The organism is Allobosea sp. MMO-172 (genome assembly GCF_037147855.1).
In the GTDB taxonomy this organism is placed as follows: Bacteria; Pseudomonadota; Alphaproteobacteria; order Rhizobiales; family Beijerinckiaceae; genus Allobosea.
The window spans coordinates 171,451-221,168 of sequence record NZ_JBBCUM010000010.1 but is presented as its reverse complement, the minus strand read 5'-3'; the positions used below and the strand labels follow the sequence as shown (position 1 = coordinate 221,168).

The following is a 49,718-nucleotide window of genomic DNA, read 5'->3' as shown; positions in this document are numbered from 1 at the left end:
CTCGATCTCCTTGCCGGCGACCATCATCAGGTCGGCCATCTCGTCGACGATGACGACGATATAGGGCAGAGGCTCGAGGTCCATGACCTCCTCCTCGTAGATCGCCTCGCCGGAATGCTTGTCGAAGCCGGTCTGGACGGTCCGCGTGATGACCTCGCCGGCGGCCTTGGCCTCGCCGACCCGGGCATTGAAGCCGTCGATGTTGCGCACCGAGAGCTTCGACATCTTCTTGTAGCGCTCCTCCATCTCGCGCACCGCCCATTTGAGGGCGACGACCGCCTTCTTGGGATCGGTGACGACGGGCGTGAGCAGATGCGGGATACCGTCATAGACGGAGAGTTCGAGCATCTTGGGATCGACCATGATCAGGCGGCACTCTTCCGGCTTCAGCCGGTAGAGGATCGACAGGATCATGGTGTTGATGGCGACGGACTTGCCCGAGCCGGTGGTGCCGGCGACGAGCAGATGCGGCATGCGCGCCAGGTCCGCGATCACCGGCTCGCCGCCGATGGTCTTGCCGAGGCAGAGCGCGAGCTTGTGCTTGGTCGCCTCGAAATCCTGGCTGGCGAGGAGTTCGCGCAGGAAGACGGTCTCGCGGCGGGCGTTGGGCAGTTCGATGCCGATCGCGTTCTTGCCCTGAACCACCGCCACGCGCGCCGACACCGCGCTCATCGAACGCGCGATGTCATCCGCCAACGAAATCACGCGGGAGCTCTTGATACCGGGGGCAGGTTCCAGCTCGTACAAGGTGACGACCGGGCCCGGGCAAGCCTGAACGATCTCGCCGCGGATGTTGAAGTCCTCCAGCACGCCTTCGAGCAGGCCGGCGTTCTGCTGGAGCATCTCGACCGGCATGGTCTCGGCCTGCTCCTGCGGCGGCTCGGCCAGGAACTCGATCGGCGGGAGCTGGAAGCCGGCATCCTGCACGACCGGCAGTTCGACGAGGCGAAGCTTGGCCCGGAACGGCGTGACCTTGGCGGATTCGGCCGCCACCGGCTCGGAACGCACGGGTTCTGGCTTGACGGGCTCGGGCTCAGCGAGCTTCGGCGGATCGATCTTGGGCTGAGCGATCCTGGGCTCGACCGAAGGCCGGGTGCTGCGCGCCAGCGGCACGCCAGGCTTTGCCGCGGCGACGGGTTCAGCCGGAAGCGGGGCTTCCTCCTCGATCGCAGGCGCTTCGACGGCCGGCATCTGCCAGGACGGCGTCGCGATCTGGAAACTCACCTGATAGCTCTGACCCCAGCCGAAGCCGGACCAGGCGGGTACGACGACCGGAGCGGCAATCGCCAGCGGCGCGGCCTCGCGCGTGGCGACCTGCGGCTCTTCGAAAGCCATGACCGGGGCATAGACCATCGCTTCCGCCATCATCGACGGAGAGGCGGCTTCGAACGCGAAATCGGCATCGTCACGCTCGGCCTCGGGCACGCATTCCCAGAAGGCGTGATCCGAAATGAAATCGAGCGGCGTCGCGACATCCTGCTCCGTGAAGGCGTCGACCGCCGCGGGAGCCTCGAACACCAGCTCCGCGGACTGCATCTCGTCAACGAAGGCGTTCTCGCCCGCGTCGAAAGTCAATTCGACATCGACCGGTTCGTCGATGATGGGCTCAGGCACCGGCTCGGTGCCGGGCGCTCCCCAGACCTGCCGGATCAGGTGATCCGGGGTGCGCCAGAAGCGGACGCGACTTTCCCCCGGAACAGGAGCGTTCGGGGACAGGCTGATGTCGAATCGCTGCCCGAGGACCGGCGAGGCGGAGAGTTCCCGCTCGGCCTGCTCCAGCTTGCGCTGGGCGTCAGCGGCGCGCGAAGGGCGGACATAGGTCGGCCAGAGGCTGGACGATGCCGGCTCGTTGCGAAGCGGCTCTGCGACAGAGCTTTCCGGGGTTGCGGACGGTGCGGTCTGCTGTGGTTGAGCGAGGCGATGATCCTCGGAAACGACGGCGTTCGCGCGGCGGAGACGATCCAGTTTTTGCATGGGCTTAGGCGAACACTACGCTTCGTTAACCTGAGACCCAGTCCTAGCCCGGCAGGGTTAAGAGACCGTTCCGGCGGCCTCCCTTGCAGTGTCCGAAGCTGGCGCGTCTGGCCCGGCCGAGGCGATCAGCGCGCCTGCTTTTCCGCAGGCGGCGCGGCGGCATCATCGTCCTGAAGCACACGCCAGGCGGCGCCTTCCAGATCGGCGAACTGGCCTGACCGCATGCACCAGAAGAAGGCACCCAGGCCCAGCAGGCCTAAGCCCAGCGCGAGAGGAAACAGGATGACGATGATGTTCATGCCTCTGCCTCCGAAGACCTCGCACTGCGTGCGCGCAGGGCGTTGAGGGTCACCACCAGCGACGAGCCCGACATGGCGACGGCAGCGACCAGCGGGGTCGCGAGCCCGGCGATCGCGATCGGCACCGCGACCGCATTGTAGAGCACCGCGAACCACAGGTTCTGCAACATCAGCCCGCGCGCCTTTCTGGAGATGCCGAGCGCGGCCGAGACGGGCGCGAGGCTGTCGCCGAGGAAGACGATATCGGCCGCCGCCTGCGCGAGATGGGTCGCGCTGACCGGGGAGAGCGAGACATGCGCGCCCGCCAGAGCCGGCGCGTCGTTGAGGCCATCGCCGACCATCAACACCTTGCGGCCATTGGCCGCCATGCTGTCGAGCAGGTTCAGCTTGTCGGCGGGCAGCAGGCCAGCCTGGACATGCGCGATGCCGAGCGCAGCCGCGATCGGCGCGACGGCCTCCGCCCGGTCGCCCGAGAGGATCGCGATCTCCAGCCCCGCCGCGCGCAAGGCGTCGATCGTCGCGCGCGCGTCCAGGCGCAGGCTCTGCCCGAGCGCCAGGACGGTACGATAGGCGCCATGGCGATAGGCGATCAGCGAGGCGCCCGGATGTTGCGCCTTCACCGAAGCCGCCTCCGCTTCGGCATCGCAGAAGGCGAGGCTACCGAGGCGCTGCTCGTCGCCGCCTTCGCCAGCCGACAGGCCGTGCCCACGCTCCTCGCGAACGTCCGTTCGGGGAGCGGTGGCGCCGAGCGCGCGGGCCAAGGCTTGCGCCAGCGGATGGGTGCTGGCTGCGGCGAGCGCGCCGATCTCGGCCCGCCGTTCGGCCGGCAGCGCCTCGGGATTGAGGATGTCGGGCTCGGGCAGGGTCAGCGTGCCCGTCTTGTCGAAGACGGCGATATCGGCCTCGGCGAGACGCTCCAGCGCATCGCCTTCCTTGAGCATGATCTTGCGCTTGAACAGGGCGGAGGCCGCCACGACCTGCACGGCGGGAATCGCGAGGCCGAGCGCGCAGGGGCAGGTGATGATCAGCACGGTAGCGGCGATCAGCAGCGCCTCCGGCCAGGCGAGCCCCCAGGCGAGCCAGCCAAGGAAGGTCGCGGCCGCCAGCGCATGGACCACCGGCGCATAGAGCCGCGCCGCCCGGTCCGACAAATGAACATAGCGCGAGCGGCTGCCGACGGCCTGATTCATCAAGCGGTCGATCTCGTCGAGCAGCGTGCCCTGGCCTGCGGCCTCGACACGGATGGTCAGGGCGCCCGTCAGGTTCAGCGTGCCGGCATGGACGCGCTCGCCCTGCCCGATCGCGGCCGGCGCGGTCTCACCGGTGACGAGGCTCTGGTCCAGCTCGGAGCGGCCGGTCTCGATGATGCCGTCGACCGAGACGCGCTCGCCCGGACGGACGAGGACGCGGTCACCGGGCTGGATCGCGGCGATCGGCGTGATCGTCCAGCTGCCGTCGTCGGCAAGCCTCGTCCCGGTCTCGGCCTTGAGGGCAGCGAGGTTGCCGGCGAGATCGCGGGTGCGGCGGCGCATCAATTGGTCGAGATAGCGCCCTATCAGCAGGAAGAAGAGCAGCATCACCACGCCGTCGAAATAGGCGTGGCGGCCATGGGTCCAGGTCTCGGCGACCGACATGACGAGCGCCAGCACGACGCCGATGGTGATCGGCACGTCCATATTGACGGCGCCGGCCCTGAGCGCCCGCAGCGCGCTCTCGAAGAAGGGCCGGCCGGCATAGGCCGCCGTCGGCAGCGCGATCAGCGCCGAGAGCCAATGGAAGAAATCGCGCGTCGTCGGGTCGATATCGCCGCTATTGCCGGCCCAGACGGCAACCGAGAGCAGCATGATGTTCATCGAGGCGAAGCCGGCAACGCCGAGGCGGCGCATCAGGCTGCGTTCCTCCGCGACGGCGCCGTCCTCCTGCCGCTCGGCGACGAAGGGATAGGCCTTGAAGCCGAGCGCACCGAGCTTGTCGACGACGGCCTCAGGCCGAAGCAGCGCCTCGCGCCATTCGACCGAGACGCGCTTCAGCGCGAGATTGACGCGGGCGCCGAGGATGGCGGGCTCGCGGCCGAGCCCGCTCTCGATCGCCTGCATGCAGCCGGCGCAGCGGATGCCGTCGACCGCCAGTTCCATGCTGGCGATACCGCCGTCGCGATGGCGCACGAAGACGGAAAGGTCCTGCGCCGCCATGTCACTTCTCCGGCAGGGTGATGCGGCTGCGTGAGACGAAGACGACCTCCTCGCCGCGCCGGGCCTGCAGTTCGAGAATCCAGGAGCCAGCCTCGACACGCTCGACATTCGCCTCATAGCGGCCGGGCTGGCGCTCGTTCAGCGTGACGGCGTGATCGCGCGCGGAGGTCGCGGGGTGGCGCAGCCGCGCCGTGGCCGAGAAACCGGAGAGCGGCTGGCCGAGACGATCCGTCAGAGACACGCCGAGCGCGGCGCCTTCGCCTTGCCGGGCGAGCGTGACCGCCGCCTTCCAGCCGCGAGCGTCGCGCGCGTGCTGGCGGGCGATCTCCTCGTTGAAATGCTGGCTGGTCTCGTAGGCGCTGCGCGTCTCGACGCCCGGCATGGTGCGCAGCGCGACTGTCAGGATCGTCGCGTTGACCGAGACGATGACGCCGAAGAACAGCACCAGCATCGCCGCGACCATTCCGCCGGTCAATTCGAAACGGCGGCGCGGGCGTGGGGCGGCAGGGGTGTCGCAGGACATCAGGAAAACTCCGCAGCAGCTCATGGTTTGGCTCCGGGCGCCATGAAGTGGTCGGCCGCGCGCACGGTCTCCCCGGCGAAGAGATCCGAGGCGGTGATGGTGATGGGTTGCGACGCCTCCAGCGGCACGCCGGCCGGCACGGTGACGAGCACGCGGACCTCGCGCGAGGAATCGGGATCGACGGTCACGACTGGCCTGACATCGGCGGTGGGCGCCACGCCGACGGCCTCGATGCGGATGCCGGGCAAGCCATCGACGGTCAGCGCGAAGGGGCGGGTCTCCGGACGCTTGTTGAGCAGGCGGACCACATAGGCGTTGCGGATCGAGCCGTCGCGCAGCGTGACGAAGAGCGGGGCGCGTTCGTGCAGCACCGAGATATCGGCGGTGCGGCGCGTCGCGAGCTGCCAGAGCATCGCGCCGCCAACCACGACGATCAGCGCCGTATAGATCGCCGTGCGGACCCGGAACGGACGGTAGATCGCCTCGAGGCCGGCCATCCGCCGCTTGACATTGGTCTCGGTGTCATAGGCGATCAGTCGCTTCGGGCGATCGACCTTGGCCATGACGGTGTCGCAGGCGTCGATGCAGAGCCCGCACTGGATGCAGTCGAGCTGGGCGCCGTCGCGGATGTCGATGCCGACCGGGCAGACCGCGACGCATTGATGGCAATCGATGCAATCGCCGGCCGGCACGCCTTGAGCCTTCAGCTTCAGGCCCTGCTTGACCGAGACGCGGGGCTCGCCGCGATCGTAGCGATAGGTGACGTTGAGTGCCTCGTCGTCTGTCAGCGCCGCCTGGATACGCGGCCAGGGGCACATGAACTTGCAGACCTGCTCGCGCATGATGCCGGCGAGCGTGTAGGTCGTGAAGGTCAGGATCGCGATCCAGACATAGGCCGAAAGCGGCGCGCTGAAGCTCGCGAGCTCCCGCACCAGCGTCGGTGCGTCGGCGAAGTACAGGACCCAGGCACCGCCGGTCCACCAGGCGATGACGATCCAGACCGCGTGCTTGGCGCTCTTGCGCCAGAGCTTGTCCGCGCTCCAGGGCGCTGCGTCCAGCCGCATGCGCTCGCGCCGATCGCCCTCGAAGAAGCGCTCGACGGCGAGGAAGAGATCGGTCCAGACCGTCTGCGGGCAGAGATAGCCGCACCAGACCCGGCCGGCGACCGCGTTCATCAGGAAGAGGACGAAGGAGGCGATGATCAGCAGGCCGGTGAAGTAGTAGACCTCCTGCGGCCAGATCTCGATGAAGAAGAAGTAGAAGCGCCCGTTGGCGATATCGGCCAGAACCGCCTGGTTCGGCAGATGCGGGCCGCGATCCCAGCGCAGGAACGGCAGCAGGTAGTAGATGCCAAGGCACAGGAAGAGGATGAACCATTTCGCGCGCCGGAACGGGCCGGACACGCTCTGCGGATAGACCTTCGCCGACGCCGCGAAGAGCGGCATGTCGTCGGGATCGGCCCCGGCCGTGCTCACGCTACTGCCCTCCCCCCAGCGAGTGGACGTAGACGGTCAATGCCTTGAGCGTGGCCTCGTCGAGGCGCCCGCCCCAGGCCGGCATCACGCCGTTGCGGCTATTGGCGATGGTCTCGGTAAGCGAGGCCATGTCCATGCCGTAGAGGCTGATCGCGTCGGTGAGGTTCGGCGCGCCCATCTCGGCATTGCCCTTGCCGGCCTCGCCATGGCAGGCGGCGCAATTATCGGCGAAGAGCTTGCGGCCGAGCGCGAGATCGGCCTTGGGCTCGGTCGAAAGGCCGGCCAGCTCGCGGACATGGTTGGCGACAGTCTTGATCTCGTCGCGCTTGAGCATGCCGTCGCGGCCGAAGGCCGGCATCTGGCTGACCCGCGTCTCGTCATTGCCGGCGACGCGGATGCCGTAGCGCAGCGTCTGCATGATCGCGTCGAGCGAGCCGCCCCAGAGCCAGTCGTCGTCGTTGAGGTTCGGATAGCCCTTGGCACCGGCGCCGCCGACGCCATGGCAGGCGGCGCAATTGTCGCCGAAGGCGGCCTTGCCCTGTGCCATCGCGATCTGGAACAGGGTCGGATCGGCCTTGATCTGAGCCGGCGTGGCCTCCGCCATCCCGGCAGCCTGGACCGCGCGCTGCGCCTTGAGCTGCGCCATGTCGGCGCTGATATCGGCGCGGCTGGCATAGCCGATGACGCCCTTGGTCGTGTCCGTCAACAACGGCCAGGCGGGGTAGACGACCCAGTAGCCGATCGACCAGACGATGGTGGCGTAGAAGATGCCGAGCCACCAGCGCGGCAGCGGCGTGTTCAGCTCGCGGATGCCGTCCCATTCATGGCCGGTGGTGGCGATGCCGGTATGCGGATCGATATGCGGGGCGTCGTGGTTCTTCTGGTCCATGATCAGTCCTCGCGCAGCGGATTGAGCGCGGCTTGCTCGAAGCGGGCGCGGTTCTTCGGCCAGAAGGCGTAGACGCAGACGCCGAGGAAGACGGCGACGAAGTAGAGAAGGCCGACGGACTGGGCGAAGCCGGCAAGCCAGTGATAGGTCGTTTGCATGGCAGCCTCGCTCAGCGGATGTTGGCCTTGTCGTCGTAGAGCTTGAAGTCGACGAGCGTGCCGAGCGCCTGCAGATAGGCGATCAGGGCGTCGGCCTCGGTGATGCGCTGCGGGTCGCCGTCGAAATCGCGCGACTGCGCCTTGGGGTAGCGCTTCTCCAGATCGGACTGGCCGGGATGGTCCGGCGTCGCCTGCGCCTTCAGATCGTTCTGCGCCTGGGCGATCATCTCGTCGCTATAGGGCACGCCGCCGGCGCGGTTGGCCCGCAACTCGTTCGCGATGTCGCTGGTGTTCAGCTCGGTCTTCGCCAGGAAGGGATAGCCCGGCATGATCGATTGCGGGACGACCGCGCGCGGCTCGGCCAGATGCGCCCGCTGCCACTCGTCGGAATACTTGCCGCCGACGCGGGCGAGGTCCGGCCCGGTGCGCTTGGAGCCCCACTGGAAGGGCTTGTCGTACATGCTCTCGGCCGCGAGCGAGTAATGCCCGTAGCGCTCGACCTCGTCGCGCAGCGGCCGGATCATCTGGCTGTGGCAGTTGTAGCAGCCCTCGCGGACATAGATCGCGCGCCCGGCAAGCTCGAGCGGAGTGTAGGGACGCATGCCCTGCACCGTCTCGATCGTGTTCTTCAGATAGAAGAGCGGCGCGATCTCGACGAGACCGCCGATCGAGATCACCAGCAGCGTGCCGAGGACCAGGACGATCGAGTTGGTCTCGAAGATCTTGTGCTTGGCCCAGAGCGACTTGCGCGCGGGCTTGTGTTCGATGCTCGTCATTCCGGAAGCTCCTCAGACGGCCATGGCCAGCGGCGCCGGCGCCTCGTCGGTGCGCGGCATCTCGGCCGCGCTCTCCGAGCGCACGGTCATCCAGAGGTTGAAGGCCATGATCAGCGCCCCGATCAGGAAGAGCGCGCCGCCCATTGCGCGGATCACGTAGAAGGGATGCATCGCCGCGACGGTCTCGATGAAGGAATATTCGAGGAAGCCGAGCGCGGTGTAGGCGCGCCACATCAGGCCTTGCAGGATGCCGGAGACCCACATCGCGCAGATGTAGAAGACGATGCCGAGCGTCGAGATCCAGAAGTGCCAGCTCACCAGCTTGAGCGAGTAGAGCCCCTTGCGGTTCCAGAGCCAGGGCACGAGGCAGTAGATCGCGCCGAAGGAGATATAGGCGACCCAGCCGAGCGCGCCGGCATGGACATGGCCGATGGTCCAGTCGGTGTAATGCGACAGGCCGTTGACCGCCTTGATCGACATCAGCGGCCCCTCGAACGTGGCCATGCCGTAGAAGGCGAGCGAGACCACCATCATCCGCAGAACGGGGTCGGTGCGCAGCCGGTCCCAGGCGCCTGACAGGGTCATGATGCCATTGATCATGCCGCCCCAGGAGGGCATCCACAGCATGATCGAGAAGGTCATGCCCAGCGTCTGCGCCCAGTCGGGCAGCGCGGTGTAGTGGAGATGGTGGGGGCCGGCCCAGATATAGATGAAGATCAGGGCCCAGAAGTGGATGATCGAGAGCCGGTAGCTATAGATCGGCCGCTCCGCGCGCTTGGGCACGAAGTAGTACATGATCGCGAGGAAGCCGGCGGTGAGGAAGAAGCCGACCGCGTTATGGCCGTACCACCACTGGAACATCGCATCCTGCACGCCCGACCAGAGGCCGTAGGAGCGCGGCGACAAAAGCGAGACCGGCACGGCGACGTTGTTGCCGATATGCAGGACCGCGATGGTCAGGATGAAGCCGAGATAGAACCAGTTCGCCACATAGATATGCGGCTCGCGGCGCTTCATCACCGTGCCGAGGAAGACCAGGAGGTAGACGACCCAGACGATGGTCAGCCAGAGATCGGCATACCATTCCGGCTCGGCGTATTCCTTGCCCTGGGTGATGCCCAGCAGGTAACCCGTGCCGGCGATGACGATGAAGAAGTTGTAGCCGAGCACGACGAACCAGGGCGACAGCGTGCCGGCCAGCCGCGCGCGGCAGGTGCGCTGCACGACGTAGAAGGACGTGCCGATCAGCACGTTGCCACCGAAGGCGAAGATCACCGCCGAGGTGTGCAGCGGCCGCAGGCGGCCGAAATTGATCCAGGGCAGGTCGAAATTGAGGACCGGGAAAGCGAGCTGGAGCGCGATGACGAGGCCGACGGCGAAGCCGGCGATGCCCCAGACCATGGCGGCCACGGTCGCGAACTTGACCGGCTCCATGTTGTAGTTGGGCTTGCCGTCGATCTCCTGCGGCTCGACCGGAACGCTGCCGTCGAAGCAGCGATTTGCGATCAGGACGATGCCGACGACGGAGGCCAGGACGCCGAGCATGGCGTGGAAGGCATAGCCGGAGTTCTCGGTCAGCGCCGCGATGATGATCAGGGGCAGCACGCAGGCCGCCGCGATCAGCATCCCGATCAATTCGCCGACAGTTACCTGCCTGACAGGGCTTGCCGTTGCCGTCACCTTCTGACCCCGCTTCGTCGCCGGCGCATGAGCGCGCCCATTGCGGGAGACTTAGCGAGCGGGGGACGGCGGGGCGTTGATTCAGGTCAAGGGCGGCGGCGCGCAGGGTGCGGCGCCGCGGCGCAGGCTCAGGCCGCGACGGCGCTCATGCGCTCGGGGTTCATCACGCGCACGCCGCCGGGGACGATCAGGATCGTCTTGTCCTTGGCGAGGCGGGTGAAGGTGCGGCTGACGGTCTCGATGGTCAGGCCGAGGAAATCGGCGATGTCCTGCCGCGTCATCGGCAGGGGCACGGTGACCGAGGGCTTGCCCAGCCGCGCCCAGCGCTGCTGCATGCCGAGCAGGAAGCAGATCAGCTTCTCCTCGGCGGTACGCCGGCCGAGCAGCATCATCTGCTCATGGGCGAGCGTCAGCTCATGCGTGGCGAATTCGTGCAGGCGCTTCAGCAGATGCGGCTTGGCATCGACCAGCGCGGTATAGGCGCCGCGCGAGAAGGCGCAGGCCGAGACCTCGCCGATCGCATCGGCCGAGAAACCATAGGCGTCGCGCATCGCGAGACCGAGGAAATCGCCCGGCAAGGCAAAACCCACGACCTGACGGCGGCCATCGGAGAGAAGCTTGTAGAGGCGCACGACGCCGGCCGTGACGTTGTAGACGGAATGCGCCTCGCGCCCCTGCGTGAACAGCGTCTCGCCCGAGGCGAAATGCGTGGGATGCGCCAGCGATTCCAGCAGCGCCAGCTCGTCGTCGGAGAGCGACGCGCAGACGCTGACCAGACGCACCATGCAGCTGCGGCAATTGCCTTCACCACGGTGCGCAGCGCTACAGGCCGAAGGATGACAGTTCACGATCGCATCTTCCCACTTATCGGAAAGACCATAACCGAGGCCGGCAAGGTCACAAAGCACGCTCGCAACGGCAGTCGACGAAATTGATCCAGATCAATGCGACGACAGGCCCCACGCAACCACCGTGCGCCCCTGAATTCGGGAGAAGCCGCACGTGACGGGCGATGATATCTTCGAGGTCGCGCGCATCGCGCCGGCCGGCGCCGACACGGTCTTCAGCCTCGTCGCCATGCTGCATCCGGAGGTGACGCCGGAGGGCTGGGCCGAGTTCGTGCGCGACAATTCGCAGGACGGCGCCAGGCCACGCGGCGTCTTCGCGCTGCGCGACGCGCGCGCCATGCCGCATGCCGTCTTCACCTTCCGCGTCGCGCAAACGATCGCCGGCGGCGCCGCCCTGGAAATCTCGGAGCTCGCGATGCTCCGGCTGCCGGGCACGCATCTGGTCAACGCGCTGCTGCGCTTCGCCAACCAGCTCGCGGTCGAGCTCGACCTGCCCCGGATCGCGATCTCGCTGGAGCGTTCGGCCGCCTGGCCGCAGGACCATGACGCGCTCCAGCGCTCGGGCTTCCAGGTCGACCGGATGATGGTGCTGGGCCGGGCACAGCTGGCGCCGACGGCCCCCAATTGACCTGCCTCAAACCGAGGGGTTGGCCCGCTCAGCGGCCGTTGGCCTTGCGCCAGGCCGCGAAATCGACCTTGGTCTGCTCCTCGGTCGCCGGGTAGAGGCCGAGGATCGAGCGGCCCTTCAGGACCTCCTCGGTGACGAAATCCTCGAAGGCGGTCATCTCGACGGCCTCGGCCGCGACCTCGTCGGCGAGATGGGCGGGGATGACGATGACGCCCTCGGCATCGCCGACCACGACATCGCCCGGGAAGACCGCGACATCGCCGCAGCCGATCGGCACGTTGATGTCGATCGCCTGATGCAGGGTCAGGTTGGTCGGGGAAGACGGGCGGTTGTGATAGGTCGGGAACGGCAGTCCCGCGATCTCGTAGGAATCCCGGAAGCCGCCATCGGTGACGACGCCGGCGACGCCGCGCTTCATCAGGCGCGAGACGAGGATGCCGCCGGCCGAGGCCGCGCGCGGGTCCTTGCGGCTGTCGATCACCATCACGGCGCCGGGCGGGCAGTCCTCGACCGCCTTGCGCTGCGGATGGGCGCGATCCTGGAAGACGGAAAGCTGGTTCAGGTCCTCGCGCGCCGGGATGTAGCGGAGCGTGAAGGCCTCACCGACCATGGTGCCGGCGCCGGGATTGAGCGGGCGGACATCCTGGATGAACTGGTTGCGCAGGCCGCGCTTGAACAGGGACGTGCAGAGCGTGGCGACGGAGACCGTGCGCAGCTTCTCGCGGGTTTCCGGCTTGAGACTGGGCATGCGTTCACCTTCTGACGTCCGTGGCTCCCGCCGGACGGCAGGCAAGGGAGAGGTTCCCGCGATCCGGCCCGCTTTGTAAAGGCGGTGTGGGGTGCGAAAAACGCAACCCCCACCCTGACTGACGACTATTCGCCTATTTGCCCCAGCGCAGCGCCAGCGGATCGAGCTCGCGTGCGAGTTCGATCAGGCCTTCGCGGGTCTTCGGATGCAGCGGCGTCAGGGGATGGCGCACGGCCTCCGACCGGATCACGCCGCCCTCCTTCATCACCGCCTTGGCCGAGCGCAGGCCGCATTGCCGGTTCTCGTAATTGATGATCGGCAGGACGCGGGCATAAAGCGCCGCCGCCTGCTTGCGGTCTCCCGCCGCATGGGCCGCGAGAATCGGCTTGATCAGATCCGGGATCATCGCCGAGGTCATCGTGCCGGTCGCGCCGGCATCGAGATCGGCCATCAGCGTGATCGCCTCCTCACCGTCGAAGGGGCCGACCACGGCGCCGCCGCCGGCCTCGATCAGCGCGCGCAGCTTGCCCGCCGTTCCGGGCACCTCGATCTTGAAATAGCGGACGAGCGGAACCTCCTTTGCCAGCCGGATCATGAACGGCACGGTCATGGTCACGCCGGAGAGCGGCGCGTCCTGCAGGATGATCGGGATGCCGCAGGCATCGGCCACCGCCTTGAAATGCTCGATCATGCCCTGCTCGTCGGCCTTGAGCAGCGCGCCGTGATAGGGCGGCATCATCATCAGCATCTTGGCGCCGGCGTCGGCTGCGGCCTTGGCGCGGGCGGCGGCGATACGGGTCGAGAAATGCGAGGTGGTGACGATCACCGGCACGCGGCCGGCGACCTGCTCCAGCGAGAGCCGCATCACCTGATCGCGCTCCTCGTCGGTCAGCAGGAACTGCTCCGAGAAATTGGCGAGGATGCAGATGCCGTCGACGCCCTGGTCGACCATCAGGTCCATGACGCGCTTGTTGCCCTCGATATCGAGATCGCCGTTCTCATGGAAGATGGTCGGCGCGATCGGCAGGATGCCCTTGTAGGGTTCGGTCATGGCGTCATCTCGTGTGGCGACGGAAAGAGTTCAGACAGTGCTGGCGGCCTTGGTGCCGCGCAAGCGGCGCGCGACCGAGCCGATGACCGGCATGACCAGCAGCGCGAGGCCGATCGTCATCAGCGTCGAGACCAGCGGGTTCGACCAGAAGATCGAGAGCGAGCCCTGGCTGAAGATCATCGACTGGCGGAAGGCGTCCTCCGCCTTATCGCCGATGACCATGGCGAGCACGAGCGGCGCGATGGGATAGTCGAGTTTCTTGAAGACATAGCCGACCAATCCGAAGATCAGCGCCAGCCAGATGTCGAATTCCTTGCTCGCGGCGGTGAAGGCCCCGATGAAGCAGATCACCACGATGATCGGCCCGATGATCGAGAAGGGGATGCGCAGGATCGAGGCAAAGAGCGGCACCGTCGCCAGCACGACCACGACCGCGACGAGATTGCCGAGATACATCGAGGCGATCAGGCCCCAGACGAAATCCGGCCGGTCGGTGAACAGCGTCGGGCCGGGATTGAGGCCCCAGATCATCAGGCCACCCATCATCACTGCTGCGGTCGCGGAACCGGGAATGCCGAGCGCCAGCATCGGCAGCATGGCGGCCGAGCCGGCGGCATGGTCGGCGGTCTCCGGCGCGATCACGCCCTCTGGCTCGCCCTTGCCGAACTTGGCGGGGTGACGCGAGGAACGCTTGGCCATGGCGTAGCTCATGAAGGAAGCCGCCGTCGGCCCGCCCGGCGTGATGCCCATCCAGATGCCGATCAGCGAAGAGCGCAGCAGGGCGAACCAGTAGCGCGGCAGCTTCATGGCCGTGCGCAGCACGTCCCCGACACGGACCTTGGCGGCGACGCCCTCGAATTTCAGCCCCTCCTCCATGGTCAGCAGCAATTCACCGATGCCGAAGAGGCCGATGACGGCGATCAGGAAGCTGACGCCGGCGAGCAGCACGTCGAATTCGAAGGTGAGGCGGACATTGCCAGAGACGGAGTCCATGCCGATCGTCGCCAGCGCGAAGCCGATCGCCATCGAGACGACAGTCTTGAAGGGCGAGGCGCCGCCGAGCCCGATGAAGCTCGCGAAGGTCATGAAGTAGACGGCGAAATACTCGGGCGAGGAGAAGCGCAACGCGAATTTCGCGACCCAGCCGGAGAGCAGCGTGATCAGGATGACGCCGGCCAGCGCGCCGAACCCGGCCGAAAGGAAGGCGAAGGAGAGCGCTTCCGTCGCCTTGCCCTGCTTGGCCATCGGGTGGCCGTCGAAGGTCGTCGCGACCGAGGATGGCTCGCCGGGGATGTTGAACAGGATCGAGGTGGTCGAGCCGCCGAAGAGCGCGCCCCAGTAGAGCGAGGTCAGCAGGATGATCGCCGAGACCGGGTCCATCGAGAAGGTCAGCGGCAGCAGGAGCGAGACGCCGTTGGGCGCACCGAGCCCCGGCAGCACGCCGACGAGCACGCCGAGCAAGACACCCGCCATCATCAGCAGGACATGGTGCGTGGTGAGCGCGACCGAGAAGCCGTGCATCAGGTTGGCGATGTTATCCATGCTGCTATCCCCGCCGTCTCAAAGGCCGATGAGCGGCTCGATCGGGCCCTTGAGCAGGCCGATCTGGAAGAATTTCTCGAGCGCGAAATAGAAGAAGGCCGCCGTCACGAAGGCGGTCGCGAGGCTTTGCAGCCAGCCATAGCCACCCTGGAAGCGCATCGCGAAGACGAGGTAGAGGATCGTCGCGACATACATGCCGAGCGTCGCGCTCAGCAGGACGAAGGCGACGAGCGGCAACAGGAAGGCAAGCACGCGCTTGCCGCGCTCGGCATCGAGGAAGGCCTCTGCGAGGGCCGCCTTGCCGGCGACGCGCTGGCCGAGGGTGACCGCGATCGTGCCGAGGCTCGCCAGCGCGATCAGCGCGCCGGCATAGAAGGGAAAGGCGCCGGGCTGCGGGCCTGACGTATCCCAGCCGATGCCGAATTCGAGCGAGCCCTTCACGATGACGAGCCCGAAGACCAGCGTCAGGACGGCCGTCCCGATCTCTGCCCAGAAGCGGGTGATCATGCGGTGGGTTCCTCCTTGCGGGAGCGGCGGGAAGGCACGGCAGTAAGGAGAGGCGGGTCATCCCGGACGGAGCGAAGCGCAGATCCGGGATCCATGCCTGAGCGGACCCGATGAAGGTTCCGGCTTGGATCCCGGGTCAAGCCCGGGATGACCGCGCGTTGTTTTGAGGCAGGTCGGCTCGCGCCGATCCCACCTTACTTCGCGACCCAGCCTTCGTTCTCGAAGACCTTCTTGTTCGCCGCCTCGTCCTTGGCGACAAAATCGGCGAGTTCCTTGCCCTTCATGAACTTGGCGGTCTGGGCGGTGCGCGTAACGAATTCCTGCCATTCCGGGGTCTTGGAGACCTTCTCCAGCAGGCCGGCATAATAGGTCACGGCATCGGCCGGGACATCGGCCGGCAGCCAGACGGTGCGCGGCATCTGGAAGGTCTCCAGCGGCAGGCCCGCTTCCTTGCAGGTCGGGATGTCGCCCCAGCCCTTGCCCTCGAAGACAGGCTCGCCCTTGGCGAGACGCACCGGCGAGAAGACGCAGAGCGGCTTCACCTGACCAGCCTTCCACTGGCCGATATTCTCGTTGGGATTGTTGGTGTTGGAGTCGATATGGCCGCCGGCGAGCTGCACCGCCGCGGCGCTGCCGCCCTGGAACGGCACATAGATCCATTTCACGCCGGCGGCGTCCTGGATCATCGAGGTCAGGGTCTGGTCGGTGTCCTTCGACTGGCTGCCGCCCATCTTGAAGCCCATCGGCTTGGCCTTGACCGCCTCGATATAGGCCTTGGCGTCGGCATAGGGAGCGTCGCCCTTGACCCAGAGCAGGAACTCGTCGAGCGCCAGCGCCGCGACAGGGGTCAGGTCCGAGACCTTGTAGCCGAGCTTGGCGACGTAAGGCAGGAGATAGGCGTTGTTGGTGCCGAAGATGACGCGGTTCGGATCGCCCTTGGCGCCCTTGCCGTAGACATAGCCTTCGGCGCCCGAGCCACCGCCCTTGTTCACCACCACGATCGGCTGCTCGGTGAACTTATGCTTGGTGATGATCGACTGGATGATACGGGCGAAATTGTCGGTGCCGCCGCCGGCGCCCGAGGTCACGACGAACTCGATCGGCTTGGTCGGCTCCCAGGCCTGCGCGGCACCGATGCCGCCAAGCGTGAGCGCACCGGCGAATACAGCCGAAATGGCGATGGTCTTCATGGTTTCTCTCCCTGGGTTCTGATCTTGCGAGGCCGCTCTTGCCGGCGGCTTTGTCGAAACGCTTGGAAAATCAGGCGGCTGCGCGTGCCCTCGCCTTGCCGTCCTGGGCCATCTTGATGGCGAGTGCGAGCGCGGCCCGCGTCGCGCCGAGATTGGCGATGCCCTGGCCTGCGATCTCATAGGCCGTGCCATGGGCCGGCGTGCAGATCGGGAAGGGGAAGCCGCCGATCAGGGTGACGCCGCGGTCGAAGCCGATCAGCTTCATCGCGATCTGTCCCTGGTCGTGATACATCGTCAGCACGGCGTCGAAATCGCCGTTCCTGGCGCGCAGGAAGACGGTATCGGAGGGGAACGGCCCCTCGACCGTGAAGCCCTTGGCCTTGGCTGCCTTCACCGCCGGCTCGATCGTCTCGATCTCGTCGCGGCCGAAATTGCCACCGTCGCCCGCGTGGGGATTGATGCCGGCGACCGCGATGCGCGGCGGGTTGAAGCCGGCGGCGCGCAGATTGGCATCGGCCAGCGTCAGCGCCCGCAGAATGCGCTCCTGCGTGATGTTCTGCGCGACCTCGGACAGCGGGATATGCGAGGTGACGCGAGCATTCCAGAGCTTGTCGAGGATGTTGAACTCGCTCGCCGCGCCCTCGAAGCCGATCGCATCGCGCACGAAGCGGATCTCGTCGTCATAGCCGGGATAGGCGAAGCGCATCGCCGCCTTGTTGAAGGGCGTGAAGAACACCGCATCGGCCTTGCCGGAAGCGGCGAATTGCAGCGCGCGGCGGAAATTCTCGGTCGCGGCCTTGCCGCCGGCCAGCGTCGCGGTGCCGCGCTTGAGATCGGCGGGATCGTGGTTGGCGAGATCGACGAAGACGGGCCGGTCGCCGAGCGGCAGCGCGTCGCCATCCTTGACGACCTGGACCTGCGGGTCGGCGCCGCCATCCTTGATGCCGAGATCGAGCAGGCGTTTGTCGCCGAAGACGACATAGCGGGCAGCGCCGCGCAGATCGGTTTCCGACAGGATGCGGGCCGTCAGCTCGGGGCTGATGCCGGAAGGATCGCCCATCGCCACGGCGATCACAGGCAAGGCGTCATTCGTCCGCTCATTCATGGCCGCCACTCCGCTGCCTGATCGTTCCTCTGGCTCCGTTGGCTAACACAAGCGGACCGCCCACTCAAGTATGCTGTATGCAGCATATCAAAATCGATGTACTGATCTGGCAGGCGCCAGCTGCGGATTGGGCTGCACCGGAGGAGGGCCGAATGAATTTCCATGCGCATTACGCCGGGATCAGCGAACCGGTCGAAACCTGCCTCGTCGGCAGCGGCAGCTTCGGGCGCAGCTATCTCGCGCAGTCGCGCCGGACGCGGCTCGTGAATGCGCGCATTGCAGTGGACGTCACCGCCGAAGCGGCCGGTAAGGCTTTCGCGGCGGCCGGTTTCGGGCCCGGCGAGATCGCCCTGTGCACGACCGGAGCCGAGGCGAAGGCCGCATGGAATGCCGGCAAATGCATCGCCGCAGCGAGCCTCGACGTCGTCATGGACTTGCCCTTCGCGCTGCTCGTCGAGGCCACGGGAAGCCCGGAAGCCGCGACGCGGCACAGCCTCGCGGCGATCGATGCCCGGCGCCATGTCGCGCTGGTCTCGAAGGAGGCCGACAGCGTCGTCGGTCCGGGCCTGGCGCGGCTCGCCCGCGACAAGGGAGTCGTCGTGACGCCGGTCGATGGCGACCAGCCGAGCCTGCTGATCGCGCTGACGAGCTGGGCCGAAGTGCTTGGGCTCGACATCATCGCGGCGGGCAAATCGAGCGAGTACGATTTCGTCCTCGACACCGCGACCGGCGCTGTCACCTGCAACGGCGTGACCCGCTCGCTGCCGGCGCTGCGCGAGCATTGGCTGCCCGGTTCGCGCTCCATCCTTGCCAATGCCGCCGAGCGCGCGCGCATTCTCGGAGAAGCATTCCCGCTGCGGGCCGTGCCCGATCTCTGCGAGATGACGCTGGTCGCCAATGCGCTCGGCTTCTCGGCCGATGCCGCCGGCTTCCACGCACCGCCGGCCCGCGTGCCAGAACTGGCCGATCTCTTCGCCGAGCACAGCGAAGGCGGATTGATGGGCGGCACGCGCCGTATCGACGTCTTCCATCATCTGCGCCTCGCGGAGGAAGCAAGCTTCGCCGGCGGCGTCTTCATCGTCGTGCGCTCAGACAATGCCGAGACCTGGGAGGTGTTGGCCGGCAAGGGCCATGTCGTCAGCCGCAGCGGCAGGACGGCCGCGCTCTACCTGCCGCGCCACCTGCTGGGCGTCGAGGTCGCGACATCCATTCTCGATGCAGCCGGCCTCGGCCGCTCGGGCTATGGCGACGATTATCGGCCAAGGCAGGACCTCGTCGCGGTGGCGCAGCGCGACCTCGCGGCCGGAACGGTGCTGAAGATGGGCGGGCATCATCACAGCATCGAGAATGTCGGTGCCGAGGTGAGACCTGCGGCGGCGCTCGCGAACGACCGCCCTGCCCCGTTCTACCTCGTCGCCGACCGAACGCTCGTCCGCGCGGTCAAGGCCGGCGAGGCCATCCGTCTCGGCGATGTCGAAATCGCCGAAGAGTCCGGATTGCTGGCGATGCGCCGGCGTCAGGATGCGCTCTTCGTCGCCGACGAGAGCACGTCCGTTTGACAGCGCGGGAGCTGCGTGCCGTAACGGAGTGGCCGGAAACAGTGGAGCAACGATGAGCGAGACGGCGGCCGATTATACCCCGATCATGCGGCGGACCCTCCATGACGAGGTGCTGGAGCGCCTGCGCGACATGATCATCGAGGGGCGGCTCGCTCCCGGCCAGCGCATCAACGAGGGCCAGGTCGGCGCCCAGCTCGGCGTCTCGCGCACGCCGCTGCGCGAGGCGATCAAGACGCTCGCCAGCGAAGGGCTGGTCGAGATCCTGCCGGCCAAGGGCGCGATCGTCCGGAAGTTCACGGCCCGCGACCTCGCCGACATCCTCGAAGTCATCAAGAGCCTGGAGCAGCTCGGCGGCCGGATCGCCTGCGCGCAGGCCAGCGACGCGACGATCGAGGCGATCCACAAACTGCACAAGGACATGCTCGCGCTCTATGCGACGCGCGACCGGCTCGACTATTTCAAGCTGAACCAGGCGATCCACACCGCCATGGTCGCCGCGTCGGGCAATGCGGTGCTGGTCGAGATGCACACAACCCTGCAGGCCCGGATCAAGCGACTGCGCTTCCTCGGCAATGAAGGCCCGGAGAAATGGGCCGGCGCTGTCGCCGACCATGAGGAAATGATGGCGGCCCTGCTCAAGCGCGACGCGGACGCCCTGTCCGAGGCGATCGGCCGCCATATGGACACGACCCTGATCCGGGTTCGCGACGTGCTCTGAGCCGCCGGGAACGGCTCCTCCTCGCGACGAGCCCGGCCTCTGAGCAATCGTTTACCGTTCCGCCGGAGGCCGTCTTGCGGCTTCCGAAACGCCTATCCGCGCCCCCCTTCTTTCAATAAGCTGTAGACAAGGCGGCCCGGGCACTTCCACCCACGGAGCTTCCGATACAACGGGGCCATTCACCGCCCTGCCAGGGCGGATAGGAGTTCAAGGAGACATCCATGAAGAGAATTCTGTTGGCGACGCTGTCGGCGACCGCGCTGATGGCGGCGCAGCCGCTGATGGCCAAGACCCTGGTCTATTGCTCGGAGGGCAGCCCCGAGAATTTCGCGCCGAGCGTCAACACCACCGGCACGTCCTTCGACGCTAACACCCAGATCTACGACACGATCGTTCAGTTCGAGCGCGGCGGCACCAAGGTCCAGCCGGCGCTCGCCGAGAAATGGGACATCTCGCCGGATGGGCTGACCTACACCTTCCATCTGCGCAAGGGCGTGAAGTGGCACTCCAACCGCACGTTCAAGCCGACGCGCGATTTCAACGCCGACGACGTGATGTTCATGATCGAGCGGCAGTGGAAGGAGGACCACCCGTTCTTCAAGGTGACCAGCTCGAACCACTCCTATTTCAACGACATGGGCATGCCCAAGCTCTTGAAATCGGTCGAGAAGGTCGATGACTACACCGTCCGGTTCACGCTGAACCAGCCGGAGGCGCCGTTCCTCTCCGATCTCGCGATGCAATATGCCAGCGTGCAGTCGAAGGAATATGCCGACGCCATGCTCAAGGCCGGCACGCCCGAGAAGATCGACCAGGATCCGATCGGCACCGGCCCGTTCTCGCTGGTGCAGTACCAGAAGGACGCGATCATCCGCTACAAGGCCCATCCCGACTACTGGGCCGGCAAGGCCAAGATCGACGACCTGATCTTCGCGATCACGCCGGACGCCTCGGTGCGCTGGGCCAAGCTCCAGAAGGGCGAATGCCATGTCATGCCCTATCCGAACCCGGCCGATCTCGACGCCATCAAGAAGGACGCCAATGTCGAGATCCTGGAGCAGCCGGGCCTGAACATCGGCTACCTCGCCTACAACACCGCCAAGAAGCCGTTCGACGACGTCAAGGTGCGCCGCGCCGTCAACAAGGCGATCAACAAGAAGGCGATCATCGACGCGGTCTATCTCTCCAGCGGCGTCGCGGCGACCAATCCGATCCCGCCGACCATGTGGTCCTATAACGAGACCATCAAGGACGACCCCTATGATCCGGAGGCGGCCAAGAAGGAGCTGGCCGAGGCCGGCTATCCGAACGGGCTCGAGATCGACCTCTGGGCGATGCCGGTGCAGCGCCCCTACAACCCGAACGCCAAGCGCATCGCGGAGCTGATGCAGGCGGACCTCGCCAAGGTCGGCGTCAAGGCCGAGATCAAGACCTTCGAATGGGGCGAGTACCGCAAGCGCCTGCAGGCGGGCGAGCACCAGACCGGCATGTTCGGCTGGACCGGCGACAATGGCGACCCGGACAACTTCCTGCACACGCTGCTGGGCTGCGACGCGTCCAAGAACAACGGCGGCAACGTCGCCAAGTTCTGCTACAAGCCCTTCGACGATCTCGTCGTGAAGGCGAAGACGGTCACCGACCAGGCCGAGCGCGAGAAGCTCTACCGGCAGGCCCAGGTGATCTTCAAGGAGCAGTCGCCCTGGTTCACCATCGCGCATGCGGTGCAGCTGAAGCCGGTCCGCAAGGAAGTGAAGGACTTCAAGCTCTCGCCGTTCAGCCGCCACGTCTTCTACGGCGTCGATATCGGCAAGTGATGCCACGCCTTTAAAAATTTGGTGCGGGCCGGGCATTTGTTGCTCGGCCTGCACCAGCATCGTTCCGGTCATTGCGCCGAGACGACGCCTATCTTTTCAGGTCTTGCGCGGATCGCCGCCGCCCGCCGCGAATTCGACGCCCAAACCCACAGTTTTCGACGCTTCGTCCTTGATCTTTCGCCCGATCTCGTGTTTTGCGCTCCGCCAAAATTCGAACTTGAATAAAACGACAAGACAAGCCGCTGCGCAGGACGTGCCCCGGCCAAAAAGACTGGCAGAACCATGCTGCGCTTCATCTTCACCCGGCTGAGCCTGGTCGTACCGACCTTCATCGGCATCACGCTGCTGGCGTTCTTCCTCGTCCGCCTCGTCCCCGGCGACCCGATCGAGACCATGGCCGGCGAACGCGGCATCGACGCCGCCCGCCACGCCCAGCTCCTGACCGAATACGGCCTCGACCGGCCGCTGCTCGTCCAGTACGGCAAATATATCGAGCGCGTCGTGCAGGGCGATCTCGGCAAGTCGATCGTCACCCGCGACAGCGTGCTGTCCGAATTCGGCCAGCTCTTCCCGGCGACGATCGAGCTCGCGCTCTGCGCCATCATCATCGCGCTGCTCGTCGGGCTTCCCGCCGGCATCATCGCCGCGGTGAAGCGCAACTCGATCTTCGACCATGGCGTGATGGGCATCTCGCTCACCGGCTATTCGATGCCGATCTTCTGGTGGGGCCTCCTGCTGATCCTGCTGTTCTCGGTGCAGCTCGGCATCACGCCGGTCTCCGGCCGCATCGCGGTGCAGTACTTCATCGAGCCGGTCACCGGCTTCCTGACCATCGACAGCCTGCTCGCCGGCGATATCGATGCGTTCTGGTCCGCCTTGTCGCATCTCGTGCTGCCGGCGATCGTGCTCGGCACCGTGCCGCTCGCGGTCATCGCCCGCATGACCCGCTCGGCGATGCTGGAAGTGCTGGGCGAGGACTACATCCGCACCGCTCGCGCCAAGGGCATGGCACCGATCCGCGTCGTGGCGCTGCACGCCCTGCGCAACGCCCTGATCCCGGTCGTCACCGTCATCGGCCTGCAGGTCGGCACGCTCTTCACCGGCGCGATCCTGACCGAGACGATCTTCTCCTGGCCCGGCGTCGGGAAATGGCTGATCGAGGCGATCAGCCGGCGCGACTATCCCGTGCTTCAGGGCGGCACGCTGCTGCTCGGCGTCGTGGTGATGAGCGTCAACCTCTTCGTCGACCTGCTCTACGGCCTGATCAACCCGCGCATCAGGCACGCGAAATGACCCGCCGCTTTTCCTTTCGCTCCCATCGGAGCCTCGCCGCATGAGCACCGAATCCCTGCAAGTCCCGGCCGCCGTGCCGGGCATCGCCCCGCCCCACCCGCTGCGCGAGTTCTGGACCTATTTCAGCGCCAACCGCGGCGCCGTGGCCGGGCTCGTCGTTATCGTGCTGGTGCTGCTCTGCGCGCTGTTCGCCCCGTGGATCGCGCCGCATGACCCGAACCTGACCAATAACGCGGTCTTCCTGAAGCCGCCGTTCTGGCAGGCCGGCGGCTCGCTTTCCTATCCGCTCGGCACGGACGCGATCGGCCGCGACATCCTCTCGCGGCTACTCTACGGCGCCCGGCTATCGCTCGTCATCGGCATCGCGGTCGTCGCGCTCGCCATCGTCGTCGGCATCGTGCTCGGCCTCGTCGCCGGTTACTTCAAGGGCATCACCGATATCGCGATCATGCGCCTGATGGACATTCTGATGACGATGCCGAGCCTGCTGCTCGCCATCGTCATCGTGGCCATCCTCGGCCCCGGCCTGATGAACGCGATGCTGGCCGTCGCCGTCGTCGTGCTGCCGCATTACGTCCGCATCACCCGCGCCGCCGTCATCGCCGAGGCAAGCAAGGACTATGTCGTCGCCGCCCAGGTCTCGGGAGCGCAGACGGTGCGGCTGATGTTCTCCGAGATCCTGCCGAACTGCGCCGCGCCGCTGATCGTGCAGGCGACGCTCGGCGTCTCCACCGCGATCCTCGACGCCGCCGCGCTCGGCTTCCTCGGCCTCGGCGCCCAGCCGCCGACACCGGAATGGGGCACGATGCTCGCCGATGCGCGCGAATTCGTGCTGCGCGCCTGGTGGGTCGTGACCTTCCCGGGCCTCGCCATCCTCATCACCGTGCTCGCCTTCAACCTTCTCGGTGACGGCCTGCGCGATGCGCTCGACCCCAAGCTGAAGCGCTGATCCCATGCCCCTGCTCGAAATCGAAAATCTCAGCGTCGAATTCCCGACCTCCCAGGGAACCTTGCGCGCCGTCGACCGCATCGACCTCACCCTCGACGAGGGCGAGGTGCTCGGCGTCGTCGGCGAATCCGGCTCCGGTAAGTCCGTCACCATGCTCGCGCTGATGGGCCTCGTCGGCTATCCCGGCCGCGTCCGCGCCGACAAGCTGCGCTTCGACGGCCGCGACCTCCTGACCATGTCCGCCCGCGAGCGCCGCCAGCTCACCGGCAAGGACGTGGCGATGATATTCCAGGAGCCGAGCACCAGCCTGAACCCCTGCTTCACCATCGGCTTCCAGCTCGCCGAGACGCTGCGGAAGCATGAGGGCATGGACAGCAAGGCGGCCAAGCGCCGCGCCATCGAACTGCTGGAGCAGGTCGGCATCCCCGCACCTGAAAGCCGCCTCAAGGCCTATCCGCACCAGCTTTCGGGCGGCATGAACCAGCGCGTGATGATCGCGATGGCGATCGCCTGCAATCCGCGCCTGCTGATCGCCGACGAGCCGACGACGGCGCTCGACGTCACCATCCAGGCGCAGATCCTCGAACTGCTGATGACGCTGCAGCGCGAGCACAACATGGCGCTGGTCCTGATCACCCACAACATGGGCGTCGTGGCCGAGACGGCGCAGCGCATCCTGGTGATGTATGCCGGGCAGATCATGGAGGAACGCAAGGTCGACGCGCTGTTCTCCAACCCGCAGCATCCCTATTCCGCCGCGCTGCTCTCGGCCCTGCCCGAGCGCAGCGAGCATGCGACACGGCTCGCCACCATCCCCGGCATGGTGCCGGGCCTGAACGACCGGCCGAAGGGCTGCCTGTTCTCACCGCGCTGCGCCTATGCGACCGAGCATTCCCGCAACGTTCAGCCGGACCTGCGCAACTGGATGGATGGGCGCGTGCGCTGCCACTACCCGCTCGGCGATGCGAACCGAGATGCCGAGCGTGCCCGCGACGAAGCCGGCCAGGCGAAGGAGGCCGTGCGATGAGCAATCCGGTCATCGAAGCGCGCGAGCTGACGCAGATCTATCCGGTCAAGCAGGGGCTCTTCAAACCGCCGGCGCAGTTGCAGGCGGTGAACAAGGTTTCCTTCGCGGTCGAGGCCGGCCGCACGCTCGCCGTCGTCGGCGAGTCCGGCTGCGGAAAGTCGACGCTGGCCCGCATGGCGACGCTGATCGAGAAGCCGACCGCGGGCGCGCTGACGCTCGACGGGCTCGATGCCGTCTCGCCGCCGGCAAGCGAACGCAAGCGCCTGCGCCGCACGGTGCAGTTCGTGTTCCAGAACCCCTATGGCTCGCTCAATCCGCGCAAGAAGATCGGGACGATCCTGGAGGAGCCGCTCAAGATCAACACCGACTTCTCCGCCGCCGAGCGCACCGAGAAGGCGCGGGCGATGATGGCCAAGGTCGGCCTGCGCCCCGAGCACTACGCCCGCTATCCGCACATGTTCTCGGGCGGCCAGCGCCAGCGCATCGCGATCGCCCGCGCGCTGATCCTCTCGCCCAAGGTCGTGGTGGCGGACGAGCCGGTCTCGGCGCTCGACATCTCGATCCAGGCGCAGGTGCTGAACCTGCTGGCCGATCTGCAGGACGAGCTGAAGCTCGCCTATCTCTTCATCTCGCACGACCTCAGCGTGGTCCGGCACATCGCCCATGACGTCATGGTGATGTATCTCGGCAATGCGATCGAGCACGGGCCGAAGGAGCGCATCTACGCAAGGCCGCTGCACCCCTATACGCAGGCGCTGCTCGCCTCGACTCCGCGGGTCGACGCCGGCAAGCGCGAGCGCATCATCCTGCGCGGCGAACTGCCCTCCCCGTTGAACCCGCCCAAGGGCTGCGTGTTCTCGACCCGCTGCCCGCATGTCACCGATCGTTGCCGGGCCGAACGCCCGGAAAAGCGCGAGATCGACGGCCGCAAGGTCGCCTGCCACTACGCCGAGGATTTTCTCGCCAAGGCTGCGTGATCGGCAGCTACTGGCAGCCCGGACCGGCTCGAGCATGACGCCAGCCGAGCGCCTCTTATGCGCTCATCTGCCGTTGGGTTCGCGCTCTTTCGTATCGCCGAATTCATGAATCCACGGAGTTCATTTGCTCCAGATCAATGCAACGAGGTAGGCCCCAGATAATTTTCGAGATGAACTGGACCGATTCGCCTCTGTTGAGGCAGACTGTGTTTCCGGTTCTCTGCGACTGGGGAGCGAAATGCGTACCGAAACTGAGGCGATCAACCGCCATATTGGAGATCGGCTGCGCATCCTTCGCAAGAAGCGTGGCCTGAGCCAGGCCGACCTCGGCGCCGTCCTCGACGTCTCGTTCCAGCAGATGGGCAATTACGAGAAGGGCAAGGACCGTATCAGCGCCGGAGCGCTGTTCCTGCTAGCTCGCTTTCTGGAGACGAGCCCGGCCGCGTTCTTCGAGGGCCTCGCTCCGGCCGAGGCCGGATTTGCCGAGGATGCGGCGGACTATGGGACGGCCGGCGAAAGGCCGCCGCAATCCAGCAAGCTCGATGCCGCCTTCGGACGCATCCGCTCGCAGCGCGACCGGGCCCTTGCGGTCGCGATCGTGGAGACGATCGCGGGCCGCGACGACGGAGCAGCCTGACCAGCAATATCGGTCAGCTTTCCGCATGTTCTGCGAAGCAACCCAGGCGACCGGGTGAAACGGATCAGCCCGGACTCCTGGATTGCTTCATCGCCCACTCCCCGCAGCGGCGGCTTGCGCGGAGGGTCGATCCCACGCCGAACGTTCTATCCACGCCCCTCGCTCAACTCGCTCCGAATCGAGATAGCGATATCCGGCCGGTCGGTCGTGAAAGCGCTCACGCCATCGGCATAGGCCTTGCGGATCGCCGGCTCGTCATGGGCGCCGTAATAGCCGAGCGTCACGGCCTCGCTCCGGCACAGCGCGCCATCGCCATCCCGGGCCTGCGCGATGCGGATTGCGATCTCCGGCACGCCGGCCAAGCGCGCCTTGCGGCAGAGGCCAGAGAGATCGCGCGCCGAGGGCGCCAGCAGCTTGTCGGCGATCAGCCAGATCGTCGGCGTCGCCGGCGCGAGCCGCAGAAGCTCCTCCAGCGTCGGCAGGTCGAAGGAGGTGAAGGTCGTGCGCTCCAGCAGGCGCCGTTCCTGCAACCCCGCCACGACCTGCGCCTCGATCCCCGGATAGCGTTCGCCACCTTGCCGCGTCTTGAGCTCGATGCGCAGCCTGATGCCGCTCGGCTCGAGGATGTCGAGAACTTCGTCGAAGCTCGGGATGGTCTCGCCATCGGCCCCGATCAGTTCCACGGCCTGAAGCGCGGCCCAGTCCATGTCGCCCACCGCGCCTTCGCCTGACGCCGTCCGGCCAAGCACGGAATCATGGTGGACGACCAGAACGCCGTCGCGGCTGCGATGGATGTCGAACTCGATGAAATCCACCGGCAGGACCGCGGAATTGCGGAAGGCGATGCGGCTGTTCTCGGGCCAGATTCTGGCGCCGCCGCGATGCGAGGCGATGTCCGTCATATCTCTGTAACCATGCGGAGCGATGCCTGTGTATGCAACATAAGTTGCCGTATGGCGAGTCTGCAATTTAACTTGCAGAACGCCGCAAGGCTCCGCTACGCTGGCGGGCATGGAAGAAACGATGAACCTGACGGAGATCATCGCGGCGCGACGGGAGGAGCTGACCGAGTCGGATCGCCGGCTGGTCGAGGTTCTCCTGGCCAACCGCACGGCGGGCAGCTTCCTGCCGTCGCACAAGGTCGCCGAACAGGCGGGCGTGCACGCCTCGACCGCCGGGCGCCTCGCCCGCAAGCTGGGTTTCGCCTCCTATCGCGAGATGCGCGGCGCCCTGCAGGATACGGTCGTCGCCGATCTCGACGCCTCGGTCCGGGTGCGGCGCCGGCTCGACCGGGTGCGCGGTGATTCCCTGCTCGGCTCCGTCATCGAGGGCGAAATCCGCGCGCTCGGCGCGCTCGTGAGCCAGATTTCGGATGCCGAGATCATCGCTGCGGCCGACATGCTGCGGCAGGCCGGGCGCATCCTCGTCGCCGGCGAAGGTCATGCCAGCAGCCTCGCCGACCTGTTCGTGCGGCGCCTCGTCCGATCCGGCTATCGCGCCACGGCGATCGCCCATGCCGACTGGCAGGCGGCCGACCAGTTGCTCGGCCTTGCCGTCGGCGATGTCGTGATCGCGCTGATCTTCCGCCACGAAAGCCCGGCGATGACGCGCATCGTCGCCTGCGCCCGCGAGATCGGAGCGAAGACGCTCCTGATCACCGACCGGCGTACCGGCGTCCCGGCCTGCGACATGCAGCTCGTCGCCGCGCGCGGCGAGCAGGGCGAATTCCATTCGCTGACCGTGCCGATGGCGATCTGCAACACGCTGATCCTGGAACTGTCACGCACCGATGACGGCCGCTCGCTGGAAACACTGGCGAAGGTCGAGACCCTGCAACGCCTGTTTCGCGGCAAGCCCGGATAGGGCCGCCGCGACGACGCGCGACGGAACACCGAACGATTCCTGTCCGATGGGAGGATGACATGACCAATTCGACCACACGCAAGGCGCCGTTCGGCGCAATGCTCGGCGCCGGCCTCGCCATCGCAGCCGGCTCCGGCGCCATAGCGCAGGAGCGCCCTGCGCTGACCGTCGCCGTCAACGAGCTGGCGCGCTCGCTCGACCCCGGCGAGCACACCGGCAATGTCGATACCCGCATCTACTACTCGATCTTCGACACGCTGATCCGACGCGACTTCGCCAAGCCGAAGGCCGATGGCGGCGCCAATCTCGTGCCCGGCCTCGCCGAAAGCTGGTCCTGGACCACGCCGACCACCTTCGACCTGAAGCTGCGCCGCGGCGTCGTCTGCCATGACGGCAGCCCGTTCGACGCCAATGACGTGCTGGCGACCTTCTCGCCGGACCGCCTCTGGGGGCCGAAAGCCTATTACCCCGAAGGTCGCGTCTATTTCGGCAATTTCACCAATGTCGAGAAGCTCGACGACTTCACCGTGCGGATCACGGTGGCGCAGCATGACCCGATCATGGAGCACCGCCTGTCGAGCTACATGTCCTTCGTGCTTTGCGACGAGCCGTGGAACGCCTTCCGCAAGGAGGGCGTCGACTCCAAGGTCTGGATGGATCAGGCCGCCAAGGCGCTGCGCTGGAAGCCCGTCGGCACCGGCCCCTACAGCTTCGTCGACTACCAGAAAAACGACCGGGTCACGCTCGCCGCGTTCGACCGCTATTTCGGCGGCCAGCCTGCGGCGAAGACCATCACCTTCCGCTCGGTGCCCGAGGTCGCGGCGCGCGTCGCCGGGCTCGTCGCGGGTGATTTCGACATCGCCGTCGAATTGCCGCCGGACCAGTGGGACGGCCTGAAGCGCTACAAGGACGTTTCGGTGAAGACCGAGCCGCTGGAGAACAGCCACGTCCTCCAGTTCAACACCAACGACCCCGTCCTCTCCGACAAGAAGCTGCGCCATGCGATGAGCCTGTCGATCGACCGCAAGGCGCTGATCGACGCGCTCTGGAAGGGCCAGACCTATACGCCGAACGGCCATCAATTGCCGAGCTTCGGGCCGATCTACGTCAAGGAGAACAAGGGCTACGCCTATGATCCGGCGCTCGCCAAGAAGCTGCTCGCAGAGAGCAGCTACAAGGGCCAGGAGATCTCCTACCGGCTGATCCCGAACTATTACCTCTACAATGTCGAGGCGGCCCAGGTGATCCAGGAGATGTGGCGCGCCGTCGGCATCAATGCCCGCATCGACTTCGTCGACAGCTTCAAGGAGGTGCGCAAGCCGGGTGCCCAGGTCTTCGCCTGGTCGAACACCTATCGCGTGCCCGATCCCTCCGGCGCGATCCTGACCCTCTGGGGCCCGGACAGCGAGAACCAGAAGAGCTGGAAGCTCTATGGCGCGAGCCCGGCCTTCAACGACGCCGCCAAGGAACTGACCGCCGAGACGGACGAGGCCAAGCGCCGCGCCGCCTTCGCCGGGCTGCTCACGGCCTTCGAGGACGATATGCCGATGACGATGCTCTATAACCCCGTCACCGGCTATGGCGTGAAGAAGGGCATCAACTGGACGCCCTACAGCCAGTACTACATGGACTTCCGCCCCTCGAACTTCTCGCTGGCCGCGAAGTGACGGGGAGCGGGCGCAGGACCGGCACCGACGGGAGCGGCGATGCGCTGCTCTCCGTCGAGGGCCTGACCGTCGGCTTCCGCACCGCCAGGGGCTATGCCGACATCCTGCACGCGGTCTCCTTCGCGGTGCGGCCGGGCACGACGACCTGCATCGTTGGTGAGAGCGGCAGCGGCAAGAGCGTCTCCTGCCAGGCGGTGCTCGGCCTGCTGCCCGCGAACGGGCGCCGGACGGCCGGTCGCATCCTGTTCGAAGGGCGCGACCTTGCCGCCGCCAGCGAGGCGGAGCTGGAAACCATCCGCGGCCGCGGCATCGGCATGGTGTTCCAGGACCCGCTCGGCTCGCTCAATCCGCTCCATACGGTGGGAACGCAATTGCGCGAGACCTTGCGCCTGCATACCGCGCTCTCCGAGCCGCAGCGTCAGGCCCGGTCGCTGGAGCTTTTGCGGCTGGTCGGTATCCCCGAGCCGGAGCAGCGCCTCGCTTCCTACGTCCACCAGTTCTCCGGCGGCATGGCGCAGCGCGTGATGATCGCGATGGCGCTGGCCTGCGAGCCGCGCCTGCTGATCGCCGACGAGCCGACCACCGCGCTCGACGTGACCATCCAGGCGCAGATCCTCGACCTCCTGAACCAGCTCAAGGCCGAGCTCGGCATGGCGATCCTGTTCGTCACCCATGATCTCGGCGTCGTCGCCGAGATGGCCGACGATGTCGTGGTGATGCGCCATGGCCGCGTCGTCGAAGCCGGCCCGGCCGAGCGCCTGCTGAACACGCCGGAAGCGCCCTATACGCGCGAGCTTCTCGCCGCGATGCCGCGCCTCGACGTCGCCGCGCCGGTCTATCGCGAACGGGCCGCGTCATGAGCGCCGCGACCGAACCCCTGCTGCGTGTCTCCGCCCTGCGCCGGCATTTCGGCGGCGGGCGCTCCTTGCTGCGGACGCAGCGGACGATCCGCGCCGTCGAGGACGTCTCGCTCACCCTGCGCATCGGCGAGACGCTCGGGCTCGTCGGCGAATCCGGCTGCGGGAAATCCACGACCGGGCGGATGATCGTCGGGCTCGAACGGCCGAGCGGTGGCGAGATCCTGTTCAAGGGCCGCGACCTCACCAGCCTGACGCCGAAGGACTGGCAGCGGCAGCGCCGCGACATTCAGATGATCTTCCAGAATCCGCAATCGGCGCTCGATCCGCGGCTCAGCATCGGTCGTCAGATCCGCGAGCCGCTCGACCTTCACGAGATCGGTGAGCGCAGCGGGCGCGATGCGGAAGTGCTGCGCCTGATGCAGGCGGTGGCCCTGGCGCCGGAGATGGCCGACCGTTTCCCGCACCAGATCAGCGGCGGGCAGGCACAGCGCGTCGTGATCGCACGAGCACTGGCGATGAAACCGAGCCTGATCGTCTGCGACGAGCCGGTCTCGGCGCTCGACGTCTCCGTTCAGGCGACGGTGACGGAGCTGTTGCAGGAGCTGCAGGAGCGCTTCGACATTGCCTATCTCTTCATCTCGCATGACCTGCGCGTGGTGAAGAAGCTCTCGCATCGCATCGCGGTGATGTATCTCGGCCAGATCGTCGAGGAAGGCCCGACCGACCCGCTCTATCGCCAGCCTATGCACCCCTACACGATGGCGCTGCTCGCCGCGATTCCGGACCTTTCGGCCTCGCGCGGGGCCCGACCCGTGCGCCTCACGGGCGACCCGCCCTCGCCGGCCAATCCGCCGGCCGGCTGCCATTTCCACACGCGCTGTCCCCATGCCCGCCCGCGCTGCTCGGCCGAGATGCCGAGCCTGCGCCCGCTCGGCGAGGGCCGCAGCGTCCGCTGCCATTTCGCTGGGGATTTGGGAGTTGCGTCATGACCCGTCCGCTCGTCATCGCCCATCGCGGCCATTCCGCACGCTATCCCGAGAACACGCTGGAGGCCTATCGCGCCGCCATCGCATCGGGAGCCGATCTCGTCGAGACCGATGCGCGGCTCAGCGCCGACGGCGTTGTCATCGCCTCGCATGATCCCGATCTCCTCCGCGTCGCCGGGCGCGATGCCGCGATCGCTGAGACGTCTCATGAAGACCTCAAGGCCATCGCCCGCTCCGGCGGGGTGCAGCTCACGACGCTGGCCGAGGCGCTCGCTGCGATCTGCCCGCATCGCCAGGCGCTGATCGACATCAAGACGAAAGACCTCGCGATCATCGACGCGGTGCTCGCCGTGATCCGGGAGCTCGGCATGCTCGACCGGGTCTGGGTCGGCGCGCGCGAGGTGCTTCAGGTCGCGCATGCCACGCTCACGGTGCCGGGCATCCGGGTCCTCGCCTTCCTGCCCGACAAGGCCAACCCGGATCATTATGCCGCCGCGGGCGCGAGCGCCTTCCGCATCTGGGAAGGCAATCTGGACGGCCCGGTGGCCGCGCGCCTGCTCGGGCGCCTGCCGGTCTGGGTCACGGCTGGCGGCAACGGCACCGGCCGCATCGTCGGCGATGTCGATGGCGACGGTCTCCACGCGATCCTCGCCCATGCGCCGCAGGCCGTTCTGCTCAACGATCCCGACCTGCTGACGGGCTTCCAGAGCCGCAAGGCGTCATGATGCCCGGCCGGCTGTTCCTGACGAAGCTCGCGCGCGGCCTGCTGACCGTGTGGCTGATCGTGACGCTGACCTTCGTCGCGCTCAATCTCTCGGGCGACCCGATCGAGGCGCTGGTCGGCGACCAGGCCCCGGCCGAGGTCATCGCGCATTACCGCGAGAAATTCGGGCTCGACCGGCCGCTCTGGCAGCAATACGTCTCCTATGTCGCCGGCATCGCTCAAGGCGATTTCGGGCTGTCGCTCTCGGATCAGCGGCCGGCGACCGAGCTCATCGCCGCGGCATTGCCGCGCACGCTTCGGCTCGGGCTCACCGCCTTCGTGCTCGGCCTTCTGCTCGGCGTCGGGCTCGGCATCGTCGCGGCGCTCAACCGCAACCGGCCGGTCGACCGCTTTGTGATGAGCTTCGCCGTGCTTGGCTTCAGCCTGCCGAATTTCTTCCTCGGCATCCTGCTGATCCTGCTGTTCTCGCTGCATTGGCGCCTGCTGCCGAGCTCCGGCGACCAGACGATCTGGCACCTCATTCTGCCGGCGATCACGCTGGGCACGCATTTCGCCGGCACCTTCGCCCGCTTCACCCGCTCGGCCATGCTCGAGGTGCTGAACAAGCAATATGTCGTCGCCGCCCGCGCCAAGGGCGTACCGCGACCGCGCCGCGTGCTCTGGCACGCCCTGCCCAATGCCGCGATCCCGATCATCACGATCATCGGCCTCAAGCTCGGCGATCTCGTCGCCGGTTCGATCATCGTCGAGACGGTGTTCGCGGTACCGGGCGTCGGCCGGCTTCTGGTGAATGCGGTGACCTCGCGCGATTTCGCGCTGGTGCAGGCGATCCTCATCATGACCTCGATCACGATGGTGCTCGCCAATCTCGCCGTCGACGCGATCTACGCGCTGATCGACCCGCGCATGCGCGCCGCCCGCTCGGAGAGCTGAGATGGCGCTGACGACCCTCTTCCGCCGCAAGGACGATGCGCCCGTGCGTGCCGAGGCGCGCTATCCCGCCCTCGTGATCGCGGCGCTCGTCCTGCTCGGCCTGATCCTCGTGATCTTCCTCTTCGCCGATTGGCTGGCGCCCTACGACTATCGCACGCAGTCGCTATTGAAGCGCCTGAAGCCGCCGAGCTTCCTCGGCGGGATGCCCGAGCACCTGCTGGGGACCGACGAACTCGGGCGCGATGTCCTCAGCCGCCTGATCTACGCGATCCGCTTCAGCGTTCTCGTCGCGCTCGGCGGCACGCTGATCGGCGCCTTGATCGGCACCACGCTCGGCTTCATCGCAGCCCATTTCCGCGGGCTGGCCGAAGAGGCGATCATGATGCTGGCCGATGTGCAGGCCTCCTTGCCCTTCATGATGATCGCGCTGGCGCTGATCGCCCTGTTCGGCGGCGGCTTCTTCCTCTTCGTCGCGATCATGGGCTTCTATGGCTGGGAGGTCTTCGCGCGATTGACGCGCGGCGTCGTCATCGCCGCCAATACGCAAGGCTATGCGACGGCCGTAACGGCGCTCGGCGCGCCGGCCCGCCATGTCTATCTCCGGCATGTGCTGCCGAATATCCTGAGCGTGCTGATCGTCCAGTTCACGCTGAACTTCCCGCAGGTGATCCTGCTGGAGACCTCGCTCAGCTTCCTCGGCCTCGGCATCCGCCCGCCCCTGACCAGCCTCGGCCAGATGCTGGGCGCCGGCCGCGCCTATCTGACCAGCGCCTGGTGGATCGCGGTGCTGCCCGGTCTGGCGATCTTCCTGACGACGATGTCGATCTCGATCGTCGGCGACTGGATCCGCGACCGGCTCGACCCGACGCTGCAATCGCGCTGACCGGTTCCCGTCAGGACAGGTCGGTCCGGCCAAGGGCGCGTCGCGCCGCCGTTCGCAGCGCGCGCTGGTCGTGATAGCCGACCGCCCTGACGATCTGGTGCTGCGCCACGCCGTCGCTCGCCATCGTCATGGCCCTGAGCACGCGCAGACGCGCGCGCCAGTCGCCGAAGCTCATGCCCGTCTCCGCCCGGAAGCCGCGCGTCAGCGTGCGCCGGCTCGCGCCCGCACGCTCGGCCCAGCCGTCGAGATCGGTGTCCAGCGCGGGGTCCTTCAGCAGCGCATCGCAGATCCGCCGCAGGCGCGGGTCGCGCGGCAGGGGCAATGTCAGCGCCGTTTCCGGCGCCCGCGCGATCTCGTCGAGGATCAGCGCGGCGAGATGGCCGCCGCGCCCGGCCTCGTCATAAAGCAGCGGCTCGGCCGAGAGCGCCTCCAGCGTCGAGGCCAGCAAGGCCGAAACCTCCAGCACGCGACATCCCGCCGGCAGGACGCCGACCGCCTCGGGCGCGATATAGGCCGAGCACATCGAGACCGCGCCATGCATCCTGACCTCATGGGAGAGCCGCGGCGGTATCCAGAGCGCGTGCCGGGCCGGCAGCACCCAGGTGCCGTCCTCCGCCCGCACCAGCGTCAAGCCAGCCGTCGCGTAGAGCAATTGCGCGCGCGGGTGGCTGTGCCAGCCCGTGCTCGCGCCGGCCTCGTAGCTCTTCGGCATCACGGCAACCGCGCGTGGCACCGTCTGATAGGCCTCGCTTTCGCTGCGCATCGCCCATTCTCTTTGGCCCGATCATGTCGAATAACGACCCGACAGGCTTAACGGGTCAAGCTAGGATTTCGCATCATCGCTACGAGATCACCCATGAGTCCCGAGACGCTGTCCAAGCGCACCCTGCTTTTCGTCAACGCGGCCCATGCGCTCGATCACTTCGTGCTGCTGATCTACCCGACGGCGGTGATCGCCATCGCGGCGCAGACGAACCTCAGCTATGCCGAGCTCATCGGTCTCGCCACCGGCGCCTTCGTCGCCTTCGGCCTGTGCTCCCTGCCGATGGGCTGGCTCTCCGACCGGTTTGGCCGGCGCAACATGCTAGCGGTCTTCTTCATCGGCTACGGCGTGTCCTGCCTTGGCGTCGCCAGCGCGGACCGCCCTGCCGCCTTCGCCGGCTGGCTGCTCGTGCTCGGCGTGGCGTCGGCGATCTATCACCCGGTAGGCTCGACCATGCTGGTCAGCCATGCCCGCCAGCTCGGCCGCGATCTCGGCGTCAACGCCGTCTGGGGCAATCTCGGCGCGGCCTCCGCCGCCGGCGTCACCGCGCTGATCGCCGCGAATTTCGGCTGGCGCTTCGCCTTCATCCTGCCCGGCGTCGTCTGCCTCGTGCTCGGCGCGGCCTTCATCGCGCTCGTGCCCGGCGACGGGAACCCCTCTGCAAACCGTTCCGGCAAGGCAGAGCTCATTCCGGTCAGCCGGCCGGTCGCGCTGCTCGTCGTCTTCGCCGTCGCCATCATCGCCGGCGGCATGACCTTCAACATCACTACGATCGCGCTGCCCAAGGTCATCGACGAGCGGCTGGGTCTCGACCTGCCATTGGCGCTCATCGGCTCGCTGGCGACGCTGGTCTTCGTCTTCGGCGCCGCCACGCAATGGCTGATGGGCCGGTTGGTCGACCGCTATACGCTGCCGGCCCTGTTCGTCGGGCTCGCGCTGTTCCAGCCGTTGGGCCTCGCGCTCGCGGCGACGACCTCGGGCGTGCCGCTCCTGATCGGCCTCGTCATGACCATGGCCGCGATCTATGGGCAGGTCGTCGTCAACGATGCGATGGTCGCCCGCTACGTGCCGGCGCAGCACCGCGCCAAGGCCTTCAGCGTGCGCTATTTCCTCGGCTTCACGGTCAGTGGCTTCGTCGTGCCGATGCTGGCAGTCCTGCACGCCCAAGGCGGGTTCGGGCTGGTGCTGGCCGGCGCCACCGCCTTCGGCCTGATCGTCTGGTGCGCCTCGCTGGCGTTCTTCTTCCTGGCGCAGGCCGCACCTGCGGCTAGTCCAGTGCCAGCCGAACAATAGGCCTCGCCAACAGCCCTTCAGCCTGCGCGGACGCGCTCCCATTCCGCGAGGGCGAGCAGGAGGTGATACAGCACCCGCACCGGAATCACGGCCTGTGCGGGTGTTCCATCCTTCGCGAGCTGGTTGAACCAGAGGCCCGTTTCGGGCGCGACGAACCAGCGAAACAGGCTGGCGAGATGCCTGTCGAGACGCACGGCCGCGTCCGCATCACCAAGACACTCGATCCGGGCGAGGAAGGCCTTGATCGCCTCGGTCTGGGGCCAGAGCAGCTTGGTCGCGGCCGTGACATTGCCCGAGCGATCGAAGGCGTCGAACGCGGCGAGCGGGCCTGCCGGGCCATCGTCGATCCCATGCCGGATCGCGAAGCCATAGAGCCTCTCCGCCAGGTCGCGCGCCTGCGTATCTCCTGTCAGGCGCCAGTGATGCAGCAGCAGCCAGGTCCATTCGAAATGATGGCCGGGCTCGCAGACCGTGCCGGCCACGCCGGGAGCAGGGTGCCAGTCATCGGTGAAATACTCGCCGAGCGTGCCGGCCTCGGCATCGACCAGATGCTCGCGCGCGAGCCGGACGATCGCATCGGCATGGTCGAGCCAGCGTTGCCCGCCGGTCGCTTCGGCGAGCGCATGGAACGCTTCCAGCAGGTGCATATGCGGGTTCTGCCGGCGCGGCAGCGTGCCCAGCGTATCCTCGGCGAAGCCGCCCTGCGGATGCGCCATCTCGCCTTCGATGAAGCCGATCACCTCGCCTGCGATCGCAAGCGCCTGCTCGTCCCGCGTCGCACGATAGTACCAGGCCATGGCGAAGAGCACGAAGGCGAGATCGTAGAGATCGGTGCGGGCATCGACCGGCGTGCCGTCCTCGCGGACGGAATGCAGGAAGCGCCCCTGCCCGCCTTCCCGGCAGGCATCGCGCAGGAAGGTGAAGCCATGGCGGGCAGCGGCGAGCGCCTCCCCTTTCGGATCGAGCAGATGGGCATGGCTGAAGACATAGGTCAGCCGGGCGGTGACCAGCGTCGTTTTCACGGGGCCGGGCTCGCGATCCGGATCGGCCGGATCGAACATCTCGACGAAGCCGGCGCGGCCGGGCCAGACAGCGCGATCGATCCAGGCCGGGATCAGGGTTTCCCTGAGCCATGCCTTCGATGGCAAGCCGGCGGCGGCTTCCACGGCTTCTTCACGCGTCATCGAACGTCATCCCCGGTGAGGAAACCAAGCGCGAAGCGAGGTTCAGAGGAACCACACCATCGCGAACACATCGGATCGATAACGGCTGGCCGGCCGGGCGCCAAGACAAGTGGTTCCGCTTATGTCGCGCCCCGGCCGACGACTTCGCGCATGGCGATGTAGCTGTGGTATTCCGCGACATTCGGATCGTCGTGGAAGACCTCGCGCGTGAAAGCGGCATAGGCCGCCATGCTCTCGACCTGCAGGTGCAGCACGAAATCGGCGCCGCCGGTCACATAGGACGCATGCTTCACTTCGGGGCGGGCCTGGAGCTTGCGGGCGAAATCGCCATAGGTCCGCGAGCCCTGGATGATCGAGACGGTGACATGCACCGTCACCGGCACGCCCATCACCTCCGGGCTGACGATCGAGACATCCGCGGTGATGACCTTTTCCGCGCGCAGCCGCCGCAATCGCCGCAGCACCGCGCTCTGCGACAGGCCCACGCGCTCGGCGAGCACACGCGCCGGCGTCTGGTTGTCGGCCTGCATCTCTCGCAGCAGGGCGTAATCGAACTTGTCGAGGTCGACCGTTTTAGCCACTTGATACCTTATGATCGGCGAAATTCGTCACCTGATAGCAAAAATGGGCGACAATCGCCAAGCGCTTGCCGGCATGATCCTGCTCGAATGCCGACCCCCTCGGCAGTGACGAATCCGGGAAGCAGCTGATGACCTCGACGAAATGGACGAAGCGAAGCCTTGCCGCGCAGGCCATGGGCAAGATCGACCCGACCACCAAGGGCGTGGTGCCGCCGATCCATATCTCGACGACCTATATCCGCGACGAGGATAACGGCTACTCGACCGGCTTCATCTATGGCCGGCCGGACAACGAGACGGTGCATGAGGCGCAGGCCGTGCTCGCCATGCTGGAGGAAGCACAGGCCGGTGCGCTGCTGTTCGGCTCCGGCATGGCGGCGGCCACCGCCGTGTTCCAGGCGCTCTCGCCCGGCGACCATGTCGTCGCCTCCAAGGTGATGTACTGGGCACTCAGGGCCTGGCTGCTCAACGAGGCGACGCGCTGGGGCATCAAGGTCGATTTCGTCGAGACCGACGACCTCGCCGCGCTGAAGGCCGCCGTGAAGCCGGGCACGACCAAGCTCGTCTGGATCGAGACGCCGTCGAACCCGCTCTGGACGATCACGGATATCGCGGCAGCGGCCGAGATCGCGCACAAGGCCGGCGCCAAGCTCGCGGTCGATTCGACCTGCGCCTCGCCGGTGCATACCCGCCCGCTGACGCTCGGCGCCGATATCGTCATGCATGCCGCGACGAAGGTGCTGAACGGCCATTCCGATGTCGTGGCCGGCGCGCTCTGCGCCCGCGAGGACGATGCGTTCTGGAACCGGATCAAGACGGTCCGCAAGGGCCAGGGCGGCATCCTCGGCCCGTTCGAGGCCTATCTGCTGATGCGCGGCATGCGCACGCTCCACGTCCGGCAGGAGCGTCAGGCAGCCTCCGCGATGGCGCTGGCGCAGCGGCTCTCGGCGCACCCGCTGGTGGCGCGCGTGCTCTATCCCGGCCTGCCGCAGCATCCCGGCCACGATATCGCGGCCCGGCAGATGGAGAACGGCTTCGGCTTCATGCTCTCGGTGCAGGTGACCGGCGGCGAGGCGGCAGCCGTTGCCACGGCCGCTCATGTCGAACTCTACAAGCGCGCCACCTCGCTCGGCGGCGTCGAGAGCCTGATCGAGCACCGCGCCTCGATCGAGGGCGCCGGCTCGCCCTGCCCGACCGATCTGCTGCGCCTGTCGACCGGCATCGAGGATATCGATGACCTCTATGCCGATCTCGACCAGGCCCTGAAGGCCGGGCACCGCGCGTAAGGCGCCATGCCATGACCGCGACAGGCTCCGCTTCCGTGCCGGCCAGTCAGGCGGTCGGCAAGGCCCTGCTGCTGGCCACGGCCTTCGGCTGGGGCCTCAACTGGACGGTGTTGAAATTCGTCCTGCAGGACTGGCCGCCGCTCTTCGCCCGGGGGACGGCCGGCCTCATCGGCGCGCTCTGCCTCGCTCTGCTGGCGATCGCTCGCGGCGACAGCCTGGCCGTGCCACGGGAAGCGCGGGCGCCTCTCCTGCTTGCGGCAGCGATCAACGTCTTCGCCTGGATGGGCTTCACCGCGCTCGCGCTGAACTGGCTCAAGGTCTCGGAAGGCGCGCTGATCGCCTATTCGATGCCGATCTGGGCCATGATGATGGCCTGGCCTCTTCTCGGCGCGCGCCCGACCCGGCGCAGCCTGGTGGCGCTGGGCCTGAGCATCACCGGCATGGTCATCCTGATGGGCGGCCCTGATTTCACGGCGGCGAAGCTTCCCGGTGTGCTCTTCGCCTTCGCGGCGGCCGTGCTGTTCGCGCTCGGCACGGTCACGGCGAAAAAGCCTCTCGCCATGCCGGGTCCGGCCGTCGCTGCCTGGCAGGTCGCCCTCGGCTGCCTGCCGATGGTGGCACTCGGGCTCATGCTGGAGCGGCCCAACATCACCGCGCTCTCGTCCCCGGGCGCGCTCGGGCTGGCCTATATGGCCGTCGGCCCGATGGCGCTGTGCTATCTCACCTGGTTCGGTGCGCTCAGGCGGCTGCCGACCGCGGTTGCCGCGACCAGCATGCTGATCGTCCCGGTCGTGGGAACGATCACGGCCGTGCCCTTGCTCGGCGAAACGCTTGGGCTGCGGGAGATGGTCGCGATCGCGCTGACCATCGGCGGCGTCGCTCTGGCCTTGCGACGCGATCCGCCGCGTCGCCCGGCCTGAGATGTGTCGGGCAGCGTTGGAGAGACAAGTGCCCGTGCGACAAGCACGGACACATTCCATCTCCCCAAGCGATAGATACGAGAAATATCGAACCCCGGAAAACGTCAACCGAATTCAAATATACTTATTTTCCGCCAAGTATTGATTGCCACTCGGGCGCCATCGAATGTCGCGAGCAAATTCAACGCTCCACGACAACAGATGGAATCCCGCCATGCCCGATCTGATCGTAAGATCGTCACCGCTCGACGCGAAGGCGGAGGCCCTGCTCGAAGGTCTCATCGCCGAATATGACGGCCGCTACGGGTTCAACAGCCGGCCGGGCGGAGCACGCTCGGAAATCCTGCGCTATCCGGCGGAAGCTTTCGCGCCGCCGCTCGGGGATTTCCTGCTGCTACGGCGCGGCAACGAGACGATCGCCGGTGGCGCCTTCATGAGCCATGACGACGAGACCGCCGAGTTGAAGCGCATCTGGACGCGTGACGACCTGCGCCGTCAGGGGCTGGCGCGGCGCATCGTGCTCGCACTGGAGGAAGCGGCGGCCGATCTCGGCTATACCCGCGCCTATCTGACCACCGGCTTCCGGCAGCCCGAGGCGACATCGCTTTACCTGTCGCTCGGCTACCGGCCGCTTTTCGACGTGACCGCCGATCCGTCGCTCTATCGCTCACTACCCTTCGAGAAGCATATCGGCGCGAAGGCCGGCATCGCCGCCAGCACGCCCGCCTATCCACCGGCCGCCTCGCTGGAGGAAGCGACCGCCCGCGTCGGTCTGGTCAAGGCCGCGCAGGAGGCCAGGATCGCGGCAAGGCTGTCCGCCCATCGTGCAGCCGCGGCCTGAGCCCCGGCGCCGATTTCGGACGTTCCGCAACGTCATTTTCTTGAACGAAGGTCGTACAACTCCTTCCTTCTCCGGATCGCCCAAACAAAAAAATCCTGTTCGGCTTCCGCAAGCCGGCGCGTGGCGAAATCATGGCAAAGCTTTCAATCCCAAGGAGATCGCGCCATGTCCGCCCTGTCCCTGCTGCGCCGGAGCGCCGTTACGCTCGCAGCGACCCTGCTGCTGGGCGGTGCCGCGCTCGCCAACTCCGGCCCGCTCGTCACCACCGACTGGCTGGAGAAGAACCTGAGCGATCCGAAGGTGCGGATCGTCGAGGTCAGCGTCGAGCCCGGCCTCTATGAGCGCGGTCATATCCCCGGCGCGCAGAACGTCGTCTGGCACACCGATCTCGTCGATACGGTCGAGCGCGACATTGCCAAGCCGGAGAAATTCCAGGCGCTCGCCCGCAAGCTCGGCCTCGACAAGGACGTCACCATCGTCCTCTACGGCGACAGCAACAACTGGTTCGCCGCCTGGGGCGCCTGGGTGTTCGACATCTACGGCCTGCGCGACAACGTGAAGCTGCTCGATGGCGGCCGCAAGAAATGGGAGCTGGAGAAGCGCCCGGTCTCGACCAATCCGCTGGCGGCCAAGGCTTCCGCCTTCACGGCGGCCGAACCCAATCGCAAGCTGCGCGCCCGGCTCGCCGACGTCGTCGCCACCGTCGAGAAGAAGTCCGACGCACGCGTGCTCGATATCCGCTCGGCCGACGAGTTCTCCGGCAAGATCATCGCCCCGGCCGGCTTCCAGGAACTGGCGCTGCGCGCCGGCCATATCCCCGGTTCCGTCAACGTGCCCTGGGCCCAGGCGGTCAACCAGGCCGACGGCACGCTGAAATCCCCGGAGGAACTGAAGAAGCTCTACGCCAATGTCGGCATCGATGGCTCCAAGCCGGTGATCACGACCTGCCGCATCGGCGAGCGCTCCAGCCACACCTGGTTCATCCTGTCGCGCGTGCTCGGCTATCAGGTCGCGAATTATGACGGCTCCTGGACCGAGTACGGCAACACCGTTGGCCTGCCGATCAGCAACCCGGCCGGCACGATCTGGGGCGGCAAGTAAGCTGCCCCGGCACCGATGAGCATCTCCGACGAAAGCGGCGCGCTGGATTACCAGCGCGCCCGTGAAGCGGCCATGGCGGCTCCGGCTGCCGTGGCTGATCCCGTTTCGGGACCATCCCTGGGCACCCTGATCGCGCTCGGCCTAGCCGCCCTCCTCGCCCTGGCGATCATCGGCATCGGCCGCCATGGCGACCCGGCGCCGCAGCTGCAATTATCGCTGATCCTCGGCGCCGCCTTCGGCTTCGTGATCCAGCGCTCGCGCTTCTGCTTCCTCTGCATCTGGCGCGACTGGCTGGACCGGCGCGATCCGCGCGGCCTGCTCGGCATCGTCACGGCGCTCGCGGTGGGCATCACCGGCTATACTCTGATCTTCGGCGCCTGGCTGCCGGACCCGTCAGGCACGCGCCTGCCGCCGACCGCCCATATCGGGCCAGTGAGCCTCGCGCTCGTGCTTGCCGGCCTCGCCTTCGGGGTCGGGATGGCGCTTTCGGGCTCCTGCCTCAGCGCCCATCTCTACCGTCTCGGCGAGGGCTCGCCGACCGCGCCCTTCGCCCTCATTGGGGCCGTCGGTGGTTTCATCCTCGGCTTCCAGAGCTGGAACGGTCTCTATCTCTGGACGATCGCGGGAGCGCCGGTGCCGTGGCTGCCACGCCATCTCGGATATGGCGGCGCGCTGATCGTGTCCCTCGCCGTTCTGGCCGCACTGGCCTGGTTCCTCCTGCGCAGGGGAGACCTTCCCGCGCAACTGGCCCCGTCGCGCGATCCGCTCGCCAGCATCTTCCGGCAGCGCTGGCCGGCTTGGCTCGGTGGACTGTTCGTCGGCCTGATCGGGGTTGCCGCCTATCTACGCTTGTCCCCGCTCGGGGTGACCGCCGAGATCGGCTCGCGCTCGCGCCAGCTCGCCGGTGCCTTCGATCTCCTGCCGTCGCGGCTCGAAGGCCTCGACAGCTTCCGTGGCTGCGCCACGGTGATCCGCGACGCCCTGCTGACGCCGAACGGGCTCTTCATCGCCGGCCTGGTCGCCGCCGCGCTGATCGCGGCGCTAGCTGCGGGCGAATTCAGGCCGCGCTGGCCAACCGCCGGTCAGGCGCTGCGTGGCCTTGCCCGCGGTGTCCTGCTCGGCTGGGGCACCGTCATCGGCCTCGGCTGCACCGTCGGCACGCTGCTCTCTGGCATCTCGGCCGGCGCGGTCTCGGGCTGGGTCTTCGCGGCAGCGCTCGGCCTCGGCGCCACCATCACGCTCAAGCTTGGGCGGCGGGCCGGATTGCCCCTATAGTCCGCAACAGCACAGCGGGAGCAGGCCCCGCCTGTACGAGGCGGGGCGAGAAACCCGGCATCGCCCAGCTCAGAAGCTGACCCTGAACTGTGCCGTCCCGCCAAGGCGATTGCCGTTCCCGGAGAGCTCGCCGTCGAGATTGAGGCCGAGCGTGATGCGCTCGCTCAGCCGGGCGCTGATGCCGGCGGAGACCAGCGCGCTGTTGCGGCTGGCCTCGGCGCCCGTCGCGCCGAAAACCGCTCCCGGCAGGCCGACGAAGCTCGCCGCCAGTTCGGCGTCGCGCTGGAAGTAATGGGCCCAGGCCGCCCGGACATAGCCGGTGACCGGCATCTGGCCGAAGACGCCGTCCGCATCGAGCTGCAGGCCGAGTTCGCCGCGCGAGGTCGTCTCGCTGTGCTTCGCGACGACGAGCGCGCCGGCATTGGCACCGGCCCAGTTGGTCTCGACGACCGCCGGACTGCGGGTATGGGTCGCCTGCAGTGCAGCGAGCGGCGAGAGGCTGATCCCGTTCAGCGAGAAGGCTGTCGCGCTCGCCTGCAGGCGCCCACTCCAGGCCGTGCTCGTATAGGACGAGGCCAGGCTCGAGCCGAGAACCGGGACGCCGCGGCTGGCGTCGTTGTCGAGCCAGGCATAGCTCGTTGCCGCGCCGAGCTTGATCGCGCCGATCTGGGTCGTACCATAGAGGCCGGCCTGGAAGACATTGGCATCGACCTTGCCGATGAAGCCCGGCAGCGCGGCGCGGGACTTGCCGCCGGAAACGGCGAGGCCGGCGACCGTGCCCGGCATCAACCGCATGTCGATGCCGGTGGCGAGATGGGTGTCGTCGATGGTCCGCCGTGACGAGCCGACCGCCACGTCGCCATCCGTGCGGCCATGGGAACCGAAGGCCGAACCCCAGACCGAATAGACCGGCGCGTCGAGCCGCGACGGAGCGGCCGGTGCATCGGCACCCTTGCGCACCAGGCCGGAGAAGGCGGCGGCTCCCGGACCGGGCGCGCCCATGCCGAGCCGGCCTGCCGCCATCGGGTCGAGCATCGCGCGCAGGAACTGGTCGGCAGCGACGTTGGCCATGGCCGGGGCAGCGGTATGGACCTCGCCCGAGAGCTGGTTGAGCGCGGCCGGAATCGCGGCAGCCGGCTGGTTGTAGATCTGGAACAGGGAGGACGGATCGCCGCCCGCGGCCACGGCCTGATCGATCCCGGCGGCGATGGCCAGGCCGTTGCGCGTGGAGCCCGCCAGCGGCGCCAGCGGCCGCGGCGCCAGCGCGAGCAGAACCGCCGTCGGGGTATAGGTCACCGACGTGCCCACAGCCGCACCGAAGTTCGGAACGACGGTATTGAACGTGCCGGAGACGCCGCCCGGCGCCGAGAGCAGCGTATAGGGTGTCGTGAAGCGGGAGGCGCCGCCCAGTGAGACCAGCTGCAGCGTGCCGGCCAGGCTCGCGGAGCCCGTGACATTGATCCGGTCGGCGACGGGGCCTTCGACCTCGGCGATATAGGTCGTGCCGACACCGAGCGTCAGGTTGCCGCTGACCGTCAGGGTCCCCGGCGAATTGCCCGGCGAGATCACGCCGTTCATCGTCAGGGACGAGACCGTTCCGGAGCCACCGAGCGTCCCGTGCTCACCGACCTCCACCGAAGAGGCGGTGATCGCGCCGTCGACGATCAGCGTGCCGCCGCGGACCTCGGTCGCTCCGGTATAGGTATTGATGCCGCGCAGGATCGTGGTGCCGCTCTCGGTGATCAGATCGCCCTTGCCCGAGATGGCGGCATTGACGACATAATTGTCCGACGTGTGGTTGAAGAACAGCGTTCCGTTCCCCAACCCGAAGCGGATCGAGCCGGCTTCGATGAAACCGGGAGCCTGCGCCGGGGCGCCTGCCGCCGCGCCGATGTTGACCGTGCTGGACGAGGTGCCGCGGTTGGCGATGATGATCTGCCCCGCGCCACCGTTGACGCGCACGGTGCCGCCATTGTCGAGGGTCGCAGTACCGTCACCCTCATGACCCACCATCAGGTAGGTCGAGCCCTGCCAGAGCGAATTGGCCCCCGTGACCCGCAGCTCGCCCGGGGAATTGTCGTAATAGCCGATGATGCCTGACTGCGCCTGGCTGACAGCACCGCCCGAGATCGTTGCGCTGCCGCGCCCGCGATTTCCGACGATGAAGCTGCCGCCGGAGACGAGGCGTGAGCCGGCACCGTCGAGCGTTAGGCTGCCGATGGAGGTAGTTTCCCGACCGACATAGACCGCACCGGCCGCCGTCACCTGGCCACCGTTGGAAATGCCGAGCGTGCCGTTACCCTGGGCACCGACTGAAAGGGCAGCGCGTATGTTCCAGGCGCTGCCACTGCCATCGACCGTCGCGGTGCCGCGCGAACCGGCATTCTGGCCAAGCGTCACCCCCTTGTCGTCGGCGCGGGCGCCCGCGAGGATCGCGAGGCTGCCGTCGCCGCCATTGCCGATGATATGGGTGTTGCCCGTGTAAAACGAGGTTCCCGCGCCCGATATTGTCATCGTGCCGGTGCTGCCGGCAAAGACAGCCGACATGACCGTGTCGTTGAAGGTGACGGCGGCCCCTCCCGAGACAGTCAGCGTGCCGCTGCCGTAGCGGCCCAGATCCAGGAAGTTGCCGGTCCATTGCGTGCTCGGCCCGGTCACCTGCATGGAGCCGGCTTCGCCGACGGATTGGCCAAAGGTGGTGGAGTAGGCCGCGAGCGAGCCGCCGTTCGTCAGCGACAGAAGCGGTGTCGAACCTGCTGCGCCGATGCGCAGGATATTCGCGCTGGCCGCGATCCCGTTGATCGACGGGTTGACCGCCCCGGCGGAGCCAATGTTGACAGTCCCGGCCGCGGTCGGAACGGCGCCCGACGACCAATTCGTCGGCGTGCCCCAGTCGGACGTCGTACCCTGCCATGATTGAGCGCAGGCCGGGCTGAGCCCCAATGCCGCAAGACTGGCCGCCGACAGGAGCGCAGCGCGGATCGTTCGCCGGCACATGGCCCTGCATTGCGCGGGCGGCCACGCCCGGTCGGTTACGGATTTCCGCAGCATCTGGAATCAAGGCCCCCCAGCCAAACGATTCACCTCTTAGCGGAAGCTGCCGCTACGGCAATGGGGCAAGCCCGGGGCATACTGACTATTTTCGACAGGAAAGCATTTTTGGCGTCCGACCGGGCTGAAACATCCGCTTCAACCGATTGAGGAGGCTCAATCACGGTCATCAGGATGAGGCATCTCGCAGAACTTGCCGCCTAGATAGCGCCCCGCTGGCGATTGCGGATCAAGCGCCGGGACGCTGGCTTCGACCTTGGCCCGGAACGGTTCCGAGCTGTCCTGCGGGTGATAGCCGAGATGGCCGGCGCCGCTATTGTCCACCGCCTTCACCGCATTATCCGAGGTGCCGAACGTGATCGTATGACCGACGAAGGGTGCGGTCAGCGCCGCCGTGACGAGGCGCACGCAATCGGCAAAGGACAGGTAGGACCAGAGCATCCGGCGGTCGGCCGGCTCCGGGAAGGACGAGAAGATGCGCAGGCACGCCGTCTCGATGCCGTGCTTGTCCCAGTAGAGCCGACTGAGGCTTTCCACGAAAGTCTTGCCGACGCCGTAGAGGCAGTCGGGCCGGACCGGCGCATCGACCGAAATATGCGCGCCGATCTCGTGGAAGCCGATCGCATGGACAGACGAGGCGTAGACGATGCGCTTGACCCCGTGTTTCCGCGCGCCTTCGTAGATGTGATAGGAGCCGCGGATACTGGAATCGAGGATGATCTGCCATTCGCGCTCGGTCGGCGCGCCGCCGAAATGGACGATGGCGTCGCAGCCTTCCGTCGCGGCGATCGTCGCCTCCATGTCGGCGAGATCGAAGATCGCCTCCTCCTCATTCGCGGCGAGCGGGCCGAGTGGGTCGCGATCGGCGAGGCGGATCACCTGCGCCAGCGGGGCAAGACCAGCACGGAGCTGCGAACCGAGGCGCCCGGCCGCGCCGGTGATCAGGATGCGGTTATAGTGCGGCATGCGATCCTCGCGTCTGACGGCCGCATCGCGACGATGCGGCCGTGCTCAGGCCATCCCTATCGGTGGACGCAGTGAGGCATCGCCCGGCGATCACTGGCAAGCCGCGGTACGGCTGGGCCGCACTGCGCTGGATACGGGCCGCCTCGCAGCGGCCTTCCCGCTAGCGAGGCAGTTCACCGCGGCGGGACGTGGCCAGCACATCGGCCACGCGCTCCTCGGGCAGGCCATATTCGGCGCGGGCGGCCTCAGCCGAAACATAGCCCAGGGCGAGATCCCGCTCCACGCTGCTCCCGGCTCGTTCGGCCGGGGCGCCATAGCCGGCGCCGCCCGGGAAGGCCATCACGACCTTGCGGCCATGCGGCACGAACTGCTTGCCCTTGCCCTTCATCGCCGTGCCGTCGTCGAGCGCGATGGTCGTCGGCGCGCCGCCGCCACCGCCGCGCCGGCCGCGGGCGGGGTGGTGGACACGGTCGAACATCGCCTGGATGTCGAACTCGTAGCCCTCCCAGGCACCGACCTCCATATGCTGGCCGAGGCCGCCGCGATGCCGGCCCTTGCCGCCGGAATCGGGCCGGAGTTCCTTGCGCCAGACGATGACGGGGCCGACCTGCTCGGTCGCCTCGACCGGCATCGTCATCACGCCCGAGGGGAAGGCGGTGGCATTCATGCCGTCGAGCGCCGGCCGCGCGCCGGAACCGCCGGAGTTGAAGGTCAACACCTCGGCGCGCACGGCGTCCGTCGGCCAGGGGCCATCGCTGCGCGGCCTGAGCGAGACCTGGAAATTGCACAGGCTGCCAGCGCCCTCTGCCGGCACAAGGCCGGGCAGGAGCTTGTCGAGCGCGTCGTAGATCGTGTCCGGCACCATATGGCCGATGATATGACGCAGCGCGACCGGCGCCGGCCAGACCGCGTTGACGATGGTGTGCTCCGGCGCCGTGATGCGGAAGGGCTCCAGCGAGGCGGCGTTGTTCGGGATTTCCGGCGCGATCGCGCATTTCAGCGCATAGCAGGTATAGGCCTTCGTATAGACCAGCGGCACGTTGATGCCGTTCTTGTCGACGCCGGAGGTGCCGGCCCAGTCGCAGAGCACACCGTCCGGCTTGATCGAGATCTTCACCTTGAGGTCGATCGGCCGGCTGTAGCCGTCGATCCGCATATGGCCCTCGGCCTCACCCCGCGGCAGAGCCGCGATCTTGTCCAGCGTCGCTTGCCGGGAATTGGTCAGGATGAAGTCGGAGATGCCGGCAAGGTCGGCGAGTTTGAACTCGACCATCATGTCGATCAGGCGGCGATGGCCGATCTCGTTGCAGGTCGCGAGGGCGTAGATGTCGCCGACGAGCTGGTCGGGCTCGCGGACATTGCCGCGGATGATCGTGACCAGCGTCTCGTTGACCGTGCCGCGATCGGCGAATTTCATGATCGGGATATGCAGGCCTTCCTCGTAGACCGAGTTGGCATCGGCGCCGAAGCCGCGCCCGCCGATATCGACGATATGGGCGGTGCAGGCGAAGAAGCCGACATGGCGCCCCCGATGGAAGGAGGGGCTGACGACGGTGATGTCGTGCAGGTGGCCGGTCCCCTCCCAGGGGTTGTTGGTGATGTAGACATCGCCCTCGGCGATGTTCTCGCGCCCGATCCGGCGGATGAAATGGGCGACGGCATCGGCCATGGCGTTGACGTGGCCGGGCGTGCCGGTCACCGCCTGCGCGAGCATCTCGCCCTTCTCGTTATAGACGCCGGCGGAGAGATCGCCGGCCTCGCGCACCGAGGTCGAGAAGGAGGTGCGGATCAGCGCCTGCGCCTGCTCCTCGACGACCGAGATCAGGCGGTTCCACATGACCTGATAGGCGACCTTGGAGATCTCAGACATGGGCGGGCTCCTTGCGCGCGGCGACAGCAGCGGCGGGGGCGGCTTCGACAAGGCGGATATCGATGCAGCCGTCATTCAGCGTGACGGCAAAGCGGCTCGACGGCAGGACGAT

At 67.1% G+C, this 49,718-nt stretch carries 46 protein-coding genes (1 of these 46 running past the window's edge); 22 read left to right on the top strand and 24 right to left on the bottom strand.

Annotated elements, in window-relative coordinates; genetic code table 11:
* The 10 genes from WFK61_RS16680 to WFK61_RS16635 all read right to left on the bottom strand — a co-directional run.
* Positions 1–1,974: DNA translocase FtsK (locus WFK61_RS16680; RefSeq protein ID WP_336813204.1), on the bottom strand; the 1,974-nt coding region annotated here is incomplete at its 3' end.
* A 125-nt stretch (positions 1,975–2,099) separates the two neighbouring features.
* The gene (gene ccoS, locus WFK61_RS16675; protein ID WP_336813203.1) at positions 2,100–2,273 is read right to left on the bottom strand and encodes a cbb3-type cytochrome oxidase assembly protein CcoS; all 174 of its coding nucleotides are present in this window, start codon (positions 2,271–2,273) and stop codon (positions 2,100–2,102) included.
* On the bottom strand, positions 2,270–4,465 hold the full coding sequence (locus WFK61_RS16670) for a heavy metal translocating P-type ATPase (RefSeq protein WP_336813202.1): 2,196 nt from the start codon (positions 4,463–4,465) through the stop codon (positions 2,270–2,272). Before WFK61_RS16670 ends, ccoS begins: the two co-directional genes overlap by 4 nt.
* 1 nt (position 4,466) lies before the next feature.
* Positions 4,467–4,988 carry a FixH family protein gene (locus WFK61_RS16665; RefSeq protein ID WP_336813201.1) on the bottom strand — a complete coding sequence of 174 codons (522 nt, stop codon included), beginning with the start codon at positions 4,986–4,988 and terminating at the stop codon, positions 4,467–4,469.
* A gap of 20 nt (positions 4,989–5,008) precedes the next feature.
* Positions 5,009–6,433: a cytochrome c oxidase accessory protein CcoG gene (ccoG, locus tag WFK61_RS16660; protein ID WP_336813210.1), complete on the bottom strand. Its 1,425-nt coding sequence runs from the start codon at positions 6,431–6,433 to the stop codon at positions 5,009–5,011.
* A 31-nt stretch (positions 6,434–6,464) separates the two neighbouring features.
* Entirely contained in the window at positions 6,465–7,352 is an 888-nt protein-coding gene (gene ccoP / locus WFK61_RS16655; RefSeq protein ID WP_336813200.1) for a cytochrome-c oxidase, cbb3-type subunit III, read from the bottom strand.
* A gap of 2 nt (positions 7,353–7,354) precedes the next feature.
* On the bottom strand, positions 7,355–7,510 hold the full coding sequence (locus WFK61_RS16650) for a cbb3-type cytochrome oxidase subunit 3 (RefSeq protein WP_055728507.1): 156 nt from the start codon (positions 7,508–7,510) through the stop codon (positions 7,355–7,357).
* An 11-nt stretch (positions 7,511–7,521) separates the two neighbouring features.
* Positions 7,522–8,286, bottom strand: a complete 765-nt coding sequence (ccoO, locus tag WFK61_RS16645; RefSeq protein WP_336813199.1) for a cytochrome-c oxidase, cbb3-type subunit II — start codon at positions 8,284–8,286, stop codon at positions 7,522–7,524.
* Positions 8,287–8,298: 12 nt separating this feature from the next.
* On the bottom strand, positions 8,299–9,912 hold the full coding sequence (gene ccoN / locus WFK61_RS16640; protein ID WP_336813209.1) for a cytochrome-c oxidase, cbb3-type subunit I: 1,614 nt from the start codon (positions 9,910–9,912) through the stop codon (positions 8,299–8,301).
* 182 nt (positions 9,913–10,094) lie between these two features.
* A complete protein-coding gene (locus WFK61_RS16635) occupies positions 10,095–10,751 on the bottom strand; it encodes a helix-turn-helix domain-containing protein (protein WP_336813198.1) in 657 nt (218 codons plus the stop codon).
* Positions 10,752–10,968: 217 nt separating this feature from the next.
* On the opposite strand from WFK61_RS16635, the gene WFK61_RS16630 reads away from it, so the two are divergent.
* Complete coding sequence (locus tag WFK61_RS16630) at positions 10,969–11,442, top strand: hypothetical protein (protein ID WP_336813197.1); 474 nt, start codon at positions 10,969–10,971, stop codon at positions 11,440–11,442.
* A 28-nt stretch (positions 11,443–11,470) separates the two neighbouring features.
* Here the strand turns inward: WFK61_RS16630 and WFK61_RS16625 are convergent, their stop codons facing one another.
* The 6 genes from WFK61_RS16625 to WFK61_RS16600 form a co-directional block, all read right to left on the bottom strand.
* Entirely contained in the window at positions 11,471–12,190 is a 720-nt protein-coding gene (locus WFK61_RS16625) for a ribonuclease activity regulator RraA (RefSeq protein WP_257734644.1), read from the bottom strand.
* A gap of 133 nt (positions 12,191–12,323) precedes the next feature.
* Positions 12,324–13,241: a dihydrodipicolinate synthase family protein gene (locus WFK61_RS16620; protein WP_336813196.1), complete on the bottom strand. Its 918-nt coding sequence runs from the start codon at positions 13,239–13,241 to the stop codon at positions 12,324–12,326.
* A 30-nt stretch (positions 13,242–13,271) separates the two neighbouring features.
* The gene (locus WFK61_RS16615; RefSeq protein ID WP_336813195.1) at positions 13,272–14,783 is read right to left on the bottom strand and encodes a tripartite tricarboxylate transporter permease; all 1,512 of its coding nucleotides are present in this window, start codon (positions 14,781–14,783) and stop codon (positions 13,272–13,274) included.
* 18 nt (positions 14,784–14,801) lie between these two features.
* Positions 14,802–15,290, bottom strand: a complete 489-nt coding sequence (locus WFK61_RS16610; protein WP_336813194.1) for a tripartite tricarboxylate transporter TctB family protein — start codon at positions 15,288–15,290, stop codon at positions 14,802–14,804.
* Positions 15,291–15,484: 194 nt separating this feature from the next.
* Entirely contained in the window at positions 15,485–16,480 is a 996-nt protein-coding gene (locus WFK61_RS16605) for a Bug family tripartite tricarboxylate transporter substrate binding protein (protein WP_336813193.1), read from the bottom strand.
* Between the two features lie 70 nt (positions 16,481–16,550).
* Positions 16,551–17,585, bottom strand: a complete 1,035-nt coding sequence (locus tag WFK61_RS16600) for a 4-hydroxythreonine-4-phosphate dehydrogenase PdxA (RefSeq protein ID WP_336813192.1) — start codon at positions 17,583–17,585, stop codon at positions 16,551–16,553.
* 152 nt (positions 17,586–17,737) lie between these two features.
* Here WFK61_RS16600 and WFK61_RS16595 point away from each other — a divergent pair, with 152 nt between their 5' ends.
* From WFK61_RS16595 to WFK61_RS16560, 8 genes are all read left to right on the top strand, one after another.
* On the top strand, positions 17,738–19,144 hold the full coding sequence (locus WFK61_RS16595; protein ID WP_336813191.1) for an SAF domain-containing protein: 1,407 nt from the start codon (positions 17,738–17,740) through the stop codon (positions 19,142–19,144).
* Between the two features lie 52 nt (positions 19,145–19,196).
* Entirely contained in the window at positions 19,197–19,862 is a 666-nt protein-coding gene (locus WFK61_RS16590) for a GntR family transcriptional regulator (protein ID WP_336813190.1), read from the top strand.
* Between the two features lie 221 nt (positions 19,863–20,083).
* Positions 20,084–21,676 (top strand): ABC transporter substrate-binding protein, encoded by a 1,593-nt coding sequence (locus WFK61_RS16585; protein WP_336813189.1) that lies wholly within the window; start codon positions 20,084–20,086, stop codon positions 21,674–21,676.
* A 282-nt stretch (positions 21,677–21,958) separates the two neighbouring features.
* On the top strand, positions 21,959–22,969 hold the full coding sequence (locus WFK61_RS16580) for an ABC transporter permease subunit (protein WP_257734634.1): 1,011 nt from the start codon (positions 21,959–21,961) through the stop codon (positions 22,967–22,969).
* A gap of 40 nt (positions 22,970–23,009) precedes the next feature.
* A complete protein-coding gene (locus WFK61_RS16575) occupies positions 23,010–23,918 on the top strand; it encodes an ABC transporter permease subunit (protein WP_336813188.1) in 909 nt (302 codons plus the stop codon).
* Positions 23,919–23,922: 4 nt separating this feature from the next.
* Positions 23,923–24,945 (top strand): ABC transporter ATP-binding protein, encoded by a 1,023-nt coding sequence (locus tag WFK61_RS16570; RefSeq protein WP_336813187.1) that lies wholly within the window; start codon positions 23,923–23,925, stop codon positions 24,943–24,945.
* Positions 24,942–25,922, top strand: a complete 981-nt coding sequence (locus tag WFK61_RS16565) for a peptide ABC transporter ATP-binding protein (RefSeq protein WP_336813186.1) — start codon at positions 24,942–24,944, stop codon at positions 25,920–25,922. The genes WFK61_RS16570 and WFK61_RS16565 overlap by 4 nt, the downstream gene beginning before the upstream one ends.
* A gap of 238 nt (positions 25,923–26,160) precedes the next feature.
* Positions 26,161–26,559 carry a helix-turn-helix domain-containing protein gene (locus tag WFK61_RS16560; protein WP_336813185.1) on the top strand — a complete coding sequence of 133 codons (399 nt, stop codon included), beginning with the start codon at positions 26,161–26,163 and terminating at the stop codon, positions 26,557–26,559.
* Positions 26,560–26,705: 146 nt separating this feature from the next.
* Here the strand turns inward: WFK61_RS16560 and WFK61_RS16555 are convergent, their stop codons facing one another.
* Positions 26,706–27,461: a glycerophosphodiester phosphodiesterase gene (locus WFK61_RS16555; protein WP_336813184.1), complete on the bottom strand. Its 756-nt coding sequence runs from the start codon at positions 27,459–27,461 to the stop codon at positions 26,706–26,708.
* A 121-nt stretch (positions 27,462–27,582) separates the two neighbouring features.
* Between WFK61_RS16555 and WFK61_RS16550 the strand changes: the two genes are divergently transcribed.
* From WFK61_RS16550 to WFK61_RS16520, 7 genes are read left to right on the top strand one after another with little or no spacing between them, the layout of a single operon-like run.
* A complete protein-coding gene (locus WFK61_RS16550) occupies positions 27,583–28,422 on the top strand; it encodes a MurR/RpiR family transcriptional regulator (protein WP_336813183.1) in 840 nt (279 codons plus the stop codon).
* Between the two features lie 59 nt (positions 28,423–28,481).
* Positions 28,482–30,089 carry an ABC transporter substrate-binding protein gene (locus tag WFK61_RS16545; RefSeq protein ID WP_336813182.1) on the top strand — a complete coding sequence of 536 codons (1,608 nt, stop codon included), beginning with the start codon at positions 28,482–28,484 and terminating at the stop codon, positions 30,087–30,089.
* The gene (locus WFK61_RS16540; protein WP_336813181.1) at positions 30,086–30,949 is read left to right on the top strand and encodes an ABC transporter ATP-binding protein; all 864 of its coding nucleotides are present in this window, start codon (positions 30,086–30,088) and stop codon (positions 30,947–30,949) included. The genes WFK61_RS16545 and WFK61_RS16540 overlap by 4 nt, the downstream gene beginning before the upstream one ends.
* On the top strand, positions 30,946–31,938 hold the full coding sequence (locus tag WFK61_RS16535) for an ABC transporter ATP-binding protein (RefSeq protein WP_336813180.1): 993 nt from the start codon (positions 30,946–30,948) through the stop codon (positions 31,936–31,938). Before WFK61_RS16540 ends, WFK61_RS16535 begins: the two co-directional genes overlap by 4 nt.
* Complete coding sequence (locus tag WFK61_RS16530; RefSeq protein WP_336813179.1) at positions 31,935–32,660, top strand: glycerophosphodiester phosphodiesterase; 726 nt, start codon at positions 31,935–31,937, stop codon at positions 32,658–32,660. Before WFK61_RS16535 ends, WFK61_RS16530 begins: the two co-directional genes overlap by 4 nt.
* Positions 32,657–33,592 carry an ABC transporter permease gene (locus WFK61_RS16525; protein WP_336813178.1) on the top strand — a complete coding sequence of 312 codons (936 nt, stop codon included), beginning with the start codon at positions 32,657–32,659 and terminating at the stop codon, positions 33,590–33,592. The genes WFK61_RS16530 and WFK61_RS16525 overlap by 4 nt, the downstream gene beginning before the upstream one ends.
* A gap of 1 nt (position 33,593) precedes the next feature.
* On the top strand, positions 33,594–34,475 hold the full coding sequence (locus WFK61_RS16520) for an ABC transporter permease (RefSeq protein ID WP_336813177.1): 882 nt from the start codon (positions 33,594–33,596) through the stop codon (positions 34,473–34,475).
* A 10-nt stretch (positions 34,476–34,485) separates the two neighbouring features.
* On the opposite strand, the gene WFK61_RS16515 is transcribed toward WFK61_RS16520, so the two are convergent.
* A complete protein-coding gene (locus tag WFK61_RS16515; protein ID WP_336813176.1) occupies positions 34,486–35,238 on the bottom strand; it encodes an AraC family transcriptional regulator in 753 nt (250 codons plus the stop codon).
* 93 nt (positions 35,239–35,331) lie between these two features.
* Here WFK61_RS16515 and WFK61_RS16510 point away from each other — a divergent pair, with 93 nt between their 5' ends.
* Positions 35,332–36,531 (top strand): MFS transporter, encoded by a 1,200-nt coding sequence (locus tag WFK61_RS16510; RefSeq protein WP_336813175.1) that lies wholly within the window; start codon positions 35,332–35,334, stop codon positions 36,529–36,531.
* A 17-nt stretch (positions 36,532–36,548) separates the two neighbouring features.
* On the opposite strand, the gene WFK61_RS16505 is transcribed toward WFK61_RS16510, so the two are convergent.
* Positions 36,549–37,715 (bottom strand): AGE family epimerase/isomerase, encoded by a 1,167-nt coding sequence (locus WFK61_RS16505; RefSeq protein WP_336813174.1) that lies wholly within the window; start codon positions 37,713–37,715, stop codon positions 36,549–36,551.
* A 119-nt stretch (positions 37,716–37,834) separates the two neighbouring features.
* Positions 37,835–38,296, bottom strand: a complete 462-nt coding sequence (locus WFK61_RS16500; protein ID WP_336813173.1) for an Lrp/AsnC family transcriptional regulator — start codon at positions 38,294–38,296, stop codon at positions 37,835–37,837.
* A 128-nt stretch (positions 38,297–38,424) separates the two neighbouring features.
* On the opposite strand from WFK61_RS16500, the gene WFK61_RS16495 reads away from it, so the two are divergent.
* From WFK61_RS16495 to WFK61_RS16475, 5 genes are all read left to right on the top strand, one after another.
* Positions 38,425–39,582: a trans-sulfuration enzyme family protein gene (locus WFK61_RS16495; protein WP_336813172.1), complete on the top strand. Its 1,158-nt coding sequence runs from the start codon at positions 38,425–38,427 to the stop codon at positions 39,580–39,582.
* An 11-nt stretch (positions 39,583–39,593) separates the two neighbouring features.
* Positions 39,594–40,502: a DMT family transporter gene (locus WFK61_RS16490; RefSeq protein ID WP_336813171.1), complete on the top strand. Its 909-nt coding sequence runs from the start codon at positions 39,594–39,596 to the stop codon at positions 40,500–40,502.
* A 214-nt stretch (positions 40,503–40,716) separates the two neighbouring features.
* Positions 40,717–41,343 (top strand): GNAT family N-acetyltransferase, encoded by a 627-nt coding sequence (locus tag WFK61_RS16485; protein WP_336813170.1) that lies wholly within the window; start codon positions 40,717–40,719, stop codon positions 41,341–41,343.
* A gap of 165 nt (positions 41,344–41,508) precedes the next feature.
* Entirely contained in the window at positions 41,509–42,444 is a 936-nt protein-coding gene (locus WFK61_RS16480; RefSeq protein WP_336813169.1) for a sulfurtransferase, read from the top strand.
* 15 nt (positions 42,445–42,459) lie between these two features.
* Positions 42,460–43,719 carry a YeeE/YedE family protein gene (locus WFK61_RS16475; RefSeq protein ID WP_336813168.1) on the top strand — a complete coding sequence of 420 codons (1,260 nt, stop codon included), beginning with the start codon at positions 42,460–42,462 and terminating at the stop codon, positions 43,717–43,719.
* Between the two features lie 69 nt (positions 43,720–43,788).
* Here the strand turns inward: WFK61_RS16475 and WFK61_RS16470 are convergent, their stop codons facing one another.
* The 4 genes from WFK61_RS16470 to WFK61_RS16455 all read right to left on the bottom strand — a co-directional run.
* Positions 43,789–46,716 carry an autotransporter outer membrane beta-barrel domain-containing protein gene (locus WFK61_RS16470; RefSeq protein ID WP_336813167.1) on the bottom strand — a complete coding sequence of 976 codons (2,928 nt, stop codon included), beginning with the start codon at positions 46,714–46,716 and terminating at the stop codon, positions 43,789–43,791.
* A gap of 210 nt (positions 46,717–46,926) precedes the next feature.
* Positions 46,927–47,736, bottom strand: coding sequence for an NAD-dependent epimerase/dehydratase family protein (locus WFK61_RS16465; RefSeq protein WP_336813166.1), 810 nt, complete (start codon positions 47,734–47,736; stop codon positions 46,927–46,929).
* Positions 47,737–47,896: 160 nt separating this feature from the next.
* Complete coding sequence (locus WFK61_RS16460) at positions 47,897–49,606, bottom strand: hydantoinase B/oxoprolinase family protein (protein ID WP_336813165.1); 1,710 nt, start codon at positions 49,604–49,606, stop codon at positions 47,897–47,899.
* Positions 49,599–49,718, bottom strand: partial view of a hydantoinase/oxoprolinase family protein gene (locus WFK61_RS16455; protein WP_336813164.1) — the 3' portion only. It continues 2,007 nt past the right edge of the window; 120 of the gene's 2,127 nt are visible here — the last part of the coding sequence; the start codon falls outside the window, past its right edge — the gene reads right to left on this strand; it ends in the stop codon at positions 49,599–49,601. The genes WFK61_RS16460 and WFK61_RS16455 overlap by 8 nt, the downstream gene beginning before the upstream one ends.

Coding starts and splice junctions, on each gene's coding strand:
- WFK61_RS16570 (WP_336813187.1), top strand. CDS start 23,923: ATGCCCCTGCTCGAAATCGAAAATCTCAGCGTCGAATTCCCGACCTCC.
- WFK61_RS16635 (WP_336813198.1), bottom strand. CDS start 10,751: ATGGTGCGTCTGGTCAGCGTCTGCGCGTCGCTCTCCGACGACGAGCTG.
- WFK61_RS16585 (WP_336813189.1), top strand. CDS start 20,084: ATGAAGAGAATTCTGTTGGCGACGCTGTCGGCGACCGCGCTGATGGCG.
- WFK61_RS16565 (WP_336813186.1), top strand. CDS start 24,942: ATGAGCAATCCGGTCATCGAAGCGCGCGAGCTGACGCAGATCTATCCG.
- WFK61_RS16580 (WP_257734634.1), top strand. CDS start 21,959: ATGCTGCGCTTCATCTTCACCCGGCTGAGCCTGGTCGTACCGACCTTC.
- WFK61_RS16530 (WP_336813179.1), top strand. CDS start 31,935: ATGACCCGTCCGCTCGTCATCGCCCATCGCGGCCATTCCGCACGCTAT.
- WFK61_RS16605 (WP_336813193.1), bottom strand. CDS start 16,480: ATGAAGACCATCGCCATTTCGGCTGTATTCGCCGGTGCGCTCACGCTT.
- WFK61_RS16480 (WP_336813169.1), top strand. CDS start 41,509: ATGTCCGCCCTGTCCCTGCTGCGCCGGAGCGCCGTTACGCTCGCAGCG.
- ccoP (WP_336813200.1), bottom strand. CDS start 7,352: ATGGACCAGAAGAACCACGACGCCCCGCATATCGATCCGCATACCGGC.
- WFK61_RS16590 (WP_336813190.1), top strand. CDS start 19,197: ATGAGCGAGACGGCGGCCGATTATACCCCGATCATGCGGCGGACCCTC.
- ccoS (WP_336813203.1), bottom strand. CDS start 2,273: ATGAACATCATCGTCATCCTGTTTCCTCTCGCGCTGGGCTTAGGCCTG.
- WFK61_RS16485 (WP_336813170.1), top strand. CDS start 40,717: ATGCCCGATCTGATCGTAAGATCGTCACCGCTCGACGCGAAGGCGGAG.
- WFK61_RS16465 (WP_336813166.1), bottom strand. CDS start 47,736: ATGCCGCACTATAACCGCATCCTGATCACCGGCGCGGCCGGGCGCCTC.
- WFK61_RS16560 (WP_336813185.1), top strand. CDS start 26,161: ATGCGTACCGAAACTGAGGCGATCAACCGCCATATTGGAGATCGGCTG.
- ccoG (WP_336813210.1), bottom strand. CDS start 6,433: ATGCCGCTCTTCGCGGCGTCGGCGAAGGTCTATCCGCAGAGCGTGTCC.
- WFK61_RS16520 (WP_336813177.1), top strand. CDS start 33,594: ATGGCGCTGACGACCCTCTTCCGCCGCAAGGACGATGCGCCCGTGCGT.
- WFK61_RS16625 (WP_257734644.1), bottom strand. CDS start 12,190: ATGCCCAGTCTCAAGCCGGAAACCCGCGAGAAGCTGCGCACGGTCTCC.
- WFK61_RS16650 (WP_055728507.1), bottom strand. CDS start 7,510: ATGCAAACGACCTATCACTGGCTTGCCGGCTTCGCCCAGTCCGTCGGC.
- WFK61_RS16600 (WP_336813192.1), bottom strand. CDS start 17,585: ATGAATGAGCGGACGAATGACGCCTTGCCTGTGATCGCCGTGGCGATG.
- WFK61_RS16665 (WP_336813201.1), bottom strand. CDS start 4,988: ATGTCCTGCGACACCCCTGCCGCCCCACGCCCGCGCCGCCGTTTCGAA.
- WFK61_RS16615 (WP_336813195.1), bottom strand. CDS start 14,783: ATGGATAACATCGCCAACCTGATGCACGGCTTCTCGGTCGCGCTCACC.
- WFK61_RS16550 (WP_336813183.1), top strand. CDS start 27,583: ATGAACCTGACGGAGATCATCGCGGCGCGACGGGAGGAGCTGACCGAG.
- WFK61_RS16610 (WP_336813194.1), bottom strand. CDS start 15,290: ATGATCACCCGCTTCTGGGCAGAGATCGGGACGGCCGTCCTGACGCTG.
- WFK61_RS16470 (WP_336813167.1), bottom strand. CDS start 46,716: ATGTGCCGGCGAACGATCCGCGCTGCGCTCCTGTCGGCGGCCAGTCTT.
- WFK61_RS16510 (WP_336813175.1), top strand. CDS start 35,332: ATGAGTCCCGAGACGCTGTCCAAGCGCACCCTGCTTTTCGTCAACGCG.
- WFK61_RS16495 (WP_336813172.1), top strand. CDS start 38,425: ATGACCTCGACGAAATGGACGAAGCGAAGCCTTGCCGCGCAGGCCATG.
- WFK61_RS16535 (WP_336813180.1), top strand. CDS start 30,946: ATGAGCGCCGCGACCGAACCCCTGCTGCGTGTCTCCGCCCTGCGCCGG.
- WFK61_RS16525 (WP_336813178.1), top strand. CDS start 32,657: ATGATGCCCGGCCGGCTGTTCCTGACGAAGCTCGCGCGCGGCCTGCTG.
- ccoO (WP_336813199.1), bottom strand. CDS start 8,286: ATGACGAGCATCGAACACAAGCCCGCGCGCAAGTCGCTCTGGGCCAAG.
- WFK61_RS16490 (WP_336813171.1), top strand. CDS start 39,594: ATGACCGCGACAGGCTCCGCTTCCGTGCCGGCCAGTCAGGCGGTCGGC.
- WFK61_RS16620 (WP_336813196.1), bottom strand. CDS start 13,241: ATGACCGAACCCTACAAGGGCATCCTGCCGATCGCGCCGACCATCTTC.
- WFK61_RS16555 (WP_336813184.1), bottom strand. CDS start 27,461: ATGACGGACATCGCCTCGCATCGCGGCGGCGCCAGAATCTGGCCCGAG.
- WFK61_RS16460 (WP_336813165.1), bottom strand. CDS start 49,606: ATGTCTGAGATCTCCAAGGTCGCCTATCAGGTCATGTGGAACCGCCTG.
- WFK61_RS16595 (WP_336813191.1), top strand. CDS start 17,738: ATGAATTTCCATGCGCATTACGCCGGGATCAGCGAACCGGTCGAAACC.
- WFK61_RS16545 (WP_336813182.1), top strand. CDS start 28,482: ATGACCAATTCGACCACACGCAAGGCGCCGTTCGGCGCAATGCTCGGC.
- WFK61_RS16515 (WP_336813176.1), bottom strand. CDS start 35,238: ATGCGCAGCGAAAGCGAGGCCTATCAGACGGTGCCACGCGCGGTTGCC.
- WFK61_RS16505 (WP_336813174.1), bottom strand. CDS start 37,715: ATGACGCGTGAAGAAGCCGTGGAAGCCGCCGCCGGCTTGCCATCGAAG.
- WFK61_RS16670 (WP_336813202.1), bottom strand. CDS start 4,465: ATGGCGGCGCAGGACCTTTCCGTCTTCGTGCGCCATCGCGACGGCGGT.
- ccoN (WP_336813209.1), bottom strand. CDS start 9,912: ATGCTGATCGCGGCGGCCTGCGTGCTGCCCCTGATCATCATCGCGGCG.
- WFK61_RS16575 (WP_336813188.1), top strand. CDS start 23,010: ATGAGCACCGAATCCCTGCAAGTCCCGGCCGCCGTGCCGGGCATCGCC.
- WFK61_RS16475 (WP_336813168.1), top strand. CDS start 42,460: ATGAGCATCTCCGACGAAAGCGGCGCGCTGGATTACCAGCGCGCCCGT.